Raw genomic sequence first — 49,260 nt, forward strand, 5'->3', positions numbered from 1 at the left:
GATGCCAGTTCATGGGCACAACTGATGCTCAAATTTGTGCTCGCCAACCCAGCCCTAACCGCAGTGATTCCGGCGACCAGCAACCCGCGTTATGCTGCCGACAACCTTCTGGCAGGCCAGGGCCGATTGCCGGACGCCAGGTTGCGTGAGCGGATCGCCGAACAGTTCGCCTGATCACCCAAGCCGGGAGCGTCTCCGTGTCCTTTGTTGACCACCCACTGATCCAACGCGCTGCCCGTGTCATCAACGCCGAGCCGGAAGAATTGAGCCCGGCACTCGCTGGCTTTGCGCTCTTCTTCTGCCTGTTCTGTGGCTATTTCATGCTGCGCCCGATTCGTGAAGCGATGGGGATTCAGGCGGGCGTCGAGAATCTGCAGTGGTTATTCACGGCGACATTCGTGGTCATGCTGATTGCCGTACCGCTGTTTGGCTGGCTGAACTCTGTAGTGCCACGCGTCCAGTTCGTCGACTGGGTGTACGGATTCTTTGCCATCAACCTGCTGTTTTTTGCCCTGACATTTGCCCTTCATGACGACAGCGTCTGGCTGGCGCGAGCGTTCTACGTGTGGATCTCGGTCTACAACCTGTACGTGGTGTCAGTGGCCTGGAGCCTGATGGCCGACGCGTTCGATGGCGCGCAGGCACGGCGGTTGTTTGCGTTTATCGCGGCGGGCGCCAGTGTGGGCGGCTTGATGGGGCCACTGATCAGTGCGTTCTCGATTGACGTGCTCGGCCAAGGCGGACTGGCGCTGTTCAGTGCGTTATTGCTGCTGCTGGCATTGGCACTCAAACGCTACCTCATGGCGTGGCGCGAATCTGGCGGCGCAGGACGGCCCGGTGCACCACCTGCTGAAAACCCGCGTCGGCCAGTGGCGGGCAACCCGTTCAGCGGCATGCTGCGAGTGCTGCGTTCGCCATATCTACTGGGCGTGTGCCTGTTTGTGGTGTTGCTCGCCACTGCAAGCACCTTTCTGTATTTCGAACAGGCGCGACTGGTTTCGGAGTTGTTTGCTACACGTGAGGAGCAGATCCGCGTATTTGGCCTGATCGACTTTGCGGTGCAGGCCGGTGCCCTGGTCTCGCAACTGTTCATCACCGGACGCATCGCTCAACGCTTCGGTATACGGGTGCTGCTGGCGGGCGTTCCGGCGCTGGTCTGTATCGGCTTCATCGGCCTGGCGCTGGCACCGACCTTCGCCATGTTGGCCGGGCTGATGATCGTGCGCCGCATCGGCGAATACGCCTTTATTCGGCCCGGTCGGGAAATGCTTTTCGCGCCTCTGGATGCCGAGACCAAATACAAAGCCAAGAACTTCATCGATACCGTGGTCTATCGCGGCGGCGACGCCATCAGTGGCTGGGCCAAGAGTCTGCTGGACATGCTGGGTCAAGGCACTGCGCTGGTGGCCTTGGTGGGCGCAATCTGTGCGGCACTCTGGGCGGTTACGGGGTGGTATCTGGGGCGGCGGATGGATCGGGACGTGATCGAAGAGCGCGTGAAACAAACTGATCACCTGGATTGAAATGCAATCCCTGTAGGAGCTGCCGAAGGCTGCGAAACATTTATCCTGATACACCGATATCGCAGCCTTCGGCAGCTCCTACACAGACTGTGTGAAAACGACTGCAGGCTGGGCACCTTCGGTGCTACGCGCACAATACTGCGTTGCGCCTTGTCTTGCGGTCGCTCGCTACGTTTTCACACAGTCTGTACAGGGCCGATGTTAGCCGCACGACAGCGCAGTGTAGCCCGAGCCTCCTGTCAAACAGGAACCGCAACATCGCCCTGCCCCGTAGCATCCAGCGCCTGGCGTACAAACCCGTTGGCCTTCTGCCGTTCGATAAAGCGCTGCACAAACTCAGCACCTGCAACATGCTGGCGAGGGACGGCCATGGCCTGGCGAATCGATGTGAATGCGCCTTTAAGTACTCGATAACCTGAATGAGCAGCGGCGAATTTCTCCAGTGGCTGGCGAACCCCGGCTGCTGCGTCCAGCCCTTGTTCCAGAAACAAATCGACTGCCGCAGCAGAGGTTTCTGCGCGGCACAGTTCGGCGTGCTGCAGTGTTCTGCTCAGATACAGGTCATAGGCAGCGCCTTTACCCACCGCCAGTCGCAGGCCACTGCGATCCAGATCGTCCACTTCCCTGAACGCAGAATCTGCGGCGACAAGGTAAGTCCCTTCAATCGCTACGTAAGGATCACTGAACGCGATCTGCTCAGCGCGCACGGGCTCGATGGCCAGAAATGCAACGGTCCATGCAGCTTGTTCCAGTGCGGCGAACACCTTGCCTGCCGCATCGAACGTAACCATCTCCAGACGCACACCCAATTCCTCGGCCAGTGCTTTCGCCAGCTGTACAGAAACCCCTTGAGGGCTGCCATCGGCCGCCTGCTGCGCGAGCACCGGATTGCCAAAATTGATGGCAGCGCGCAGAACACCGTCAGGCGCCAGGTCAGCCAGTACCGCCGGGGATATTTCGCTCATGTTTTCTCCTGGTTATTTTTAGGCACGGCAGCACGATGCCATGAAACATAAACAACTTTTCTCAAAATCATCCTGTATCCCCTGAGAACACCGAAAGCGCAACACATTAGTCCTGTAGGAGCTCAACCGAGGTTACGAGGCCAGCGATGGCGGTGTGTCAGACAAACCGTGATCGCTGGCCTCGTAACCTCGGTGAGCTCCTACAGAACAGGGTTCGGCTCATCAGACAACATTTTGGCTAATTGAAGCCCTCTACCGGCGCAACAACTCACCCATTATTACCAATCCCGCAACAGTGTTTTCCCTAAATGCGGAATGACAATTTGTCGCAGGCAGGGCTTTTTTTGATATCGTTGCAAAAGTAACCAGTTAGTTAATTGTTTGCGGAGTTCCATCGAACTGAGCCGTGTCGTCTGCGTCGAGCCCGAAAAGTTTGCTCGCGACCACTGCCCGGAAGCAGCTTCACCGGCCGCTTCCTCCACTACGCTTAACCTTTCACACAAACGCTCACGCGTTATCAGGATCATGCACCATGACTAAGTCTCAACCTACGGCATCCGTCAGCCGCTGGCCCATCTGGGTCGCGGCTCTCGGCGTGCTGGTATTTGGATTACTGTTCACAGGACTGGGCGGCTTTCTCGTCACGGTTGGCGGCAGTTGGTACTTCCTGCTTGCCGGTCTCGGTATGCTCGTCTCGGCAGTACTGCTTTTCAAACAGCGCCTGACAGGTGCCTGGCTGTTCGCGGTCGTCATGGTGCTGTCCATCATCTGGGCCCTGGCTGACGCCGGTCTGAACTTCTGGCCGCAAATCTCCCGCCTGTTCGCCTTGGGCGTATTGAGCCTCGTGGTTGCGCTGGTCTACCCGACCCTGCGCAAAGCCAATGGCCTTGTGAGCGGTCGCGGCGGTTATGCGCTGAGCGGCTTGCTGGCCCTGGCCATCGTTGGCGGCGTATGGGGTATGTTCATCCCGCACGCGTCGGTCTCCCCGACCGGTGACGGCCCGGGCCTGACCAAAGTCGACCCTGCCAAAGCGCAGAAAGACTGGGCCCATTACGGTAACGATGAAGGCGGCAGCCGTTTTGCGGCGCTGGACCAGATCAACCGCAGCAACGTCGGCAGCCTGGTGCCCGCCTGGACTTACCAGACCGGTGACGTGGCGATCAGCGACGGCAACGGTGCCGAAGACCAGATGACCCCGCTGCAAGTCGGCGACAAGGTGTTCATCTGCACCCCGCACAACAACGTCATCGCACTGGATGCCGACACCGGCAAACAGCTGTGGAAGAACGAAATCAACGCCCAGAGCAAAGTCTGGCAGCGCTGCCGTGGCCTGGCGTATTTCGATTCGACAGCGGCACTGGCTCAGCCGGTTGACGGCAGCACACCCGCCACTGCTGTGTCGGTACACGCGGGTGCCAACTGCCAGCGTCGCCTGCTGACCAACACCATCGACGCGCGCCTGATTGCCGTGGACGCTGACACTGGCGAGTTCTGCCAGGGCTTCGGCACCAATGGCCAGGTTGATCTGAAGGCTGGCCTGGGTAACGTGCCGGACTCCTACTATCAACTGTCGTCCGCACCGCTGATGGCCGGTTCCACGGTAGTCGTGGGCGGTCGTGTGGCTGACAACGTTCAGGCCGACATGCCAGGCGGCGTGATCCGTGGTTTTGACGTGATCACCGGCGCGATGCGCTGGGCATTCGACCCGGGCAACCCGGAAGACAAAAATGCACCAGCGGGCGACGCTACGTATGTGCGCAGTACGCCAAACAGCTGGGCGCCGATGTCTTATGACCCGGCGATGAACACCATTTTCCTGCCCATGGGCAGCTCGTCCACCGACATCTACGGTGTTGAACGTACCGAGCTGGACCACAAGTACGGCGCTTCGATTCTGGCGCTGAACGCGACTACCGGCGAAGAGAAGTGGGTTTACCAGACCGTCCACAATGACTTGTGGGACTTCGACCTGCCGATGCAGCCTAGCCTGATCGACTTCACCAAAGCGGACGGCAGCAAAGTGCCGGCCGTGGTGATCGGCACCAAGGCCGGTCAGATCTTCGTGCTCGACCGCGCTACCGGCAAGCCGTTGACCAAAGTTGAAGATGTAGCGGTCAATGCTGGCAACATCCCCAACGAACCGTACTCGCTGACTCAGCCCCTGTCGAGCGGCATGCCGCAGATCGGCACCAAGCGCATGACCGAATCGGACATGTGGGGCGCGACGCCGTTTGATCAGATGCTGTGCCGTATCTCGTTCAAGCAAATGCGCTACGAAGGCCTGTACACCGCGCCGGGCACTGACAAGTCGTTGTCCTTCCCAGGCTCCCTGGGTGGCATGAACTGGGGCAGCCTCTCGACTGACCCGGTCCACGGCTTCATCTTCGTCAACGACATGCGTCTGGGCCTGTGGGTCCAGATGGTGCCGCAGCAGAAAGACGCCAAGGCTTCTTCCGGTGGCGAAGCGCTGAACACAGGCATGGGCGCAGTGCCGCTCAAAGGCACGCCGTATGCCGTGAACAAAAACCGCTTCCTGTCGATTGCCGGTATTCCGTGCCAGGCCCCGCCGTTCGGCACCCTGACTGCGATCGACATGAAGACCCAGAAAGTCGCCTGGCAAGTCCCGGTCGGCACCGTTGAAGACACCGGCCCACTGGGCATCAAAATGCACCTGCCGCTGCCAATCGGCATGCCGACACTGGGCGGCACGCTGTCTACTCAGGGCGGCTTGATCTTCATCGCCGGTACGCAGGACTACTACCTGCGCGCCTTCAACTCCGCCAACGGCGAAGAAGCCTGGAAAGCCCGTCTGCCAGTCGGTAGCCAGGGCGGCCCGATGACCTTTGTTTCGCCGAAAACCGGCAAGCAATACGTGGTCATCACCGCCGGTGGTGGCCGTCAGTCCCCGGATCGTGGTGACTACGTAATCGCTTACGCGCTGCCTGACAGCAAGTAATCGATAACAATAAAAACCCGCTGTCACTTAAGGGTGACAGCGGGTTTTTTATTGGCTTTGTTAAAGCCTGTCCCACGACCTTTCACTGATATTGAGATGCATCTGTGGGATGTCCCTGCAAACTCAAACTCCCAGTGGGAGCGAGGCTTGCCCGCGATATGGGCGCTATGGTGCATCAGGTGAATTAACGACTCACATCCACCGCCATTGAAAAACGCTCCTATCAAGACAGACTAAATCGCCTTGCGCTGCCCCTCCAACCCCATCACCGACGCCTCAACCAACGCACGCGCCGCCTCCAACTGATGCACAACCGAGCGCGCCAACGCCCGAAACTCCGGCGTATGGTTATCTGCAGATTCGTAAGCCGTAGCTGCGGCGCAGGTTAAGTATTCGCAAGCGAGCACCAGAGCGTCATTAACGCTGACATCTGGTTTTACCGTGAAGAGGCTGAAATTTGGTTCGGATTTGATCATGTGGGATCACCCTAATAGATTGAGACGCCATGGCGCAGCCTGCTGATTTAATGTCAGCGCACTGGTTGGCGATTGTTACTCCTCGATTGGGGCGGCCTGTCAAAACCGGTCGCTGGTTACGCGACGGACGGAGATTATTCGGTGACTGAGAGCGGTGCAACAAGCGCTGTCCGATACAGCAAAATTTCGGAATAGTCCTACAGGCTTGGAGAGTTCTGCCATGTAGTCATCGCGCGTAGAGTATTGCTGCCGCAACAAGTCAGAAGTAAAAAAGAGCAATCCCAAGCAGGCTTGAATGCTAAACATTCATGATTACGCCTGCGCAATCAGCTGACCTGATTACTGCTTCAAATCAATCATGAGCTTGTCGACCATTAAATCAACGGCATGACCAAAAGCAGTCCGCAATGCCTCTGGGTCCGTAGCGTAACGCTGGGGAGTAAATGCTAGATCATTGCCGTCACTGAGCGCCGTGATGGTCTCAAAGTTACGCCAGATCTGTTCGTCACCACGCCGCATGACTGCAGAAAGACCTATCGTCGGGTACAGCTCAGTACTGAAATTTTTCAATGACACGCCCCACTCCGTCACAATGAACTCTATTTTTGCATCGGCTGTGGCAGCATCCGGAGTGATGGTAAATAGTTTTTCTTTCGTTATCCGCGCCTCAAGTCGCTCTCGAAGGATCACGCCCACATCGATATCGTTGCGCTGCATATTGAGACGGATCGCTTCAGCCGGACTGACCCTTGTGTTATTCGTCGCCGAAGCAGCACTCGCTCCCGCCAATACCGCTGGTGAAATCTTGGAGCCAGTCACCATACCTGAAGCGGCTCCCACTCCCGCGCCCAGTCCGGCTTCCCATGCCTGATCCATACTGTTGTACGTGAATCTCCCCAAAGACATGTCAATCGGGACAATCCAGATGGATTTGACGAGTTGCCTGTTTTCGTTGGACAGGTCTTTGGTGACGCACCCTGCCAGCGAGGCAAAGAGGCATATACAGGCTGCTATTTTTTTGAAAGAACAATCCATTTCTGATCCTCTGGGCGGCATTAATTTTGGCGAGCGGAAAAAGGGTTGCATGACGACGCAAGCATATCAAGCTCGGTATGTTTAAGAGAAATTGAAGCGAAACCGGGGTCAGACCACGGTTAAGCACAAACCAATCATTTCAGAAAAACCGAATTATTAAAGAGCAGATTAAACAACCGAGGGTTGATCCAGCCCCCATAAACCAACTACGGCGAAACAAGAATCACTGGAAAATTTAAAGCTGCGCCTTCAACATAATTCCAAGATAGTGCAAGCAGCTTCTTTGATACATTCGCATCTATCGGCATGATTAACATCAAGAAAGCGTCCAACTCTTCACTGTACTCAATTCCTTTTATGCCTAGATTATTCCTTAGCCTTCCAGAAAACTCACATTCAACGCCATCAATCGAAAAGACATAAACTATCTCAGCATTAATATCCGAATAAGTAATTGACTGAACAACGAGAATGCTGCTTATAGATGGAGTGACCATTCCACACACCCTTAAATGCTTCAACGCCCCATTTATTACTACGGGCTCAGCCAAAGAATCAAGCACCTGAATTTTAGCTGCTCGATCTCACGCAGGTTCAGCTCTTGCCCTTCCCGGCCAAGAAACGCTATCGCCAGTTCCCGCTCCGACAGGCCACTGCCCACTTCGCCCTTGAGGCTTTCCAGCTTGCCTTCCACGACCAGCACTTCAAGCGTGCCTCGGGACAGCTCCCGCTGCAGCAAGTAAGCGCGCGTGTTTACCAGCTCTTTGTCGAGGTAATGATACGTGATGGCCTTGAGAAAGCGATTGAGTTGAGCAATTCTCACTGCTCAAAAGACGCGGATTGCAGGTACAGATCAAATCATGTCAGGTTCAGTTGAGCATCACCCTGCCCGGCTAGAACTTTAGCCACACAGAGCATCCAATCCGTCCAAACTGCCGGATCGGCAGTCTGACCATCGGCAAGATAACTCATACTGCCCAACAAGGAGCCCAAGCCATCTAACTTTGTTCGCTCATACAACTCGACAAGAAATTCATACATCGCAAGATATGCGAGTTCAGGTGTTAAATTCTCGGTACTCATTGCTATTTCCCTTTGAAGTAATCGAGGCAATGAAGAAACTGGGGGCAGACCACGATTAAGCATATCCTAATCACTGTATAAACCCAACTATCATATTGTTAATAACAAATCGTGTCCTGACCCGATTTTTTTTAATCCTTAATACGCTCAACCGAGACTCGGTGGGCATTGGCCATGTAACAGCGGTACTCTTCTCCAGCACGCGACAAAACGCCCCTCTCCCACCAACTACCCCCCTCATTCACATCCACACCCGGCTGCAACAAACTCTTGAACTCTTCATCCAGCAAAGCCACATCGTTAAAAAAGCCCTTCAGTTCAATCGCGCCATAAATACCAGGACAATTCTGCAATTCATTTATCAGACACCTAGCTCTAATTTCATTTTTATACTCCGAATAGTCCCACTCATATCCTTCACGGCACTGCCCAACAAGAAAGCGCCACTTCATAATTAGCGATTCTAGAGTTTCATTTCCAAACCCAAGGTCAGCCAACAAAACAGAGCAACAATCAATAACATTAGCATCACTCACACTTTATCCTCACAACATTTAAACCCTAGAAAACGGGGAAAACTGATGTCAGTCCACGATAAAAAAATAAAAGCTGTACGTCTACTTTTTTTGGACAGCCAATGGAAATTGGGGTCAGGCCACAATTAAGTAAAACCTACCAACTTAAAACAACCAAATTATTAAAGAACCAATAAATCAATCGGGGTCTGACCCCGTATTTCCGCTGACTGATTTTGCCAGCCACCTATGGAAAGTTTTAGTTATAAGGATGTATTCTGCACCTTCAGATCAGTTTCAAAATTCTTAGGTCATGTCGAAACAAGTCTGATTCGTCAGCAGGCACTCCGGCCAAAAGGCTATCAATTCCGTTTTTGGTGATTTGATCTTCAATCAGTTGACGCGCACGAGAACACCAGTCTTCATGCCATCCGCCAGATAGAACCAACAGGATGACTCGCCACATGAAGCTCTCCACTGGGCGCTCAAAGACGTTTTCAAATTGGTAATCGACGTATCCCATGATCTGTTCATGAGGCCACCCCTTCATAACCGCGTGGTCTCGACACCCTTCATAATAGCAGTCCAGCGCCCACGACTTAAGGGTTGTATAAGTAATACGCTCTTCGTGCAGCATCTCAGATTCCTTTTTTGGTCGGACGAATTACACCACCATTATCGAACACATTGACAGAATACAATTAGGGTCAGACCACGATTAAGCACAACCTAATCACTTCAAAAAAGCTAAACCATTAAAGATCGAATAAAACAGTCGGGGTCTGACCCCGTTTCCCTCCGGCCGACGTTTTTCCTTGGGAATCAGTGAGAGAATCGGGGTCAGAGTAAAAACAATGGTGGTCTGATCCCTTTTCTATATTGGGCGGCCAGCGGAGACACATGGTGACTCTTCTACCCAGTACGACCCTCAACCTCAGGTGCAAATAGGATCCGTCTAATAAAAAAATGTCGGTCTGACCCCGATCCCTATGGCCCTATCTTCAAAAAAAACCCCATAACAATCTTGGCCTGCTCCACCTTTTTTATATATACCGAAATTTCCAATAATCATTACCTGCCACTATCCAGTACCGCTCGCGAGCAGGAATTAAAAAACTAAAATCAAAGCACTCAGCAGTCCAATCCGGATAAGCTAAACTCTCATGATCACGCACATCGTCCATGTGCATAAAAATTTTTCTGTCGAAGTTTATGTAAAACCTGGGAAAAGTGGAATGAATAACATTAACCTGTTTAAAAAGGTTTGGCGTCAAACCCTCGCCGGTTAAAAAGTAATGCTCAACCCTCTTAAAAATCTCGTTATCCGCACCTATGAAATCCTCCAAATCGCTTGAAGAAAGAGTTTTTTCACTTGAAGAGGCTAGATATTGCGGAAAATTTTCAGCCGTCATTTTTATAATACCACCTCTGAAACTTTTGCAAGACTGCTCGTATTGCTCTAGGGTTATATCACCATCTTCAAGATAGGCACGATAATCTTTTTCTGCGTCAAGGGAGAAGTTATACTTCTCATCTATAACCCAATAACATTTTCCAGAATGCACAAAAAAACAGACACTTCGCTCTCCATTCCAAAGATCATCAAAAACTGCTTGACTCAACTTCATTTCTTGAACTCCTTTAAAAACTCATTCTGCGTATAAACTCGTGCATTACTCGAGTTCTTTTCGAGTAACGACTCCCAAATCTTGGGTAACTCAATGGAATAACCGGGCTGATCTCTGTCTACCCTCTTCGGTGCATTAGGATCCTTCGTCATTCCGGGAACAGGCCGCTGAGGGACTATTTTGCTCATAATGTCCTTATGCAGGCCAGCATCAACGTCAAATACCACTACAGATCCATCAGGTCGCTTGTTCGTCAAGTAGTACGTAGAGTGATCAGCATTGCCAACACTCACGCAGATTTGTCCTGTACAACCTGGGTTGATAGTGATGGTTCCATCTGCATTGGCAGTAATACGGTTCGTGCCAGATCCGCCCCCTCAACCCTAAAATAGGTTACAGAGGGAGAAACTGGGGGGCAGACCACGATTAAGAACAACCTAATCATTTAAAAAACCAAACTATTGAAGATCGAATAAAACAATCGTGGTCTGACCCCGTTTTTCTTAAGCTGCTGCTGTCGAGGGTTGCGCCGATCAAATGGGCGTTGCCCTGATCGGTCAGGCTGCTATTGACCAGCGTGTTGCTGATTTTGAGTTTGAGGGTGCCGCCCGCTTGTACGGTGCCGGTGTAGGTTGCTGGCCGATGAGGGTTATCTATACCCAGAAATGCTTGAATAAAGAATGTCATTCCAACAGGAGTACCTACAACCGTCCTGGCCTAGTAGGCGGGGTCGATAAGCCATGGTTTTCACATGCGAAAAATAAAAACCAAAATATTAAGGAGCGGATAAAACGATCTCAGTTTGAGCTCATTTTTTTGCCTCAACTCAGAAAGAAACCTTCACTAAAGAGACCTTTAAGTTCAAGTCTACGCCTCGAGAAATAGAGACAATCATCTTGTACATCTTGAAGGCGTTCCGTCACTCGCACCAGATAACCGTTAGAAATTTCATCCACAAAAAAACCTGCATCACTTATGCTTTTTACGTCCACTGCTTCTGCAAACTCGCCACCGTAAAACATAGCCCACCCCATATCTGGCACATCGGGCTTAATGCTTGAATTGAAAGACCCAATTTGAAAGCTATTATTTTTTATATTTGCGTCAGCCTCTAGACCGTCAAACAAATGCATGCATGCGATCTGGGGGCGGAATAATGCACATAACAGTCTAAATACGGAATACCAGTCAATTTTTGCGGTACAGGCTGCCCGAATAATTATTTCGCCAGGGACAATTACTCCTTTAGCGTTCATCATAGTATGAACAACACTCCCTGAAGATTTTATACTTTTTTTCCGTGCCCAAGCAAAGTCATCGAAAAATTCTGAAAGCGCCCCATTAACGCGAACAGCTACAGGAGACGCCCAAATATTCTCGCTTCCATCTATCCCGACAAACGGACTCGTTATTTTATCTGCATTGTTTGAAACATACTCGGGTGTAAGTAATCCACCATTACCGGCCAGCAAATCCAGCAGTTGGCGACCAACCATCCAGTCAGCAGTATGAATACGAGTCCTAATTGCAATTTGAATGTATGCTTTCATATTTTCAGAATTTCGTCATTTCACCAGTGGCCGGGTTGTACCTGAATATATCTCCGCTGGTACGCCTGATCTGTCTAGTAAGCGGACCTGAAATCGTCTGAGTTCTAGGGCTTACGACCAAATTCAGAGGCTGCCCGCTCTCAAGCGCAATCTTTACCTGCGCTTGAAACTTCTTTGTCAGTGAAAGCTTCAGAACGTCCTTAATCTCCAGGAGTCCCCCAACGTTTTTACCCGAGGGAGAAACTGGGGTCAGACCACGATTAAGTACAACCTAATCATTTAAAAAACAAAACTATTAAAGATCGAATAAAACAATCGTGGTCTGACCCCATTTTTCCTCGTTTTCTCTGGTTGGCGCGCCCATCGTAAATCACTTAGGACCATCATCATCATCATCATCATCATCATCATAATATTTATACAAGTCTGCATCGGGCCAAAACTCATCATATGCCGTGAGGACATCTCGCAAAACTTCGCTTCTAGGATCTTGCGAGAGGTCCATCTCCAAAATTACAAAGTCTTTTATTTCCGGCCACTGAAGCTCGCGCATACAAAATGCCACGACCTCGAAGGGGGAGTTGTTCGACATTAATATAGCTTCAAATTTGGGTATGAATTCTTTCCTAAACTCCAAATTACTCTTAACAAACTCTAACACCCTCAACAAAGACGACTCATACGACGTTCCTAGCTCCTCGCCGAAAGCAGCCATTGCCGCGTCGCAAAGTTCGTCAAACTGTTCCATGATGTCACTCATTTTTTGGGCACCCAAGCACCCGAGCTAGGTTTACTCGGATTTGGCAACCAGATTTTTTCTATGTACGTCCCGTTTACATCAAGGCCTTTCTGGGAAAAAGCTTTTTCGGCCGCAGCCTGAGCAGCGGGACCAGACGGCTCATAGTGCCCAGACGTATTATCAATATATTTAACCTTCCCATTCAAAATCTTCACCTCTCCTGCTGCTATGACCGGCTTACCGTTTGCGAGATCGATACGAAAACCGGGGTCAGACCACGATTAATCAAATAAAAACTCCAAGCTTCCTTCAGTGGGCGGCAACGGGCCCACGAATAACTCTTTAAAACAATAGTGGTCTGCCCCCCCGTTTCCGCAGTTTCTCTCACGATTTTCATTACCTATTTTCTTGCCTTTTCCTTTAAAATCGTGGTCTGACCCCATTTTTCCATTGACTGGCCCACCATCAAGTTTGAAACGTCCGCTTATCTGGGCTGCGTTTTGCAGCGGACCGCCCGCAAGGTTGCTTGCATTGCGAGGCGCTGAAGGGGGATTTATTCCTTTTGGACCATCAACTATCCTGCGTCAATATCTTTATAAACCTATCGAACTCCTGAGAAACAGATTCTCCCTCTTCTGGAGAGAGCAACACATTCATAACCTGATCATCAAGGGCACAGTCATATATATCTATACCCACCCAACCTTTAGACCAGAATTCAACAGTCCCTAGCTTGTTAAAACCTTCCAACTCTATCCTTTCAAGGTCACCAAAATCCCCATCAGCAAATGATGAGTACTCTAGAGAAAACCCCTTCAAAAGTGGTTTTACACTTTCGTCAAACCAAGATCTATCCATAAGACTGCTCACTTCTTATCTAGAATTTCAATATTCTTGATCGCCGGAAGATGCTCGCCGCCCTGCTTATTAAGCAAGAACTGCTGAGACTTACCTGCATCAGGGCCAATCATTTTAAACCAGCCATCTTTTCCGCCTTGCAGCAAGCTGTTAGCTGGAACATCAAACTCAACATAGACAGAGCCTTTGGGTGCAGCCCCTTTAAAGTCAGCGATGCCATTAGTCGAAATAAAGGTTTGTCCTCCACCGCCTTGCACCACTTTATTTGTATTTTGCATCTGCGCCAGCTCATCAGGAAACATCCACCTTCCTACACGAGTCATGCTGACATCGTCGATTGCCTTGGTTTCGCCAAGTTTCAGCGGAGAGCTGACTGTTGCTTTTGGACCAGCACCGCTCCCACCTTGAACAACTCCACTCCCAGAAGCGCTATTCCCACCTGAGGCTTTCCCCCAGCCCTCCGTCAGCATAGCGTTGCCAAGCGATACAAGCATTTCTGCTTTTTCAGCAACCGTCAATACTCGCCCTACAGCCCGGTCCATCCAGCCCGTTTCTTTATTCCACGAGTCCAGGTAAGCCTGCTGAGCAGGGGTCAGCGTATTCTGCTGAATATTCAATGCCAGTATTATTTGGTCATCTGTTACATATTTTGCCCCCCAAGGATCATAACCTTGCGCTGGCATGGCGATCTTGCTCGGGTCCCCCGTCAGCAGACCGACCATATCGTACGAAACACGCTCCCGATACCAAGCCACCAACTCTTGAGCGACGGGATCATCCATCGCTATCGTATTGGCTCGAATATTTTCCCTACATTCAGCAGTAGGACAAGCCGCAAGCAAGGCTGAACGGTCGGCCGAGACTTTCTCAAACCTTGCCATCAGGCTCCGCTGCTCATCTGCACTACAGCGGTTAGCCTTGCACGCTTTCAACTCATCAAGCAGCCTCTCGGCCGTCGGGTGATCAAGACTGTTGAACTTCGTTGCCTGTGAAGCAACCCACGACGCAACAGCCTGATCCTTATCAGACCCTCCCGCAGCCGCAGCGACCGTTAGCCCAATCAGTTGAGAGGTCATCGCCAGCAGTTGGTCGCGAGAGTTTTCGGCAAATATCTTGTCGCCTACCGAAGCAACAAATGCCTCGTTTGCCCCTGCGGCCAAGGCTCCGGTCCGGAAATCCCCTCCCGCCAACTCTGCAATCAACCCTCCAACCAGAGCGTGCGCACCTACTTTCGCTGTAAGTCCAGAGAACTCCAGCTGGGACCCAAGTTTGTTGTAGATACCTGCCGTCAATACATCGGCTGCAGAGCTGATTGCGACTTGAGCCAGGTTATCCTTGAGACTCCCGCCATTGATTGCGGTATTTGCAACTGCGTTAAAGCCTCCCTGAGCAGCGGTATAGCCTGCAAATTTGGTAAAACCATCCATGGTTCCAAGTTCGAAACCGTGGGTAGCCTTAGATAAATCCGCAGTTTTAACGCCAAATGACTTGTCGAGTACCCCGGCTGCAAAACCAGCCGCGAGCCCGCTGATCACGTAGCCTTTCATCGCATCCGCAGATGTAACATCTTTAAATGCGGCCCCCAAATCACCTTTGTTATTCACTACGCTGACGGCGGCTTGTGCAACTGCGGCGGAAAAACTTGCAATAGCTGCAGCGCTTGCAGCAGTTGCAGCGCCTGCATAACCTGCTGCCACCGCAGCTTGACTGGCAGCCCCCCCAATCGTTGCAGCAGTGCCAGTTCCCGCAGTGACGATGGTAACGATGATAATGATCGCCAACATCGCGCCCTGGCCCAGGCTCGAGTGGCTGTACTTATAGGCGTCGTGTGTCTCTTTGATCAGTTGCCAATCCACATCCCCGCGCTGCTCGGCTTCCTTCAACCACGCCAACTGAGGATCAGCCTTGACCATGGCATCAATGGTTTGGCTTACCGTTTGTTTATTGACTTCCTTGATGTCAATTTTCAAGCCATCAACGGCCCTGATTGCCAGCTCTCCCTTGGCAATCATCTGGGTCTGGCGCAATGTCTCGTCGGTATTGCCTTTGCCCGACATAGAGGTCCAGGCCAAACTGTTGCTGCTCTTCTCGTGACTCTCCTGATGCAGATCCTTCACGCCCTCAAACGTAATCGCCCCACCACTCTCAATCGTCAGGTCTTTACCACTATCGAGCTTGGCAACCTGATAACGCTGATCCCCACCGCTTTCCAGTGTCAGATCACCGACCGTAGTGATCTGGCTGCCGACGTGAGTAACTTTGGTCACTTCATCGCGCTGGGTCTTTTTACTTCCCCAGCCGCCTTTTTTCTTCATGTCGTACAGCGTGTAGTCGGTGTTCTGAGCCGCAAGCAGGTTCAGGTTTTTGCCTGCATAGACGTAGGCTTCATCACCCGCTTTCAGATTACTGGCTACCAGATTGACGTCGCCGTCGGCGTAGATGTCGAGGTCACGTCCAGCCGTGAACTCACTGGCCACCTGCCGACTCTGGTTGTCGACCTCATGTACCTTTTTATTGCCCTTCTTAAAACGACTCTCAAGATTGTGCTCATCCGCCGCAGACATCAGATTGACGTCGTTACCGGCTTCAACTGTCAGGTCCCGGCCCGCACTCGCTTTGCTTGCTACTGCATTGATGTCGTTTCCGGCCTTGAGGCTCAGGTCGCCCTTTGCAGTCACGCTCGATCCCATCTGGGTGATGGTCTCTTCGGTGCGCATACCGCGGCGCAGTACGTTTTTTTCTACGTTGCGGTCTTCTACCGACAGCAGGTTGATATCGTTTCCGGCGGTCAGGGCTGCGTTGCCACCGCTACTGATCTGGCCTTTGTTGGTCAGGTCCTTGCCGGCATTGATGGTCAGCTCTGAACCGGCGGTGATGCTGCTGCCTGCATCAAGTTGGGTCCTGGTGTCGTTGCCGATCGTGAACTGCACGGCGGTGCGGTCGTTGATGATGTCGCCGGTGAGTGTGGTGAGGTTGACTTTGTCGCCACGTATTTCACCGGCCAGTGCGTTGCGAATGCTGTTGGTGGCGAGCATCGTCAGGTTGTTATTCGCCTGAACCAGACCGCCCTGGTAAATGCTGCCGCCGCTGAGGGCGGTGAGGTCTTCGCTGGCGCGCAGGGTGCCAACGTTTTTCAGGTCGCCGCCGGTGATCATTTCGACGTTGCGACCTTGAATCAGGCTGCCACCACGCAGGTTGCGCGAGTCGACTTTGGCCAGATAGAGCACTGGCGTGAGCACGGTTTCGCCTTCGACGACGCGCTCTTCCATCCAGACGAGGTCGTGGGTCAAGGCAGCGACCTGCTCCGAAGTCAGGCCGACGCCGAGGCTCAGGCCGAGCTCGTCTTTGCTGGCGACGGCGTTGTCCATCAGGTATTGAAATTGTTCGTAGTCGCTGCTGATGCCGTCGGCCAGAAAGCGTTGGCCGGTCTGTGCGCGCACCGCATCGGCGATCAGGCGGGATTCGTAACGGCCGTCGCCCAGACGTCGATCTGCTTCTGCAGGGTCGTAACCGAGATTACTGAGCAGATAATCCGAACTCATGAACTTCGCGGTATCGACCAGCGAAGGGTTGGTTTCAATGAGGTATTGGGCTGCGGGGTTGCGGTTCTGAGTGAACAGGCCAAAACTGCCTTGGGGCAGTCGGAAGCTGGACAATGAAGTCGGGTCGACACTGACGAAGGGCGCACCGCTGAAATCCACGGGCACGAAGCTGAATTTCACGCTCCCGTCTGCCGCGGTGGTCTGGATCCGCTGGACGTCTTTCACAGCACCTGGGCTGCCCACCGGCGCACCGAGAATGACTTGCCTGCCGCCCGCGCCAACGGTGCTACTGTCCAGCGTCGCGCCGGTCAGTTGGGCATTGCCCTGATCAGTCAGACTGCCATTGACCAGTTCATTGCTGATGTTCAGTTTAAGGGTAGCGCCAGCCTGTACGGTGCCGGTGTAGGTGGTGCCATTACCGGGCAAAATAGTGCTCGTGGTATCGCGGATACCGTACCGGGTCACTGCGGTCGGAATAGGCGCCTGATCTTCCATTGCTAGCCCGACATTCTTCCTGTTCCAGGCGTTGGTGGCAGATTCAGCAACCCGGTAAGCGCTCTGGCTAACACTTCTGAGGTAGTAGTTGACGTTCTCTACGCGGTTATCAAGGGTGAAACCCCGGTTGTAGAAATTGGTCGCCGTGATGGTGGCGTTACTGTTGGCAGCCAGCAGGCTCTGGCCGTTGGTCACGGTCACCGCGTCAAGCAGCAGGTCGCGATTTGCCAGCAGGCGCGAAGCTGGCGAGTCCTTCAGAACCGCCCCTTGGTAGGTAGTGCGAACGATGTATGAGCCCGAGTGGACGTCGCCGCTGCAATCGTCACAATCCATGAGCATTTCGCGGCTTATGGCTTCCTGCGTGGACTCGAACTCGGCCTTGGAATTGTCCAGCTCTCTGGTCTTGATATCGATATCGCCAGCGCTTTCGATGCTGGCGGACAAGTTGCTCAGCAGGCTGGCACGATTGCCGTCCACCGCAGCAAAACTGAAATTGCCTGCGCTGTAGATGTCGGCGTATTTGTTGAACAGGCTGTCACCGCGCAAGGCCATATCGCCACCGGCGAAGATCAGGCTGTCCTGCTGGTTATCGATGTCTTTGACCGCGGTGAGCTTCAGCAGCCGCTGAGCGCCAAGTGTGCCGCGATTGACGATGCGGTCGGCGGTGGCTGTGAGATGGGTGCCGGAAGTCAGGCGCCCGAGGTTGTCGAGGGTGCCGTTGATGGTCAGCCCGGCTTCACCGGCGCTGGCGATGCGGCCACCATTCTGGATCAGGTTGGCGGCTTTGATGCTGAGCGCCTTTTGCGTCGAAATAAGCCCCTGATTGACCAGGTCTCCGGACAATTTCAGGGTCAGGTTGCCATCGCCAAGCAGTTCACCGGAGTTGGTCAGGTTAGCCGCTTCAAGGCTCAGGCTACTCGCGCTGGCAATACGATCACCCGCCTGCAGGCTGATGCTTTGCAAGCCTTTGATATCCAGCGCACCGTTCATATGCCAAAGGCCGACGCCGTTGACGTTAGTGACGTTCCAGTCACCAGCGCCCAGTCCGATCATCTGGCCTTGATTACTTAACAGGTTCGCCGAACGTAAACTGAACAGGCCTGTAGCGGCGTGTTCGATTTTTCCGCCAATGTTGAACAGCGTGCTGGCTTGCAGGCTGAACGCCTGACTGCCAATGGCGATACGGCCATTACGGTTATCCAGATCGCCTTTTAGTGCGACACGGCTCAAATCACCAAGATGCGCTAAAAGCCGGCCGCCAGCGCTGTTGTCCAGCGTCTGTCCGTCGAGGAGCAGTTTCTGGCTGGCTTCGATCAAGCCGCCCCGATTCGTGACGCGATCGACGGTCAACTGTAGATTGCCGTTCAGGCTGGTGAGGCTACCCGCGCTGTTATCGACGTCGCCAGCGGTCAGCCCAACACTGCTGGCACTGATGTTACCCGCCTGGTTATCCAGACGGCCCTGCCCCAGAACCAGTTCGGCATGGCTGCCACCGGCAAGGATGGTGCCTTGCTGGTTGCTGATACGCTTGGTTGTGAGCATCAGACCATCACTGCCGCCGACCAGCTGGCCCGCGTTGCGGTTATCGATAGAGGTTTTTGCGTCCACATCCAGACGCGTACCGAGAATCTGACCGCCGCGGTTATCAAGCGCACCCAGCAATGTGGTAACCGCAACCTTCTCACCGACCACCACACCCAACTGATTGTCGAGGCTGCCGACAGTTAGCGTGATATCGCCAACAGTGGATTGCAGGCGACCTTGCTGGTTGTTGACGGCTTGATCGATTGTGATTTTCAAGTCGCCAGTGTCGGCAATGATGCTGCCTTTCTTGCTGTTGTCGAGGCTGGTGCCGGTGATCGTCACGGTCTTGCCGAGCACTGTGCCGCTCTGGTTGACCACCTCCCCAGCAACCACGACCAGATCGGTTTCGGCCTGAAGCGTGCCTTGCGTGCTGTCGAGCCGCCCGCCAGTGGTGACCTGAAGTGCGCCGGTGCGGGCACCTATCAGGCCTGCCCGGTTATCCAGACTGCTACCCGTGACAACTACCGTGTCACCGATCAGTTTGCCTCGTTGGTTGACCAGATCTGCGCCGCCAACCACCAGGTCCGTAGCGGCCTGCAGGATGCCGTCGGTGTTGTCGAGTCCATTGTCGGTCGTGACTTTGACAGTCCCGGAGCTGGAAGCGATAAGGCCGCTGTTGTTTTCCAGGCTGGAGCCGATTACATCGACTGTTTTGCCGAGCAGCTTGCCACCGTGGTTGACCAACTCTGCCCCGCGAACAATCAGGTCGGTGAAGGCCTGGAGGGTGCCGTTGGTACTGTCAACCCTGGCATCCGTCGTGACGCTGACCGCACCGCTGCTTGAGGCGATCACACCGGCGTTATTGTCCAGACTGGTTCCGGTTACGGTAACTGTCTGGCCGAGCAGCTTGCCGCTTTGATTGACCAGACCACCACCTTTGACGACCAGATCGGTAGCGGCGTTAAGTGTGCCTTGCGTGTTGTCGAGGTCGCCACTGACGGTGACACTGGCGACAGCATTACTGGAGCCGATCAGACCTTTTCGGTTGTCGAGACTGGTGCCGGTGACGGTAGTGGTTTCACCGAGCATATTCCCGTTCTGGTTGATTAGCTCCGCGCCGCTGACCACCAGACCGGAGGAAGCCTGGAGCGTCCCTTGGGTATTATCGAGTTTTTCGACGGTGACAACCTGTGCGATACCATTGCTGGCGACGACAGTACCCTGACGGTTATCGAGGCTGCTGCCAGTGACGCTGACTGTTTTGCCAAGCAGCGTGCCGCTCTGATTGATCAGCGCTGCGCCATTGACGACCAGATTGGTTTTCGCTTGAATCTTGCCGAGGGTATTGTCCAGTCGGCCCCGGGTTGTCACGGTGGCCGCGCCGGTACTGGCGACTATGACGCCATTGTTATTGTCGAGACTGAGCCCCGTCAGGGCGATGGTGCTGCCTAGCATCATCCCGGTCTGATTGAGCATTGCCGCAGCGTTGACGATAAGCGCTGTTTCGGCTTTCAAGGAACCGTGGGAGTTATCGACCCGACCGCCAGCGGTTACATTCACAGAGCCACTGCTGGCCCCGATGACGCCCTGACGATTATCAAGGTCCTGCGTAACGCTGACCACGAGGTCACTCGGCGCGACGATCTGCCCGGCGTTACGCAAATTTTTCGCATCGATCCGCACGGTGCCGGACAGTTTGCGGGTGTCATCGGGATTGACCCCGGCTTCGATTGCGCCAAGGTTGGTCAACTGACCGTTTGAGGCCAGCACCACGTTGCCAGCAGCTGCGATACTTTTTTGGTTGAACAGATCGTCCTGTGTTGTGACGCTCAGGTCAGAGCCCGCATACAGCGCATCGTTGGCCTGCACACTCTGCGCCTTGACCGTCAGCGCGCCGCTTGCCGCCGCGGAGTTCATGGTCAGCTTGCCGTTGGCATCGATACTGACATCACCGGCACTGGCCGCCAGCTCACCATCAAGTTTGACGCCTACGCCCTGCTCGGTACCTACCAGCTTGATCGAACCCGCGTACATACCGCCCAGCGCGCTGCTGTCGATGGCCAGTTCCGGTTTGGCGCTGCCATCATCAGCCAGGGCTGTCGCACCAAGTGTCTGTGCATCGACGTTATTGCGCCCGGTAACGACGGTCAGTTTCTTTGCATAGAGTGCGGCGTTCAGCTTGGCCGACCGTGTGATCAGATCGAACTGTTCAATATCACCGGCGTTAAGCCCTGCACCTTCGATGGAGATGTCGCCACCCTCCACCTTGAAGTGGTCGAGACGCCCCTGATCCAGTATCGGTTTGCCGGTGGTCAGGGTCGCCCGCGGGGTATTGATGAAGCCGCAGCCATTGCAGGTGACGCCATAAGGGTTAGCGATGATGACTCGTGCAGCCTGCCCGGCGACTTCCGTGTAGCCCTTGAGTTGGGTGCGGTTAGTACCGGTCACCTCATTGAGAATAGTGGTCGCGGCCGCCCCTTTCAGGTTGCTGTTGCCGAGGATGATCCCTCCCAGTTGAGTGCTCTGGGTCCGGTTGGTGGCATTGTTGAGAATGACGCCCTGACGGTCGACGTTGTACTGGTCGAACGTGTTGTGCGAGAGGCCGCTGCTGTTCGGTGCCGCGATGTTGATCACCGGCACACCGTTGCCCGCCGTGGTCAAACTGGTCCCACCGCCACTCACAGCGATTCCCTCTGCCTGGACCATCAGCGGCTGCCAGAACATCGCGTTGGCGAGGATCAGCGCAATGCCGCGTTTGGGCATGCCCCAGAAGCGTTCACGCGAATTCAGCGCAGCCGAAGGCTGACGCGCCAGGAAGGCCAGTTGTTTAACGTCCATGTAGAGGGTTCCTTGGCGCGGGGATCAGAGAGTAAGTTCGAGGCGGAAATAGATCGGTGCTTCACGCTCACTCAGAGCAGCAGGCCGCTCCAGTGAATGAGCGAACGTCACGCTGGCGGATACGTGCTTGCCACGGGCGAACAGTTCCAGTGAGTTGCTAGACACCCGACCGTTTTGTCCGCCGCTGCCAGCATCACGACGAATGACGCCCTGGTCGTATCCGACACCCAGACCATATTGCTGTAGCACCGGTTGCAACCATTCGAGAGTGACGGGCCGAGTCCAGCGCAAGTCGTTGCGCCAGTAGCCACCGCTGTCACCGGAAAGAAACTGTTCCTTGTAGCCACGTACGGCTGACTGACCGCTGACGCTAAAGCGCTGGCTGTTATAGAGCATGTCTTCGCTGCGCTGACCGGTGGCGAGGCTGCTGAAAGTGAAGCGCTCTTCACCGATCTGGAAAGGCTGCAAGTAGCTGAGGGTCGCGGTGTATTTACGGTAGCGAGCAGTAGGTTCGTTATTGGCGCGACGACCCTCGCCCATGGCGTCCAGTGCGCCGATGCCCTGCTGCATGCCCAGTTCAAGGTTGGCAAAAGCACTGCCTACTACACGACCGTGGCTGACACCGAATTGAGCCTCGGTAATACGTTGACTGGCATTCGCCAACTCACTGTCTTCGATGAAGTTGCGGGTGCGCAAGTGGCTGAGCCCGGTGCTCAAGGTCGTCTTGCTCTTGGCGTCACGATGGATCACACGCTCGGCGCGCAACTGGTGGGTCTGGCTTTCGCCGGTGTATTTGAAGTCGAAGCCAGCGCCTTGGCCAAGGGTGCGGTATTCGCTGTCGCTGTAGGAGTAACTGAAGTTCCACCAGCCCCATGGCAAGCTGTAACTGAGCATATTGCTTTGATAAGTACGCTTATGGTCGCTGACCGCATCATGCCCACCCCGCAGGTTCAACTGATCAGCCAGCCCCAGCGGGCTGTCCCAATCCAGCCCTACGCCCCACTGTTGTTCGCCGGTGCTTTTCTGGCCGTCGTTGTGCCGCGCCAACGACGCGCGCCATGGCTTTTGCGGGGTGTTTTTGACCAACACAGTGCTGCCGCCCACCGCATTGCCGGGAGCCAACTCCATCTGCGCCTGATTGGACGGCAAGCGGTTGAGTTGGTCGAGCAACTGCTCGATCTCGCGCAGGTTCAGCTCTTGCCCTTCCAGCCCTGGAAAGGCCATCGCCAGTTCCCGCTCCGACAGGCCGCTGCCCGCTTCGCCCTTGAGGCTTTCCAGCTTGCCTTCCACGACCAGCACTTCAAGCGTGCCTTGGGACAAATCCTGCTGCGGCAAGTAAGCGCGGGTGGTTACCAGCCCTTTGGCGAGGTAATGATCCGTGACGGCCTTGAGCACGCCATTGAGCTGAGCAACGGCCAGGCATTGCCCAACAAAAGGCTCAAGCAGCGCGTCACGCTCGCGAGTGGATAACAAGTCAGCACCCTTGAGCCGAATGGTTTTGATCGGGAAGCAGCGCGTATCCATGGGAGCCGCGGGGGCAGATAGTGCCTTCTGGCTGCCAGGTAAGTCCTTGAGTTCTTCAAGGCGGCGGCGCTGCTCTTGAAGCAGGCGATCCTGCCGGTCGCGAATAAGGTCTTGTTCACCCGGTGTCGGGGCGCCATAGACTATGAATGGCAATGCCATAAGCGCCAGAAGCGCAGCAAGTTTTGTAGCGGAAAAATACACGTGACGTCCCTGTGGTAGCGCATTGATATCGCAAAACGGGGCGATAATAGGCAGCCATTACTTTGACGTCAATATTAATGTACCAGCCTGATACACAGCCGATACATAGTTACTACAGGCCTCGGATCCGGCCTAAATCGAAGCTTTCCCGAGCGGACTGAGCTGTCCGACTTTGAAGTCCAGACAGGACGTCTGATCAGCAGGTCGCGGCATTGGTGTATTGAACGCTGCATTTCTCTTTGTCGTGATGTTGCAGCAATCAGCAGTTTCAGCACCATTCGTTTGCTATTAAAGCCGTCCTGTGATTACCCTCATATGAGTGACAACCTCATTATGAGCACGGGCCGACCGGCATTTATCAGAGCCGTTCAAACCATTAGTAAACTTTACTTGTGGTTCTTTCGATATTGTCGGACACTCTGCATTAACGACAATATACAGGCGTCAGCCAAACGACTTGGAATTCATACATGAATTCAGGCCGACACCGCACCACTGAAAAGATTCAATCGCAATTGACGAACGGTTTGTAAAAATAATAAAAACCATTAAAAACAGATAGTTAACAAAAGTAAGACGCCCTTTACCCCCTCGCAACAACACCGCACAAAACCTGTTAAAGACTCGTTACAAATGTAAAAGTTTCGCCCTCTGAAATTATTCTTAAAAACATCATTTATAACTTTGCGCCCACCGCGAATGCTGCTAATAATCGGCCCAGTTCCGGGGAGCAAGGCAATGCGCCATCTCACACGAAGTGAATAATCAGCTTCCTTCCGATTTAACCCCGGCCTAAAAACTATTCGGTAGTTTGCTCAAAATGCCATCAGGCTTTGAGCTGTCTACTTGTGCGGCGCAAGAAAATTGCGCGAGGAGGGCATCATCGCTCGCAGTGAATCAAGGATTAAGGTCCTATCGATCTTCGGCACGCGTCCCGAAGCCATAAAAATGGCTCCGCTGGTTAAAGCACTGGCGGCGGAATCTGGCGTCCACTCCCAGATCTGCGTCACCGGCCAGCATCAAAGCATGCTGAAGCAGGTGATGGATCTGTTCGACCTCACGCCTGATTTCAGTCTCGACGTGATGAGGCCCAATCAGACTCTCAATACGCTGACGTCTGCTCTTTATGGCGCGATTGATCCGATACTGGAAATGCTCCAGCCGGACCGCGTTCTGGTGCATGGCGACACCACCTCGGCCATGGTCGCAGCGATGGCAGCGTTCCACCGTCGTATTCCGGTAGGCCATGTTGAAGCGGGCCTGCGCACCGGTGATATTCGTTCGCCGTGGCCGGAAGAGATGAACCGTCGCTGCATCGACCTGGGTGCCGACCTGTTGTTTGCGCCTACCTTCGAGTCCCGCACCAACTTGTTGAGTGAGCGTCTGCAAGGTCGCTCGTTTGTTACTGGCAACACGGTTATTGATGCCCTGCAAATGACGGCCAGCCGTATTGATCAGGACCACGCGCTGCGTGACAGTCTTGATAGCCAGTTTGCGTTCATCAAGCCAGGCCGCAAGGTGCTGCTGGTCACCGGCCACCGCCGTGAGAACTTTGGCGACGGCTTCCTTGATATCTGCAAGGCGCTGCGCCAGTTGGCCAGCCGTAAAGACATCCAGATCGTGTACCCGGTGCACTTGAACCCTAACGTTCAAGGCCCGGTCAACGAGCATCTGGGCGGTCTGGATAACGTACATCTGATCGAACCGCTGGACTATCTGGCCTTTGTGCGCCTGATGCAGCGTGCCCACGTGATCCTCACCGACTCGGGCGGCGTGCAGGAAGAAGCCCCTTCCCTAGGCAAGCCAGTGCTGGTGATGCGTGATGTCACCGAACGCCCTGAAGCTGTCGCGGCTGGCACCGTTCGACTGGTCGGTACTGCGCCAGAGTCCATCATCAGTGGCGTTGCGGCGCTGTACGACGATGACCTGCTGTGGCGTCGCGCCTCCCAGGCGGCCAACCCGTATGGCGATGGCAAGGCCAGCTCCCGGATTGTTGACGTTCTGCTGGGCAGACCCATGCATGAGTTCGTGGTGGGCAAATCGCCGCGAGACATTGAACTGCCCCTGATGATTCCGAACCCGGAATTCACCCGGCCAGTTTCCACATTTCAATAAACATTCGCCCCTTAACAGCCCGAGATCTGCCTGAATGAAGTCTTCCGTTGCCACCCAATCGGGCGCGCTCAGCGCCCTAGCCTGTGGCGTGAGCCTGCTCGCGCTCATGCCGAATTTCGCCCTGGCCGCGGACAGCCCGCTCACTCAGGCAATCAACCGGCTGAACACTGATACCCAACAGCAGCGCGAGATCCGTCTCAGCGATCTGGGTATCGATGCGCCGATCATCCTCGGCTCCACTGACTCGCGCCGCGAGCTGTATCTTCCGGTTCCGGCCGGTGTACCGCTGACTGACGCAACCCTGCAATTCGACGCCAGCTACCTGAACGGCGAAGGCGGACGCAACACCATGTTGCTGTCGCTGGACGGCTTCCCGGTACGCGCCGAAGGCCTGACCGAGCCGCAAGGCAACGCCAGCGCTACCCTGGGCGTTGACAAGGCCGCCCGCGACAGCGGTTCGGTGCGATTGGGCGTCGCCTGGTCGTCGATCGTTTCTCGCGTACTGTGCGAAGACGAACGCGTGATCGGCAACGTGTTGCGCATCGATCCGGCGACCCGTCTGACCTACAGCTACGACGCCAATGATCTACAGGACATCGGCGCGGCGTGGAATGCCCTCCCCGGCAAGCCAGGCATTATGGTTGCTCCGGGCAGCCTGTCTGCTGAAAGCTACGACGCCGCATGGCGTATCGGTGTGGCTCTGGAGCGCATCGGCAAACACGCGCGCATCCTGCCCTTCCCTGCTTTGCAGGACAGCGTCGACCTGAGCGCTCTGCGTATCCCGGCCGAGCTGCTGAACATCCCGGCCTTCGCCAGCCTTAATGGCAAAGGCACGCAAACCCTGAGCGACCCGGCACAGATCGGTGCCTTGTTGGTACTGGGCCAGACGCCAAACGTACAGGCTGACCTGGCAATCAATGATCCGCAGTTGCTGAAAGCAATCAACGATTCGCTGGATGCCTTGCAAGCGCAGATTCAGGGTCGCGACGCGACTGCGGTAGACGCGTTTAACCAATGGCGTGAGCGTCACATCAACGCTGGCCAGAAAACCGGTAAGGAAAACGTGCGTCTGGCATTGCTGGGCAGTCGCCCGATGCTGATGATTGCACCGGACGCCACTACCAAAGCGCTGACCATGTTCAGCTCGGCCTGGAACAAACTGGCCCGCACCCGCCAGTTGTCCATCAGCGAAGCTCAGGCTCCGCTGGACACCGACGGCCGTGTAGCGCTGTCGCGACTGGGCGGCCAGCCTGGCACTATCGACGTATTGGCCAAGGCTGACTGGAGCGCCTCGTTCCCGTTGGGCGCCGTGGCTTATGACGGGCGTCTGCCGGTCAAAGCGGTGATTGATATCGCTGCCGCACCTGGCGCATCGGACACGGCTCCGGTCGCTTCGGTGTTCCTCAATGATTACCTGATCGGCGCGCAGCAGCTTGATACCACGGGCGAGAAGCAACGCATCGAAGCGCGCATCCCGCGTTACGCACTGGGTTCGACCAACGTCCTGCGCGTTTCCTTCCAGCGTCAGCCGGTCAGCGATCGCTGCCTGGAAACGCCACAGGCGTTCCCGGTTTCGGTACGCCCAACCAGCCACATCGTCCTCGAAAAAACCACGCCAAGTGATGACTTCGCAGGCATGGCTGCACGCTTCGCGGTTGATACTCAGGTATTGGTCCCGCAAACCTGGCTTGATCACCCGGCCAGCAGCTTGCCGCAAGTGATTTCAGTCGCCAGCGCCACCGGTGTTTCGCCACTGCGCGCGCAATTGAAAGTCAGCGCTGACCCGAAAACCGCGGTCAAGCCGGAAAAATCCTTCCTGGCTTTCGCACTGCCAGTCGCCGACAGCAAGCAAGCGCTGCAAGTCGATGACCAGGGCCGCCTGCGCATCAACGACAAAGATAAAGTCTTGCTGGACATCACCCAGCTGAACAACCTTGCCTCGCTGCAAGTGGTTGAGTCCGGCAGTCAGCGTGGTCTGATCTATCAGGCGCTGGGCAGCGATGCTCCGCAGTTCGCCAAACCAATCCTGTTGACCCGCGGCGATACCAGCGTGCTGGGCAACAACGGTGTGTTGACCACACTGGACAGCAAAGACCCGAACGGCAGCCGCATGATTGATGACGACGAGCCTAAAGGTCTGGATGCATGGCGCACGCCTTCCCTGCTGTGGCTGATTCCGGGCGGCATTCTGTTGTTCCTCGTGTTGTTGCTGGCTGGCCGTAGCGCCCGTCGCAATCGTCAATAACGGGAACCTGAGATGACGTCGCTTTATTGGCCTTACTGGCTGGCCCACTACTACAGCGTTCTGGAAGTCGCCACGATCGTGATCGCGGTGCTGATCCTGATTTCCAGCCTGGACGACCTGTTCATCGACCTGTGGTACTGGTCTCGCCGGATATTCCGCAGCTTCACCGCAGGGCGCAAATACCGGCCCCTGACCGCCGACCAACTGCTCGCCCGGGATGAGCAACCCCTGGCGATCATGGTTCCGGCGTGGCTGGAATACGACGTCATCGCACCGATGATCGAGAACATGGTGTCGACGCTGGACTACCAGAACTACGTGGTTTTTGTCGGCACCTACATCAATGATCAGCGCACCATCGACGAAGTGGAACGCATGCGTCGCCGTTACAAGCAGTTGCACCGTGTAGAAGTCCCGCACGACGGGCCGACCTGCAAGGCTGACTGCCTTAACTGGGTGATTCAGGCGATCTTCCTTCACGAAAAAACCCACGGCATGACCTTCGCTGGCGTGGTCCTGCATGACAGTGAAGACGTGCTGCACCCGCTGGAATTGCGTCTGTTCAACTACTTATTGCCGCGCAAGGACATGATCCAGCTACCGGTGGTTTCACTGGAACGCAACTGGTACGAATGGGTTGCGGGCACTTACATGGATGAGTTTGCCGAATGGCACGGCAAGGACCTTGTGGTGCGTGAAAGCATGAGCGACACCGTGCCTTCCGCCGGTGTTGGCACCTGCTTCTCCCATCGGGCATTGCAGGTGCTGGCCGGGGAAACCCAGAACATGCCGTTCAACACCGACAGCCTGACCGAGGACTATGATGTAGGCGCTCGCCTGTCCAAAGTCGGCATGAACGCGATCTTCGTGCGCTTCCCGGTGGAATACCGGGTGCTGCGTAAATCGTGGTTCAGAAAGCCTTACGAATCGACCCTGAAAATGCCGTTGTGCGTACGGGAATTCTTCCCCGATACGTTCCGCACCGCATTTCGTCAGAAAGCCCGCTGGACACTGGGTATCGGCCTGCAAGGCTGGGAGCAGATGGGCTGGACCGGTTCGCTGGCCAACCGTTATTTGCTGTTCCGTGACCGCAAAGGTGTTGTGACGGCTTTCGTCAGCATCATTGCGTACCTGATTCTGGTGCAACTGCTGGTCTTGATCATCCTGCGTCAAAGCGGCGTGTGGGATGTGAGCTTCCCTACCCCGTTCGAAGCCAACGGCTGGATCAAATACCTGTTGCTGGCCAACGGTATTGCATTGGCCTGGCGCGTCATTCACCGCTGCTACTTCACCGGTGTGTTGTACGGCTGGCAGCATGCGCTGCTGTCTATCCCACGCATGGTCGTTGGCAACTTCGTCAACTTCATGGCCGCTTCCCGTGCCTGGAAGATGTTTATCGTTGGCAAGGTGATGAACCGCAAGCTGGTCTGGGACAAAACCATGCATGACTTCCCGTCCACTGACCTGGTAGCGGTTGCTCCACGCAAACTGGGCAGCGTGCTGCTGTCATGGCAAGCGATCAACGACACCAATCTGGAAAGCGCACTGGCCGAACAACAGACTCGCCAACTGCCGTTGGGGCGCATTTTGCTCAATAACGGCTGGCTGGACGATGAAACCCTGGCCGAAGCCATCGCCTTCCAGAACGACTTGCCGCGGGTGTTCGACGTGGCCGGCAAGGCTGAGCGTGCAGAACCTGCGCTGGCCGACGAATTTGCCTTGCGCTGGCGGGCAGTGCCTGTTGGCCTGAGCCCTGAGGGCCGTCAGCAAATTGCCGTGGCCAGCCCATTGTCAGCCGAAGGGCTTGAGCAGGTCAGCGCGCAACTGGGCAGCGAGCCTGTGCAGTTGATCGCTCGGGAAAGCGAAATCATCAATCAGTTGCGTCAACTGGATGCACCGGATGATCGCGCCTTGCCGCATGCCAGCGCACCACTGCTGGGTGACCTGCTGATCGAAATGGGTCTGCTGGATCGCAACGTGTTCAACGATGCGATGCTGCATTACAAACCACAGCAACATGGTCGTATCGGTGATTACCTCGTGGATATCGGCGTGCTGCCTCGCGCAACCATCGAACAGGCGGTTGCCCGTCAGCACAGCCATTATCAGCCGGAGCCGGCATTATGAAACGCTCACTGCTGAGCCTTGTAATCGCCGGTGCAAGCCTGCTGCCAGCGTTAAGCTACGCCGAAGCACTGCCGCTGCCGCTGACCGGCCCCGCCTATCAAGCGGCGAACGAAGCCTACAGCGCCTACGAGCGCAAGGATTACGACCTGGCGATTGCCAAAGCCCGCGAGGCTTTGCGTCAGCGCGCAGACGTGACCCGCTTGAATCGGCTGATCGAACTGGCGCAGCGCGATAAAGAGGCGCGTGATAACCCTCGTCGTTATCCGCAGGCGAAGCCCGCTCCGGGTTTCAGCGTTGCCGCTCAGGCGTTCAAAGCCTACGACCGCGACGACTTCGGCCTCGCCGCGCAGTCCGCTCGTAAAGCCATTGCCCTGGCCCCAAAGCGCATGGATTACCGGCTGTTGCTGATCGAGTCCTTGCAACGCCAACAGCAATTGGTCGAAGCCGATCAGGCGACCACCGAAGCGCTGCGGGTGTTCCCGGATGACGACGCGCTGTTGATGCGCCGCGAAGCTATTCGCCGTCAGATTGCCGCACCGCTGTCCATCGCCGGTTATCGTGCGCTGGAACAGAACAACCTGCCTTTGGCAGTTGAACAGGCCCGAAGGGCTGTCGGCTGGGCGCCGGAAATCAGTGCAAATCAGCAACTGCTGATCAGCGCCCTCCTCGCCTCCAAGGACTATCCAGCAGCCGAAAAAGCCGCTACCGCCGCGCTGGCTCAGGACGACGGTGAGATTGCACCCTGGATCCTGCGCAGCTACGCACTGGATCGCCAGGGCAAAACCCAGGCAGCCCAGGCCGACCTTAATCGGGCCTTGGCCATCGAGGGTTTGCTGGATTCCGAAGAACGCGAGATTCGCTTCTTCGCAGCCGATCTGGCCCTGGCCAACGGCAACCCGCAACAAGCACTCGACCAGCTGCAACAATTGAAGCCAGACGAAGGCGGCGAAGTTGCCCGTCGTCGTGCTGCTGCGCAAGTCGTGGCGCGACAAAAAAGCAATGGCCTGAAAACAGCGGTTCGCTTCCCTGCGCCTGCGTTGAACTGTCAGGAAAGTGCTTTCGGTCTGATCTGCGATATCTGGCCGGGTAATCAGCGAGATGCCGGGACCGACACCGCGGTGCAGGCCTATGCCGCACTGGCGCGCAAGGACGCTGCTTCAGCAGCCACCCTCGCCCAGGAAGCGATTCGTCGTGCACCGCAAAATCCGGCGTATCGCAGCCTTCTGGTCAGTGCTCTGACCGAACAGAAGCGCCTCCCGGAAGCCATCGACGCCGCCAGTGAAGGCATTGCCGCCAATGGCGACGACGCTCGCCTGTTGGCTCAACGGGGTCGTCTGCGCCAACAAACCGGAGATGATGCCGGAGCACGCAAAGACTTCACCCAGGCCTTGGCACTGGGCAGCCTGCCCACGTACGAAGAAGCCAGCCTTTACGCTGCATTGGGCCAACGCAAGACCGCACGCGAACGCTTGCAGCAATCGCGCGATGCCGGTGAGCTGGAGGGCATGAGCAACCTTCAGGTTGCGTACCTGTCGGTACAGGCCGGTGACGACGACGCGGCGCATGAATCATTTCGCAAGGCTGACGCCGAAGCCCCGCTGCCGCCAACGGCGACACAGGATGCGGCTTACAACGCCATGCGCGTCAACGATGACGAGCAGGCGGTGGGCTACTTCAAGCGGGTGATCGATGCACAGAATGCCGGTGCCCTGGACATGCCTGCGCAACAGCTGTTCGATACCCGTCGCGCAGTTGCCGATGTATCGCGCACCTGGGGCCTGATCAGCACCACCAGTTATCGCGGTAACAGCTCCAGCAGTGGCTTGAGTTCTGCGCCGAGCACAGGCAGCAATGGCAACGGCGGAAGTGGCGGCAGCAGCAACGACAGCCTGCAAAACAGTACTGAACTGTCGTGGCGTCCGCTGGGTTATCGCAATGCACGCTTCGTTGAGCTTTACGGGCGGATCACCGACACCCTGTGGGCCAAGAACAGCGACTCCGACACCGGCATGGACGCGCTCCAGGGCGCATTGGGCGTACGGATCAAACCGTTCTCGTCACTGAACGTCATGGCGGCAGCAGAGCGTACCTTCCCGCTGGGCTCGTCCAATGTCGACGGCGACTGGCTGCTGCGCTTGGGCTATGGCTCCAGCATTGGCACTGATCTGCGCGTCGATACGCCAAGCTGGTGGACTTCGCAACTGTTCGCCGAGGCCGGGCACTACGTCAATGATTCGCGCAACTACTTCAACAGCGAATGGCAAGGCGGCCGCAGCTATGCCATCGGTGGCACGGGCTCGCGCTGGGTCACCTTCCCGCATGTCGTGGCGGCCTACGATTACGACTCGAAAATGAACAGCGAAACCGGCTCCGATGGCCGTGCGGATTACTCTTCAGGCCACGCCGCGGGCGTTGGTGTGGGTAATAACGTGCGCTACTGGTTCCGTGAAGACGCGTACAACGCGCCACGCTCTTACGTGGATTTTTCTCTGCAATATCGAGTGAAAGTGTCTGGCGATGATCGCGCCAAAGGCGTGTTTGCCCGACTGACTTACTCTTACTGAGGACTGATATGTACCCTCGAATCTGCGTGTGGCTGGGCTTGAGCCTGGCCGCCACAACAGCCCACGCCGCATCTGAAATTGCTCAGTTGTACGAATCCAAATTACCGGAAGGCTCGGCCTGGGTTCGGGTGGTCAATCCAACCGACTCCACGATGCAGGTCCGCATTGATCAGGGCACGAGCTTCAATCTGTCTGCCCAGTCAGCGCTGGCAAGCCCGTTTCAGGTAGTCGATGGCCGTCAGCCTTTGCGCCTGACGGTGAATGGTCGGGAGATAAAAGACCTCAAGGCTCCGGCCAATGCTTTTGTCACCCTGATCCTCGACAGCAACCCTGCTGCTGCGCCGCGCGTGGTGATTGATCCGCCCGTGCGTGGCAAGGATTTGCGCGCCGAGCTGAACATTTACAACCTGAGCAATGGCTGTGACAAGGCCGACATCAAACTGGCCAACGGCTCGACTGTATTCAGCCAATTGCCGTTGAAAGGTCAGGCGCAGCGCACCATCAATCCGGTGCAGGCGACCCTGATTGCCAGTTGTGGTCAGAGCGCCAGCCTGCCGTTCAAACTTGAACCGTTCAAGGCCGGTGATCGCTACAGCCTGTTCCTGATCGGCTCTGGTCAGACCCCGCGCCTGGTGGGCCTCGTCGATCAGACTGCGCCATGATCAAGCTTATGAAAGCAGTACCCGTGACGAACGCCCGCCCCTCTCGTCGTCTGCCGTTATCGGCCATGTTCGCCGCGATTCTGCTGGGCGTTTCCAGCCAGCCCGCACAGGCAGCCTCGGCAGTGATCACCGGCAAGGACGGTTGGTTGTTTCCGGCCTGGGAAAGCCTGACCAAGGTCGACAATGCCGGTACGACTCGCAGCATCGCCCTGATCAAGGACCTGCAACAGCAACTTGAGCGCAACAAGATCGCTCTGGTTGTGTTGGTCGTGCCGATGAAAGCGCCGTTTTATGCGCAACGCCTGCCGGCTGATCAGCCACTGAGCCCGGCCGTTGCTCAGCGCTACGATCAGCTGCAAGGAGCGATGAGCAAAGCGGGCCTGACCACGCTGAACATCAAGCCGATTCTGCAACAGACAGAACAAGGTGATCACACCGCGTTCTACCGGGCCGACTATCACTGGACCGCCTGGAGTGCCGAGAACACCGCTGATGCGACGGCCCGGCTGATCAACCAGCGCTATAAGCTGCAAGGCGAACCCGGTGGCGGCGCCGTGTTGGGTGAGTGGTTCGACAAACGCGCCTTTGGTGACCTGGCGAGTAACTTCCTGCCAGCCATCAAACGCAAAGCCATTGGCCGCGACATTTACACCGTGCGGCATCAGGTGGAAAAAGACCTGCTGATCGATGATGCCCCAGCGCCTTTGCAGGTTATCGGCAACAGCTTTGTGCAGCCTTATCTGGGCTTCACTCAGAAGCTGTCCAACGCGCTGGATCGTCCCGTTACGCTGACCTGGAACCCCGGTGATGTGGGCCCTTGGGCTACCCTGCTGCAATATCTGCAATCCCCGGATTTTGCCCAGCACAAACCTCAAGTCATCGTCTGGCAATTCAACGAAGGGCAGTTCCATCAAGGCCCTGATGCGTCAGCCAACTGGAACGCCAAAGGCGTAGTGTCGTTGAGCCAGTGGCATCAGCGCATCAAGCAGGCACTCCCTTGAGGATTTTGGGAAGGCCCTTGAACCGTGCGACTCTGACCGCTCTGCTGCTTGCAGCCATGATAGGGACAGGGATCGCCATGTTGATTACCAACGCAGTAAAACCATTGAAACCCGGCGTCGTCGGGATGGTCTGGCAACCGGACAATGCCACGGTGGGCATCAAGGGCGACTGGCACAAGCTCGGCGCGCGGGAACTGCTGGTGCAGTGGACGGTGGTCGATGATCAGGCGTTCATTCCCGGTACCGGCCTGCCTGCCGTACCGGTGATGCCGGACTGGGCACGCATCGGCAAAGAGCCTTGGGCCAAAGACGTCATCATCGGTCTGGCCGGATATTTCAGCGAAAATCGCTCTCGGGACAACGTCGAGCAATTGGCGAAACTTTCGGAGAGCATTGCCAGGCTGTCTTTACCGTTGCATGTCACGGGTTATTACTTCCCGGCTGAAGTCGATCCAAGCTGGACCAAGGCCAAAGACCTGCCCGCCTTGCTGGCCAAGCTGCCTAGACCACTCTGGATCAGTGTTTACGACGGCGCCAACATCGGCCCCGCTGCGACTGCTGACTGGCTCAAGCAATGGTTGCCGGATGACATTGGTGTGTTCTTTCAGGACGGCGTCGGCGTCTATGCCCGCACCGCTCCGGTTGCTCGCACTTACGCCGACGCCATGCGCGACCGACTGGGCAAGGATCGCGTCAGAATCATCGCCGAGGCTTTCAGGCCGCAATACGGCGGCGGTTTCCGCTCCGCCACTGCCGAAGAGCTGAAACCGCAACTGGAAGCGTATGACGGTTATCCGCTGTACCTGTTCGACGGCCCGCATTACGTGACACCGGAGTTGGTGAAACAGCTGTTGAAGTGAGGCTGGCGGGGCATAACCGTCACTTGAGCCAGACGCAGAACCCGGTAGGACCGAATTCATTCGGGAGGCGGTATTTCGGCGAAACACAGGCTGCGGATGTACCGGCCTCTTCGCGAATGAATTCGCTCCTACCGGTAACCCAGGCAAGACGCAAAACCCTGTGGGACCGAATTCACGGGAAGGCGGTGTTTCAGGCAAAACACAGGCGGCGTCTGTACTGGCCCCTTCGCGAATGAATTCGCTCCTACCGGTAACCCAGGCAAGACGCAGAACCCTGTGGGACCGAATTCATTCGGGAAGGCGGTGTTTCAGGTCAAACATAGGCGGCGTCTGTACTGGCCTCTTCGCGAATGAATTCGCTCCTACCGGGAGCCCAGGCAAGACGCAGAACCCTGTGGGAGCGAGGCTTGCCCGCGATGCATGTGTCGTAGTTTCAAGACAGACCACGTTATCGTTTATCGTGGGCAAGTGGGAATGCCGTCCGGCCGCTCCTACAAGGGAATGGCATTCCAACCTGACATTTGTAGCCTTACAAAATCGACAACGGGTAGTTGATGATCAGGCGGTTTTCATCGAACTCGTTGTTGCTGAAATCACGACGCATGGTGGAGTTGCGCCACTTCAGGTTGAGCTTTTTCAGCACACCGCTCTGGATGGTGTAGGCCAGTTCGGTTTCCCGCGCCCATTCCTTGCCGTCATTGGTGGCCGATGTTCTGACGTTGTCACCGCTGATGTAGCGGTTCATCAGGGTCAGACCCGGGACGCCCAGCGCGGCGAAATCATAATCGTGACGCAGTTGCCATGAACGTTCCTCCGCGTTGTCGAAGCTGGCGTTGTAGCTATCGTTGGCCAGGGTGCCGCCACTGGTGCCGTTAACCCGCATCCACGTGTCGCCACTGACTTTCTGCAAACCCACGTAGAACACATGAGCGCCATACTTGGCCGAGAACAGCCCCGAGTATGTCTTGTTATCCAGCTTACCGGCCAGCTCCCGCCCGTCCTCCCCGCCTTTGAAGAAGCCCAGATTCGCGCCCAGCGTCCAGTCACCCAGCGGCTGGCTGTGAACCAATTGCAGATACTGCTGGTTGTAAACGTCTTTGAGTTCCGCTCCCCACAGGCCGACCATGGTGCGGTTCTGGTTGAACTTGTATTCACCGCCGACGAAGTTGAACCGGTCAGACACGCCGCCACCGAAGTTCATGTCTTCCATGCTGGCATCGTTACGCGGGCTATTGCCCTGAAACTGGCCGCCATACAGGGTCAGGCCGTCGATTTCATTGGAGGTAATCTGCGCGCCCTGAAAGGTCTGCGGTAGCGAGCGGCCGTCATCGGAACGCAGGATCGGTAACACCGGCATCCACTCCCCCACCTTCAACTCGGTTTTGGAAATACGCGCCTTGCCCGCCACCGCCAATCGACCGAAGTCATCCGCCGGACGTCCGTCGCTGTGGCGTGGCAACAAAGCAGTGCCGTAAGTACCGCCACCGCCGTCCAGCTTCACCGACCACATGCCCAGCACATCAACACCAAAACCCACCACGCCCTGGGTGAAGCCGGACTTCGCATCCAGAATGAAACTCTGAGTCCATTCCTCCGCCTTGCTCTGCGGGTTAGAAGGATCGACGAAGTTGCGATTGATATAGAAATTGCGCAGGCCCAGATTGACCTTGGCGTCGTCGACGAAACCGGCAGCCGTTGCCACCCCCGGCGCAATCAGCGAAAGGCCCAGTGCGGTGGTGCTGAAGCCAAGAACGCTTGCTGCAAGGGTATTTAATTTAGCCATTTTTGTTATCCCCACTTTCATTTGGACGAGCACAGCCATGCGCGCCCTTGAAAAGGCTCGCATCGCCGATGAAAAGTTATCTGCCAGCCGTCAAAGGCATCTCAGGACGGCTTAGCGACTGGCGTTGGTCGTCAGGGCTTACTGCCCGGCACGCACCTTGGCGATTTCGTCGTACATCAGCTTCACCAGACTGCCATCCAGTTTTTCCGAGTACTTCTTGATCACAGGCTGAACGCGTTCGCGGAAACGGTCTTTCTCTTCGGCAGAAATATCGTTCACGGCAACGTTTTTCTGCTGTTCAAGATAACCACGTGCACTCGCCATACTGCTCGCGGTGACTTCTCGCTGATACTTCTGAGCCTCTACAGCGGCCTCTTTAACCAGCTTTTTCTCATCATCATTAAGCTTGTTCCAGGTCTTCTGGCCAATGATGAAAGACTGTGGATTGAAGATGTGACCGGTGGTTGAAATGTACTTCTGCACCTCGTAGAACTTGCTGCCCTGAATCACCGTGAGCGGGTTTTCCTGGCCGTCGATTACGCCCTGCTCCAGGCCGGTATAGACCTCAGGGAATGCCATCGCCACCGGGTTGGCTCCCAGCGCATTGAAGGTGTCCAGATAGATCGGCGACTGGATCACGCGGATTTTCAGGCCCTGCATGTCTTCCAGTTTGTTGATCGGGTGCTTGCTGTTGGTCACGTTACGGAACCCCAGATCCCAATAACCCAGGCTGACCAGCCCTTTGCTGTCCAGTTGTGCGGCAAGCTTCTGTCCGACCGGGCCGTCGATAACGGCATGGGCCTCTTCGACGTTGTTGAACAGGAACGGGAAGTCCAGCATGGCGAAGTCCGGCGCTTGAGCCGCGAGGATGCCGGAGTTGAGTACGGTCAGGTCCAGGGTGCCGCCTTGCAACGCGGAAACGGTGACGACGTCGCCACCCAGCGTGCCACCCGGAAACAGTTTGACCTTGATCTTGCCGCCACTGCTTTTGGCCAGCAGTTCGGCGAACTTCTGTGCGCCCTGCCCCTGAGGATGCTCCTGTACGTTCTGGAACGCGAAGCGCAAGGTTCGCTCACGAATTTCAGCCGCGTGGCTGGCCATGCTGCCCAGTAGAAGGCCTGTGGCGCAGGCACCTGCCAGCAGGGTTTTCATCAGTTTTTGCATGTCACTCTCCATATTGTTTTTAGAGTCGAGTTACGGAAATGCCCACCGACATCAGCCGGTGAAAAACTTCAGCGGTACAAGCACCAGCGAAGGGAACAACACCAGCAGAAACAGGACCACAAACTGCGCCAGCATGAACGGCCAGACACCGCGAATGATTTCATCCATGCTGATTCTGGACACGCCGCACACCACGTTCAGCACCGTGCCCACGGGCGGCGTGATCAGGCCGATGGCGCAATTGATCATGAACAGCACGCCGAAATACACCGGATCGATACCGGCCATGACCACCGCGGGCATCAACACGGGAGTCAGCAGCAGAATCGTCGGAGTCATGTCCATGGCGGTGCCCACCACAATCACCAGCAGCATGATCACGACCAAGAGAATCGTCTGGTTGTCCATGAACGGTTCAAGCACGCCCGCCAGTTGCTCAGGCAACTCGGCGATGGTTACCAGCCAACCGGAGACCATGGCTGCAGCGACCAGGAGCATCACCACCGACGTGGTTTTCGCGGATGAAAGGATCAGGTCGTACAGTTGGTTGATCTTCAACTCCTTGTAAATGACCAATGCCACAAACAGCGAGTACACCGCTGCGACCACTGCCGCCTCGGTAGGTGTGAAAATGCCGAACTTCAGACCGAAAATAATGATCAGCGGCAAGCCGAGCGCCCACAGGCCTTCGATCAACGCACGCATGATTTGCGCAGCACTTTGCTTGGGAGGCGGCTGGATATTTTCCTTGCGGGAGACGAACCACCAGGCCACCGCCAGCGACGCGCCGAGCATAATCCCCGGGACGATCCCGGCCAGAAACAGCTTGGAAATCGAGACGCCGGACGCCACACCAAACACGATGAACCCAATGCTTGGCGGGATCACCGGGGCGATAATCCCCCCCGCTGCGATCAAGCCCGCCGAGTGAGCCCGGTTGTGCCCGGCCCGCACCATCATCGGCACCAGCAGTGCGGCGAGCGCAGCGGCATCGGCCACCGCAGAACCCGACAGCGAAGCCAGCAGGCAGGAGGCCAGAATAGCCACGTAACCCAAACCACCGCGCTTGTGCCCTACCAATGCCATGGCGATGTTGACGATGCGTTTGGACAGGCCGCCCGCGTTCATGATTTCGCCAGCCAGCATGAAAAACGGCACGGCCATCAACGGGAAACTGTCGGCACCGTTGAGCAGGTTCTGCGCAATGATCTGCGCATCGAACAGATCAAGCTGCACCATCAACGCCACGCTCACCAGCAACAAGGCGAAAGCAATTGGAATGCCCAGCGCCATGGTGGCGATCAGCGAACCGAGAAAAATAACCAGAGTCATGGGTGAGTTCTCTCGGTGGTCGATGACGGGGTATGGATATGCTTGATCTCCTCGGCGGCATCGCTGTCAGTGACCATCACCAGCTCGTCGTCCGCCAGTTTGCCGCTCAGCACCAGGTACAAGTCATACAACAGAATGACCGCAGCACAGGCACCGAAGACCAGCCCGGCCGCATAGAACAACGCCATGGAAAGACCCGACGCTGGCGCGACCACATCCAGATTGATAACCGCTTGTTGCCAGCTGCCGCTGAAAATGAGCCAGCAGATGTAGAGCATCAGCACATGGCCGATCACCAGACAGAAACGCTTGCCACCCGCTGGCAAACGACGCACTAGACTGTCGAAGCCCATGTGCGCACGTTCTTTGAGCGCGACCAGCGAACCAAGAAAGATCATCCAGACGAACAGCCAGCGCGACAGTTCTTCCGAGACGCTGATGCCTGAGTTGAAGGCGTAACGGAGCACCACGTTGCCGAAAACCAGCACGAGCATGCCAATCATGCAGAGCACGATGAGCAACTTGAGCAGCTTGAAATACAGCTCGACTATTCTTTTCATTATTATTGCCTCGCGGAAACCCTGAACCTGACGCGATTAACCCGGCATCGCTGTTACCGGGCTGAACCGGTCTGAGGTGCGCACGCGCAAACGCCGCGAGCTATTACCTTTGGGGTTAACAGTCGAGCACAGAGAGGGGGATCGAGAACAAGCAATTGCTGTCGCATGAGGTGGCTCCATTGTTTTTATTGTCCCTTCGCTCTGATGGCAAAGGTTTATGACATGGAAAATGTACTAACCGGTTAATTCGGTCAATATCCAAAAACGTTGATTATTGACCCTTAATCCGAAAAGCTGCGTATCGAATATTCTTGAAATTCCTCGAAAAACAACCTCTGCGAAGACATTTCCTTCGAAAAAGCGGATCAAAATAGGCGCAGTAGCACGATTCACGAAATACAAAAGCGTGCGATTATCGATTATTTATCCGACTAAAAGCGGCTTGTCCGCCCTGAAGTCGCACACCAGGCCCCAAGACATGCCGAAGCATCCGCCATTCTCCGGCGCTAAAATCGCCTTGCTTTGCGAAGGCTTGATATTGAGCTACCTGCGCGATGACAAAACTTCTATTCCGTGGCCTGGCCTCTGGGACCTCCCCGGTGGCGGACGCGAGGGCGAAGAAACGCCGCTGGCGTGCGCACTGCGTGAAACCGAGGAGGAGTTTGGGCTGACCATTGCCCCTGAACATATCGTCTGGACTCGGGTTTACCCGGGCCAGGGGCTGGGCGGCCTCGATACCTGGTTCTTCGTGGCACAGGTTCCGTCGGGAACATTCGCCAACATACGTTTCGGCAACGAAGGCCAGCGCTGGGCTGTCACGACCATAGAGGCTTTCCTGGCGAATAACGTCGCTATAACGCACTTTCAGCATCGGCTCAGGGAATATCTGTCGAGCCGCTCTGGTGACGGCCCCGAACCATCAGCACGTAACTAAAAAACGCCACTGGCGGCTGGCACGACTTGCGCATAACATGCCGTGATTCCACATAGCCAGATATCACCCATGATAATAGCCAGCCTGCGCAGCCACCTGACACTCTGGTTCGCCGGGTTGTCGCTGCTCGCCCTGCTGAGCGTGGGTTTCTATGTCGGCCATATCGCCACCGAGCAAATCAAACAAGCCAGTGGCAGTTCGCTGCTGAGCACCGCCAAGTCAGCGGCAATGATGCTGGGCACTCAGTTACGCGAGCGTCAGCTTGAGATATTCCTGCTGAGCCGGGAGCCACATCTGGTACGTGGCAACCTGGATGACCCGGACATTCTGCCGTCGATGGAGTTGCGCACCCAGTCTCACTCCGAGTACGCCTGGATGGGTGTCGCTGACATCAAAGGCAACGTTCGGCAGGCGGTGCATGGCCTGCTGGTCAACCAGTCCGTGCTGGAACGCCCATGGTTCAAGGCCGGATTGCAAGGACCGTATACCGGCGATCCTCATGAAGCGGTATTGCTCGCCAAACTGCTGCCCGCCAATGCCAGTGGCGAACTGCTGCGTTTCATCGATTTTGCTGCGCCGATCCGCACCGCCGACGGCACCGTGGTTGGCGTGCTGAGCGCTCACGTGCACTGGAGCTGGATGACCCGAATTGTCGAATCGGCCATTCTGCGTGAAGGCGCGACCGCTGATCTTGAAGTGCTGATCGTCAATGGCGATGGCGTGGTGCTGTATCCACAACAGATGATCGGCCAAAAGCGCCCCGAGCTGCTGGCAACGCAGCGACTTTCTAGCAGCGAGAAGCCAGCCGGCGCGCCGGAATGGACAGAAAACGCCGACTATCTGTCCAGCGTGTTGAAGGTCCCGACGCCACCGTCCGCCAATCTGGCCTGGTTCATCGTGGTTCGCCAGCCTCTTGATACCGCGCTGCAACCTGCGCGGATCCTGCTTTATAAGCTGTTGATATTGGGTGTGTTCGCCGCGCTGGCGTTTGGCCTGGTCGCTTACTACCTGGCGCAGCACATGAGCCGCCCTATCGAACAATTGGCCAAGGCTGCCAAACAGGTTGAGGCCAAACAGCCCGGCGCAGATTTCCCTCAAACGCATTCGGTCCGGGAGATCGCCCAACTGGGCCAGTCCATTCAGAGCATGACTGAATCGCTGCTGACCAAGGAACGCGAACTGCGAGACACCAACGCGTCTCTTGAGGCCACCGTCGAGCAGCGCACCGCCGCCCTCACCCAAGCCAATGCCGATCTGTTGAAAATGGCGACCCATGACGCCTTGACCGGTGTTTACAACCGTCGCCGCTTTGACGAAAAGCTTGCCGAATGCAACCAGCTGTTTGAACGCAGCGGCCGCCCCTTCGCCCTGCTGTTCATCGACGCGGATCACTTCAAAAACGTCAACGACACCTACGGTCATGCCACCGGTGACGACGTGCTGCATCAACTGGCTCAGATCATTCAGGAAAACACCCGCGCCACCGACTTCGTGGCCCGTTACGGCGGTGAAGAGTTCGCCGTATTGCTGCCAGAGCCGGAAGGCGCGGAAAGTCCGGAAGTTGTTGCAGAAAGAATTCGCAAGGCCGTTGCCGATGCAACCTTCGACCTGGTCGGGCAAGTGACCGTGAGCATCGGTATTGGCCTGGCCGATACCGCAGATGCCAATACAACTGCGCTGATCAAGCGGGCCGATCAGCAGCTTTATTATGCCAAGGCGTCTGGCCGGAACAGAGTGGCGAGCAACGCCACCGTGGACCTATAAAAATATCCGTCAGATCGCTGACGATCTGGCGGGTTCGCTTCTGTTTACAGCTGCCTACGACCGTTCAGGTTAAAGCTTTGGCCTCAGCGGTCGAAGATTACCCATTAAAGAATAATTAATAAGTTTTCCGAGGAGCAGCGGCATGGGGACATTCAAGGCCTTGTATGAGTCCATCGAAATGCAGTTTTTCGATTCTCTGACGAAAAAGCTCTCCAGCCTTTTTCTGCTGGTTGCCGTCAGTGGATTGCTGTACTGGATTGCCTTGAGCATTCGTGCAGACATCGTTCAGCAGTTACGCGGCGCACAACTGGACGCTGCCCTGCTCGGCCAGATTGAAGGCAGCCTGAACGGGCTCAGCAACGCCATCCTGTTCAGCACGCTGTTTACGCTGTTCATGGTCAGTTTCATGGTCTGGTATTTTCGCCACCTGATCGTGCGCCCGGTCACGCACATGACCAATGCTCTTGCAGAGATCGCCAACGGTGAAGGCGACCTGTCCAAAGACCTGCCCCTGCTGACCCACGACGAAATTCGCGTGCTGGCCAGCACCTGCAACCGTTTCCTGGGCAAGCAGCGGGAAATCATCAGCAACGTTCAGGCCCTGACCGTTCACATCGCCGTTGAATCGGCACGCTCGCTGAAAAACATCAGCGACTCCAGCGACAGCGCCACCCATCAGGCACGCTTTGCCAAGGAAGTGATGGATCAGAGCAACATGGCGGTAGGCAATATCCAGGAGGTTTCCCAGCAGACCCAGGGCATCTCCAGCACCACCGCGCAGAACCTGAGCATGGCCCGCGACTCCTACGCCGAACTGCTGGAAGTCACCGGCAACATCAGCGAAATATCCAGCAGTCTCAATGAATTCGGCACTCTGGTGTCGGCGCTCAATCAGCGCTCGACGAGTATCAAGTCTATCGTGGGCCTGATCCAGCAGATTTCCTCGCAAACCAATCTGCTGGCGCTCAATGCGGCCATCGAAGCAGCCCGCGCCGGGGAAAGTGGCCGGGGCTTTGCGGTGGTGGCCGATGAGGTCCGTACCCTGGCGCAGAACGTCAGCAAGGCCACTGACGATATTTCGCAGAACATCGACGCGATGCTCAAAGAGGTGAGTTCTACCCACGAGCAAACCACGCAGATCAGTCATAGCGCTCGGGAAACCCAGAAAGTCGTTGAACGCGCTTCGGGCCATTTCGAGAGCATGATCGGCGACTTCGAATCCACCAATGGCAAGCTTGCTGACATCGCCGAGCACATCCTGCAGTTCGCGGAAAGTAACACCGGGATCAACGACCGGGTAACGCAGATTTACGCCGACAGCCAGTCCATTGACCAACGCATGCAGCATTCAGCGACAGCAACCCGTGATCTGTCGGGCGTTGCCGAACGCGTGCAAACCATGCTCGGCAAGTTCGTCCTGGGCCATGGCGCGCTGGATGCCGCCATTACCCGCGCCAGCCAGTGCCGCGACATCCTGCAGGAACGACTGGCAGAATTGCACCGCAGCGGGCTTAACCTGTTTGATCAAAGCTACAAGCTGATCCCCGGCACAGATCCCAAGCAGTACCTGACCAGCTACACCGAACGCTTCGCCCAGGTCTGCCAGGAAGAGTGCGACAAGCTGACCAAGGGCACCAAAGGCGGCAAGGTGTCTTTCATCGTCGACACCAAGGGTTACTGCCCGGTGAACAACAGCTGGGTATCCAAACCACCGACCGGTGACCGCGCCATCGACCTGCCGGTGTGCCGCAACAAACGCATGTTCTCCGATCCGATCGGCCTGCGTGCGGCGGGCAACACCCAACGTTTCCTGCTTCAGACCTACCTGCGCGACACCGGCGAAATCATGACCGAGATCGACGTGCCCTTCTTCTTCGACGGCCGCCACTGGGGCAACCTGCGGATGGGCTTTGATGCGGCGGTGTTGTTGGCGGAGTGATTGCTGATCAGTGGGTCACGGGAATTCCCGCCGCCGATTTTGATATTGCCCCATCATTTGAGCCGGTCGCTGGACCTGTGGGAGCCGAGCTTGCTCGCGATAAGGCGCATGCGATCTGAGGTCCATCGCGCTCATCCTTATCGCGAGCAAGCTCGGCTCCCACAATGCTAAAAACTGACGAATGAGAACAATTCCGTTACCCTGTGCGCACTTTTTTACGGCGGATATGTCGTGCTGCCTGCGGCCGATTCGTCCTCATCTCTCGGTATGGGTAATTCAATGCGCCTGTTCACACATCTCGCAGTCGGCGTCAGCCTGCTGCTAGCCGGTCAGACCCTGGCCTTCGCAACCACCTATCCAGTCACTGTCACCGACGTTGCCAACCGTCAGGTTGAAATCCCCGCCGAACCAAAACGCATCGTTTTGCAGGACGGCCGCGACCTGTTCACCCTGGCCCTGCTCGACCGCGCCGATCCGTTCCAGCGCGTTGTGGCGTGGAACAACATCATCAAGCGTTCCGATCCCAACACCTGGAAAGTCTTCGAAAACCAGTGGCCAAAAACCGCCAATCAAGCCACCGACATGAAGTTCGGTGACGACGGTGATCTCAACCTCGAAGCCGTCGTGGCCGCTCGCCCGGACCTGCTGGTATTCCAGACCCGCGCCCGCGCTTCGCTGGAAAACGCCGGTGTGGCGCAGAAACTGGCCGCGCTGAAAATCCCGGTGCTGTTCGTCGACAGCGATCTGGAGCCGGTGGTCAACAGCCAGAAAACCGTAGCCCTGCTCGGTCAGGTGCTGAACCGCGAAGAAGAAGCCAAGGCCTATATCGATTTCTACAAATCCCGACTGGCTAAAGTCGAAGCCATCACTCAGGAACACAACAAGAAACCCTTGGTGTTCGTCGAAGCCAAAGCTGGCCAGGGCGGCGCATCGGCCTGCTGCTTCACCCACGGCGATGTGTACTGGGGCAAGCTTGTTCAAGCGGCAGGTGGCGTGAACCTCGGTTCGCAACTGCTGCCGGGCGCGACCGGCGACGTCACGCTGGAGACCGTACTGGGCAAACAGCCGGAGGTGTATGTCATGACCGGCACCCAGTTCCCGGGCAATACCTCCGTCTCGCCACCGTTTGGCTTCGGTGAAAGCGTCAAACTCGACGCCATCCAGCGTCAGTTGAAGTTGCTGGAACAACGCCCAGGCTTCGCTCAACTCAAGGCCAGCCAGAACGGTCGTGTTTACGGTGTCTACCACCAGTTCTACGCCAGCAGCTGGAACATTCTGGCAGTGGAAAACCTGAGTCAGGCGTTCTATCCGGACAGTGCCAGTCAACTGGATGCAGACGCCAGCCTCAAGGCGCTGTTCGCCCTGACCGGTATCAAGGCAGTCCCTGCGATTCTGTACGCCCCTGCACCTGCTACCGGTAAATGACCCGCAACCATGACGACCTCTATCGGTAACGCTTCATCTGACACCAGCAGCTACCAGACCCGCTACACCCACACCGTGTGGAAGCGCACGGTGTTGCTGATCAGCCTGCTGGTGATCGCTGTGGTGGCTTTCATTGCCGACCTGATCGTCGGCTCAGGGACGCTGACGTTCGGTCAGGCCATGAGCGGACTGTTGCAGCCTGACAGTGTCGATGCCAGCACCCGAGTGATCCTCTGGGAGCTGCGCATGCCCATGACGCTCATGGCGGTGCTCGCGGGCACCTGTCTGGCGCTGGCCGGGCTGATGATGCAGACGGTGCTCGACAACCCGCTGGCCGAACCCTTTACGTTGGGGATTTCCTCGGCGGCGGGCTTTGGCGCATCGCTGGCATTGGCTTTCAACTTTTCCCTCGGCAATGCCCTGCCGGGGTTTGGTGCCGATTTGCTGGTCACCGGCAACGCCTTTCTGTTCTCGTTGCTGACCGTGGGCATCATTCTGCTGCTGACCCGCGGCCATGTAGGCCTGCAAGCGATTACCCTGCTGGGGATCGCCGTGCACTTCGTGTTCAGTTCGTTGCTGGGTCTGGTGCAATACGTGGCCAGCGTCGATCAACTGCAAAGCATCGTGTTCTGGCTCATGGGTTCGCTGCTGCACGCGACCTGGAACAAGGTCACGCTGTGCGCGATTATCGCGGCAATTGCCATTCCGGTGGTGCTGGTTCAGGCCTGGGCGCTGACCGCACTGCGCAGTTTTGGTGAACAGGCGGTGGTGTTCGGCATTCCGGTGCGACGCATTCGGACCGTGATGCTGATGCTGGCTGCATTACTGGCCGGTGCGGTGACCTCCGTAGTTGGCATCATCGGCTTTGTCGGTTTGGTGGCACCCCACGTTGCGCGCTTGCTGGTGGGCGAAGATCAACGCTTCACCATCGGTGTGACCATTGCCTGCGGCATCATCTTCGTCACCCTCGCTTCGCTGGCCAGCAAGTTGATCGTGCCGGGCGCAGTGCTGCCCATCGGCATGGTGACTTCACTGATCGGCTTGCCATTCTTCATCATTCTTATCCTGCGCGACCGGAGACTGACTTCCCGATGAGCTTCTCCACTGCTGACTATCGCGTCACGATCCACGGCCGCACCATCCTCGACGGGCTGGCGGTGAAAGCCGAAGCAGGCCGTACCTTGGCGCTGCTGGGTGCCAACGGCGCGGGCAAATCGACGTTCATGAAAGGCCTGTGCGGGCTGACCAAAGCGCAAGGTTCGGCCACCATCGACGGCATCGACCTGCTGGGGTCATCTGCAGCGGTACGCGCCAAACTGATTGGCTACGTCGCTCAGGATCTGGCGCATCTGGACGTACGTCTTTCCACCTATGAACTGCTGCTGCTCGCTCAGCACGGCAGCGCACGCGGTTGGGCAACCGGCAAGGATGCGCAGCGCAAAGCCAGTGAAATGCTTGAACTGCTGGGTTTGCAGCGTTTTGCCGAATGCCAGCCGGGGCAGTTGTCCGGAGGCGAGCGGCAGATGATTTCCCTGGCACTGGCGCTGGTCCGCAGCCCGCGCCTGTTGCTGCTGGACGAACCCACTTCCGCGCTGGACCTGGCCAATCAACTGCAGATTCTCGACGCGGTCAGCGCTTATACCCGCAAGGAAAACATCGTCACTCTGGCGATCTTCCACGACATGAATCTGGCCAGCCGCTACGCCGATGACACGTTGATGCTGCATCACGGCCACGTTCACTGCAGCGGCCGGACGCGCAGCACATTGACCCCGGAAAACCTTGCCCATGTGTATGGCGTGGACTGCCGGGCGATCAGTGTCGACGACGGGGCTTTCACCGCGATTTATCCGGTGTCGGTGCTGCAAACCGCGAGCTGACATACTCTCTCTGTAGGAGCTGCCGAAGGCTGCGATAGCGTTCAACCTGACACACCGCTATCGCAGCCTTCGGCAGCTCCTACAAACACCGCGTCGCTGACAGAGAAAACACTTGGCGGCCGTTCAGCGCACGACATGCCGTCCCTCCTCCCCTTTTCGCAATAAAGCGCTTCTGCGCCGCGCATTTGTGCCCGCTTCATTTCCCGACATGCCAGTAAATTAAAAGCACGGTCCCGCAGAGCGACCGACAGCAAATCTCCAGCTCGCTCAAGAAATCTGCCAACCATCGGGGAGACCTTCATATGACAGCATCGAGTATCCGCAGCTTCAAACTGGCGAGTCTGGCAATCCTTACCGGCTGCGCCAATATGGCGTTTGCTGAAGACATCACGTTTGTGTCCCAAGGCGGCGCTTATCAGGAAGCGCAAAGCAAGGCGATCCTCGAGCCTGCCGCGAAGAAGCTCGGCCTTACGCTGAAACAGGACAGCTCGCCCAAAGCCTATCCGATCATCAAGACCCAGGTCGAAAGCGGCAAAGTCACCTGGGATGTGGTGGACCTGCCCACCGGCGACTGCGTTCGCGGCCAGCAGGAAGGTTTGTTCGAAAAGCTCGACCTGGCGCTGATCCCCAACGCAGCGCAATTGCCTGCGGACCTCAAGGATGATTACAGCGTTGGCTACATCAGCTATTCCACCGTGCTGGCTTACCGCACCGATGCATTCAAAGACGACAAGGCGCCGAAGACCTGGGCTGATTTCTGGGACACGAAGAAATTCCCTGGGCAGCGTTCATTGCGCAACCTGCCGCGTCCGACCCTGGAAATCGCACTGTTGGCTGACGGCGTCGCCCCCGACAAGCTCTACCCGCTGGATGTAGAACGCGCCTTCAAGAAACTGGAAGAAATCAAACCGCACATCGCGACCTGGTGGACATCGGGCGGCCAGTCCGCACAACTGATCAGCGACGGCGAAGTGGACATGATTCAGGCGTGGAACGGCCGCATTACAGCGGTACAGGCCGACGGCGCACCGGTCGCCTTCGATTACAACCAGGGTGTGCTGGAAACCAACTCGCTGTGCGTGCTCAAAGGCTCGCCACACAAAGTCGCGGCCATGAAGTTCGTCAACGAAGCCATCGATGCAAAACTGCAGGCGGCATTGCCGATGATCATTGATTACGGCCCGCTGAATCCGGAAGCGTTCAAGACCGGCACGATTCCGGCCGAACGTGCTGCCAAGCTGCCTTCAGCACCAGAAAACATCTCCCGTCAGGCCTTGCTGTCGGCCAAATGGTGGGCATCGGCAGACGGCATCAAGGCAGAAGAACGCTGGCTGTCGTTTGTGCAGAAGAAGTAACAACTGAACACCTCTCCGGTACAGACTGTGTGAAAACCCAAGCCTCACCGCATAACCAAAAAAATGCCTCGACCTGTTCGGGGCATTTTGCCGTTTCC

At 56.3% G+C, this 49,260-nt stretch carries 36 protein-coding genes and 1 pseudogene (1 of these 37 cut by a window edge); 17 read left to right on the forward strand and 20 right to left on the reverse strand.

What is annotated here, in order from left to right; genetic code table 11:
* Positions 1-174 carry the 3' end of an aldo/keto reductase gene (locus RX972_RS10775; protein WP_122704028.1) on the forward strand. It extends 753 nt beyond the left edge of the window, so only the last 174 of its 927 coding nucleotides appear in the window; its start codon lies beyond the left edge, outside the window; the stop codon is at positions 172-174.
* A gap of 23 nt (positions 175-197) precedes the next feature.
* Entirely contained in the window at positions 198-1,523 is a 1,326-nt protein-coding gene (locus RX972_RS10780; protein WP_316874938.1) for an NTP/NDP exchange transporter, read from the forward strand.
* Positions 1,524-1,762: 239 nt separating this feature from the next.
* Here the strand turns inward: RX972_RS10780 and RX972_RS10785 are convergent, their stop codons facing one another.
* On the reverse strand, positions 1,763-2,488 hold the full coding sequence (locus tag RX972_RS10785; RefSeq protein WP_316874940.1) for an ABC transporter substrate-binding protein: 726 nt from the start codon (positions 2,486-2,488) through the stop codon (positions 1,763-1,765).
* A gap of 532 nt (positions 2,489-3,020) precedes the next feature.
* Between RX972_RS10785 and RX972_RS10790 the strand changes: the two genes are divergently transcribed.
* On the forward strand, positions 3,021-5,444 hold the full coding sequence (locus RX972_RS10790; protein ID WP_316874942.1) for a glucose/quinate/shikimate family membrane-bound PQQ-dependent dehydrogenase: 2,424 nt from the start codon (positions 3,021-3,023) through the stop codon (positions 5,442-5,444).
* A 233-nt stretch (positions 5,445-5,677) separates the two neighbouring features.
* Here the strand turns inward: RX972_RS10790 and RX972_RS10795 are convergent, their stop codons facing one another.
* The 15 genes and pseudogenes from RX972_RS10795 to RX972_RS10860 form a co-directional block, all read right to left on the reverse strand.
* Positions 5,678-5,920, reverse strand: coding sequence for a DUF6124 family protein (locus RX972_RS10795; protein ID WP_316874944.1), 243 nt, complete (start codon positions 5,918-5,920; stop codon positions 5,678-5,680).
* A gap of 339 nt (positions 5,921-6,259) precedes the next feature.
* Positions 6,260-6,955 (reverse strand): hypothetical protein, encoded by a 696-nt coding sequence (locus tag RX972_RS10800; RefSeq protein ID WP_316874946.1) that lies wholly within the window; start codon positions 6,953-6,955, stop codon positions 6,260-6,262.
* A 206-nt stretch (positions 6,956-7,161) separates the two neighbouring features.
* Complete coding sequence (locus RX972_RS10805; RefSeq protein ID WP_187522927.1) at positions 7,162-7,452, reverse strand: hypothetical protein; 291 nt, start codon at positions 7,450-7,452, stop codon at positions 7,162-7,164.
* 74 nt (positions 7,453-7,526) lie between these two features.
* Positions 7,527-7,772 (reverse strand): annotated as a pseudogene (locus tag RX972_RS10810) (POTRA domain-containing protein); the annotation flags it as partial.
* Positions 7,773-7,813: 41 nt separating this feature from the next.
* Positions 7,814-8,038: a hypothetical protein gene (locus RX972_RS10815; protein ID WP_316874951.1), complete on the reverse strand. Its 225-nt coding sequence runs from the start codon at positions 8,036-8,038 to the stop codon at positions 7,814-7,816.
* A 131-nt stretch (positions 8,039-8,169) separates the two neighbouring features.
* Positions 8,170-8,574, reverse strand: coding sequence for a hypothetical protein (locus RX972_RS10820; RefSeq protein WP_187522924.1), 405 nt, complete (start codon positions 8,572-8,574; stop codon positions 8,170-8,172).
* 265 nt (positions 8,575-8,839) lie between these two features.
* Positions 8,840-9,190, reverse strand: a complete 351-nt coding sequence (locus RX972_RS10825; protein ID WP_316874953.1) for a hypothetical protein — start codon at positions 9,188-9,190, stop codon at positions 8,840-8,842.
* Between the two features lie 406 nt (positions 9,191-9,596).
* Positions 9,597-10,181, reverse strand: a complete 585-nt coding sequence (locus tag RX972_RS10830) for a hypothetical protein (RefSeq protein WP_316874955.1) — start codon at positions 10,179-10,181, stop codon at positions 9,597-9,599.
* 441 nt (positions 10,182-10,622) lie between these two features.
* Entirely contained in the window at positions 10,623-10,868 is a 246-nt protein-coding gene (locus tag RX972_RS10835) for a hypothetical protein (RefSeq protein WP_316874956.1), read from the reverse strand.
* A gap of 134 nt (positions 10,869-11,002) precedes the next feature.
* Positions 11,003-11,731, reverse strand: a complete 729-nt coding sequence (locus tag RX972_RS10840) for a hypothetical protein (RefSeq protein WP_316874957.1) — start codon at positions 11,729-11,731, stop codon at positions 11,003-11,005.
* Between the two features lie 4 nt (positions 11,732-11,735).
* Complete coding sequence (locus RX972_RS29480) at positions 11,736-11,984, reverse strand: putative toxin (protein ID WP_410478221.1); 249 nt, start codon at positions 11,982-11,984, stop codon at positions 11,736-11,738.
* 117 nt (positions 11,985-12,101) lie between these two features.
* A complete protein-coding gene (locus tag RX972_RS10845) occupies positions 12,102-12,479 on the reverse strand; it encodes a hypothetical protein (protein ID WP_316874959.1) in 378 nt (125 codons plus the stop codon).
* A gap of 561 nt (positions 12,480-13,040) precedes the next feature.
* The gene (locus RX972_RS10850; RefSeq protein ID WP_316874960.1) at positions 13,041-13,328 is read right to left on the reverse strand and encodes a hypothetical protein; all 288 of its coding nucleotides are present in this window, start codon (positions 13,326-13,328) and stop codon (positions 13,041-13,043) included.
* Between the two features lie 8 nt (positions 13,329-13,336).
* Positions 13,337-21,727: a DUF637 domain-containing protein gene (locus RX972_RS10855; protein ID WP_316874962.1), complete on the reverse strand. Its 8,391-nt coding sequence runs from the start codon at positions 21,725-21,727 to the stop codon at positions 13,337-13,339.
* Positions 21,728-21,751: 24 nt separating this feature from the next.
* Entirely contained in the window at positions 21,752-23,410 is a 1,659-nt protein-coding gene (locus RX972_RS10860) for a ShlB/FhaC/HecB family hemolysin secretion/activation protein (RefSeq protein ID WP_316874992.1), read from the reverse strand.
* A 924-nt stretch (positions 23,411-24,334) separates the two neighbouring features.
* On the opposite strand from RX972_RS10860, the gene wecB reads away from it, so the two are divergent.
* From wecB to RX972_RS10895, 7 genes are all read left to right on the forward strand, one after another.
* The gene (gene wecB / locus RX972_RS10865) at positions 24,335-25,567 is read left to right on the forward strand and encodes a non-hydrolyzing UDP-N-acetylglucosamine 2-epimerase (protein ID WP_027900480.1); all 1,233 of its coding nucleotides are present in this window, start codon (positions 24,335-24,337) and stop codon (positions 25,565-25,567) included.
* 34 nt (positions 25,568-25,601) lie between these two features.
* Complete coding sequence (locus RX972_RS10870) at positions 25,602-27,812, forward strand: cellulose biosynthesis cyclic di-GMP-binding regulatory protein BcsB (RefSeq protein WP_122394662.1); 2,211 nt, start codon at positions 25,602-25,604, stop codon at positions 27,810-27,812.
* A 12-nt stretch (positions 27,813-27,824) separates the two neighbouring features.
* Positions 27,825-29,939 carry a glycosyl transferase family protein gene (locus RX972_RS10875; RefSeq protein WP_099269419.1) on the forward strand — a complete coding sequence of 705 codons (2,115 nt, stop codon included), beginning with the start codon at positions 27,825-27,827 and terminating at the stop codon, positions 29,937-29,939.
* Entirely contained in the window at positions 29,936-32,503 is a 2,568-nt protein-coding gene (locus RX972_RS10880) for an NfrA family protein (RefSeq protein ID WP_316874968.1), read from the forward strand. The genes RX972_RS10875 and RX972_RS10880 overlap by 4 nt, the downstream gene beginning before the upstream one ends.
* A gap of 8 nt (positions 32,504-32,511) precedes the next feature.
* Entirely contained in the window at positions 32,512-33,165 is a 654-nt protein-coding gene (locus tag RX972_RS10885) for an alginate O-acetyltransferase AlgF (RefSeq protein ID WP_122704014.1), read from the forward strand.
* 8 nt (positions 33,166-33,173) lie between these two features.
* Positions 33,174-34,166 (forward strand): alginate O-acetyltransferase AlgX-related protein, encoded by a 993-nt coding sequence (locus RX972_RS10890; RefSeq protein WP_316874971.1) that lies wholly within the window; start codon positions 33,174-33,176, stop codon positions 34,164-34,166.
* Between the two features lie 77 nt (positions 34,167-34,243).
* Positions 34,244-35,026, forward strand: coding sequence for a hypothetical protein (locus tag RX972_RS10895; protein ID WP_410478220.1), 783 nt, complete (start codon positions 34,244-34,246; stop codon positions 35,024-35,026).
* Positions 35,027-35,555: 529 nt separating this feature from the next.
* Here RX972_RS10895 and RX972_RS10900 read toward each other — a convergent pair.
* The 4 genes from RX972_RS10900 to RX972_RS10915 all read right to left on the reverse strand — a co-directional run bounded on the left by RX972_RS10900 (position 35,556) and on the right by RX972_RS10915 (position 39,865).
* Positions 35,556-36,809, reverse strand: coding sequence for an OprD family porin (locus RX972_RS10900; RefSeq protein WP_316874975.1), 1,254 nt, complete (start codon positions 36,807-36,809; stop codon positions 35,556-35,558).
* A 138-nt stretch (positions 36,810-36,947) separates the two neighbouring features.
* Entirely contained in the window at positions 36,948-37,973 is a 1,026-nt protein-coding gene (locus RX972_RS10905) for a TRAP transporter substrate-binding protein (protein WP_027900488.1), read from the reverse strand.
* Between the two features lie 51 nt (positions 37,974-38,024).
* Positions 38,025-39,305, reverse strand: coding sequence for a TRAP transporter large permease subunit (locus tag RX972_RS10910; RefSeq protein WP_122394667.1), 1,281 nt, complete (start codon positions 39,303-39,305; stop codon positions 38,025-38,027).
* Positions 39,302-39,865 (reverse strand): TRAP transporter small permease, encoded by a 564-nt coding sequence (locus tag RX972_RS10915; protein ID WP_316874977.1) that lies wholly within the window; start codon positions 39,863-39,865, stop codon positions 39,302-39,304. Before RX972_RS10915 ends, RX972_RS10910 begins: the two co-directional genes overlap by 4 nt.
* A gap of 478 nt (positions 39,866-40,343) precedes the next feature.
* On the opposite strand from RX972_RS10915, the gene RX972_RS10920 reads away from it, so the two are divergent.
* The 7 genes from RX972_RS10920 (at position 40,344) to RX972_RS10950 (ending at position 49,162) form a co-directional block, all read left to right on the forward strand.
* Complete coding sequence (locus RX972_RS10920) at positions 40,344-40,799, forward strand: NUDIX hydrolase (RefSeq protein WP_231677107.1); 456 nt, start codon at positions 40,344-40,346, stop codon at positions 40,797-40,799.
* A gap of 69 nt (positions 40,800-40,868) precedes the next feature.
* Complete coding sequence (locus RX972_RS10925) at positions 40,869-42,563, forward strand: diguanylate cyclase (protein WP_316874980.1); 1,695 nt, start codon at positions 40,869-40,871, stop codon at positions 42,561-42,563.
* A gap of 142 nt (positions 42,564-42,705) precedes the next feature.
* The gene (locus RX972_RS10930; RefSeq protein ID WP_231677105.1) at positions 42,706-44,502 is read left to right on the forward strand and encodes a methyl-accepting chemotaxis protein; all 1,797 of its coding nucleotides are present in this window, start codon (positions 42,706-42,708) and stop codon (positions 44,500-44,502) included.
* Between the two features lie 279 nt (positions 44,503-44,781).
* A complete protein-coding gene (locus RX972_RS10935) occupies positions 44,782-45,927 on the forward strand; it encodes an ABC transporter substrate-binding protein (RefSeq protein WP_049826911.1) in 1,146 nt (381 codons plus the stop codon).
* A gap of 9 nt (positions 45,928-45,936) precedes the next feature.
* Positions 45,937-47,022 (forward strand): FecCD family ABC transporter permease, encoded by a 1,086-nt coding sequence (locus RX972_RS10940; RefSeq protein WP_099269407.1) that lies wholly within the window; start codon positions 45,937-45,939, stop codon positions 47,020-47,022.
* Positions 47,019-47,807: an ABC transporter ATP-binding protein gene (locus RX972_RS10945; RefSeq protein ID WP_316874990.1), complete on the forward strand. Its 789-nt coding sequence runs from the start codon at positions 47,019-47,021 to the stop codon at positions 47,805-47,807. Before RX972_RS10940 ends, RX972_RS10945 begins: the two co-directional genes overlap by 4 nt.
* Positions 47,808-48,109: 302 nt before the next feature.
* Positions 48,110-49,162: an ABC transporter substrate-binding protein gene (locus RX972_RS10950; RefSeq protein ID WP_027900148.1), complete on the forward strand. Its 1,053-nt coding sequence runs from the start codon at positions 48,110-48,112 to the stop codon at positions 49,160-49,162.
* Positions 49,163-49,260: the final 98 nt, after the last annotated feature.

Origin of the sequence: Pseudomonas syringae group sp. J309-1 (genome assembly GCF_032582135.1) — a bacterium.
Taxonomy (GTDB): Bacteria; Pseudomonadota; Gammaproteobacteria; order Pseudomonadales; family Pseudomonadaceae; genus Aquipseudomonas; species Aquipseudomonas quasicaspiana.

Bases quoted from the DNA above. Each gene is read 5' to 3' on its own strand.
- RX972_RS10785 (WP_316874940.1), bottom strand. From the start codon at position 2,488: ATGAGCGAAATATCCCCGGCGGTACTGGCTGACCTGGCGCCTGACGGT.
- RX972_RS10790 (WP_316874942.1), top strand. From the start codon at position 3,021: ATGACTAAGTCTCAACCTACGGCATCCGTCAGCCGCTGGCCCATCTGG.
- RX972_RS10795 (WP_316874944.1), bottom strand. From the start codon at position 5,920: ATGATCAAATCCGAACCAAATTTCAGCCTCTTCACGGTAAAACCAGAT.
- RX972_RS10800 (WP_316874946.1), bottom strand. From the start codon at position 6,955: ATGGATTGTTCTTTCAAAAAAATAGCAGCCTGTATATGCCTCTTTGCC.
- RX972_RS10805 (WP_187522927.1), bottom strand. From the start codon at position 7,452: ATGGTCACTCCATCTATAAGCAGCATTCTCGTTGTTCAGTCAATTACT.
- RX972_RS10815 (WP_316874951.1), bottom strand. From the start codon at position 8,038: ATGAGTACCGAGAATTTAACACCTGAACTCGCATATCTTGCGATGTAT.
- RX972_RS10825 (WP_316874953.1), bottom strand. From the start codon at position 9,190: ATGCTGCACGAAGAGCGTATTACTTATACAACCCTTAAGTCGTGGGCG.
- RX972_RS10830 (WP_316874955.1), bottom strand. From the start codon at position 10,181: ATGAAGTTGAGTCAAGCAGTTTTTGATGATCTTTGGAATGGAGAGCGA.
- RX972_RS10835 (WP_316874956.1), bottom strand. From the start codon at position 10,868: ATGACATTCTTTATTCAAGCATTTCTGGGTATAGATAACCCTCATCGG.
- RX972_RS10840 (WP_316874957.1), bottom strand. From the start codon at position 11,731: ATGAAAGCATACATTCAAATTGCAATTAGGACTCGTATTCATACTGCT.
- RX972_RS10845 (WP_316874959.1), bottom strand. From the start codon at position 12,479: ATGGAACAGTTTGACGAACTTTGCGACGCGGCAATGGCTGCTTTCGGC.
- RX972_RS10850 (WP_316874960.1), bottom strand. From the start codon at position 13,328: ATGGATAGATCTTGGTTTGACGAAAGTGTAAAACCACTTTTGAAGGGG.
- RX972_RS10855 (WP_316874962.1), bottom strand. From the start codon at position 21,727: ATGGACGTTAAACAACTGGCCTTCCTGGCGCGTCAGCCTTCGGCTGCG.
- RX972_RS10860 (WP_316874992.1), bottom strand. From the start codon at position 23,410: ATGGCATTGCCATTCATAGTCTATGGCGCCCCGACACCGGGTGAACAA.
- RX972_RS10870 (WP_122394662.1), top strand. From the start codon at position 25,602: ATGAAGTCTTCCGTTGCCACCCAATCGGGCGCGCTCAGCGCCCTAGCC.
- RX972_RS10875 (WP_099269419.1), top strand. From the start codon at position 27,825: ATGACGTCGCTTTATTGGCCTTACTGGCTGGCCCACTACTACAGCGTT.
- RX972_RS10880 (WP_316874968.1), top strand. From the start codon at position 29,936: ATGAAACGCTCACTGCTGAGCCTTGTAATCGCCGGTGCAAGCCTGCTG.
- RX972_RS10885 (WP_122704014.1), top strand. From the start codon at position 32,512: ATGTACCCTCGAATCTGCGTGTGGCTGGGCTTGAGCCTGGCCGCCACA.
- RX972_RS10890 (WP_316874971.1), top strand. From the start codon at position 33,174: ATGAAAGCAGTACCCGTGACGAACGCCCGCCCCTCTCGTCGTCTGCCG.
- RX972_RS10895 (WP_410478220.1), top strand. From the start codon at position 34,244: ATGTTGATTACCAACGCAGTAAAACCATTGAAACCCGGCGTCGTCGGG.
- RX972_RS10900 (WP_316874975.1), bottom strand. From the start codon at position 36,809: ATGGCTAAATTAAATACCCTTGCAGCAAGCGTTCTTGGCTTCAGCACC.
- RX972_RS10905 (WP_027900488.1), bottom strand. From the start codon at position 37,973: ATGCAAAAACTGATGAAAACCCTGCTGGCAGGTGCCTGCGCCACAGGC.
- RX972_RS10910 (WP_122394667.1), bottom strand. From the start codon at position 39,305: ATGACTCTGGTTATTTTTCTCGGTTCGCTGATCGCCACCATGGCGCTG.
- RX972_RS10915 (WP_316874977.1), bottom strand. From the start codon at position 39,865: ATGAAAAGAATAGTCGAGCTGTATTTCAAGCTGCTCAAGTTGCTCATC.
- RX972_RS10920 (WP_231677107.1), top strand. From the start codon at position 40,344: ATGCCGAAGCATCCGCCATTCTCCGGCGCTAAAATCGCCTTGCTTTGC.
- RX972_RS10925 (WP_316874980.1), top strand. From the start codon at position 40,869: ATGATAATAGCCAGCCTGCGCAGCCACCTGACACTCTGGTTCGCCGGG.
- RX972_RS10930 (WP_231677105.1), top strand. From the start codon at position 42,706: ATGGGGACATTCAAGGCCTTGTATGAGTCCATCGAAATGCAGTTTTTC.
- RX972_RS10935 (WP_049826911.1), top strand. From the start codon at position 44,782: ATGCGCCTGTTCACACATCTCGCAGTCGGCGTCAGCCTGCTGCTAGCC.
- RX972_RS10940 (WP_099269407.1), top strand. From the start codon at position 45,937: ATGACGACCTCTATCGGTAACGCTTCATCTGACACCAGCAGCTACCAG.
- RX972_RS10945 (WP_316874990.1), top strand. From the start codon at position 47,019: ATGAGCTTCTCCACTGCTGACTATCGCGTCACGATCCACGGCCGCACC.
- RX972_RS10950 (WP_027900148.1), top strand. From the start codon at position 48,110: ATGACAGCATCGAGTATCCGCAGCTTCAAACTGGCGAGTCTGGCAATC.